Annotated in this window: 42 protein-coding genes and 3 pseudogenes (1 of these 45 cut by a window edge); 17 read left to right on the forward strand and 28 right to left on the reverse strand. The window is 63.4% G+C overall.

The annotated features are described in order from the left end of the window. Positions 1-425, reverse strand: the start of a protein-coding gene (locus HDG33_RS08705) for a cyclic nucleotide-binding domain-containing thioredoxin-disulfide reductase (RefSeq protein WP_184024076.1). Its footprint begins 1,228 nt before the window's first position; only the first 425 of its 1,653 coding nucleotides appear in the window; it begins with the start codon at positions 423-425; its stop codon lies beyond the left edge, outside the window. Between the two features lie 173 nt (positions 426-598). Here HDG33_RS08705 and HDG33_RS08710 point away from each other — a divergent pair, with 173 nt between their 5' ends. Then, positions 599-1,414 carry a DUF4410 domain-containing protein gene (locus tag HDG33_RS08710; protein WP_260330367.1) on the forward strand — a complete coding sequence of 272 codons (816 nt, stop codon included), beginning with the start codon at positions 599-601 and terminating at the stop codon, positions 1,412-1,414. Between the two features lie 18 nt (positions 1,415-1,432). On the opposite strand, the gene HDG33_RS08715 is transcribed toward HDG33_RS08710, so the two are convergent. Beyond that, positions 1,433-2,656 (reverse strand): YeeE/YedE family protein, encoded by a 1,224-nt coding sequence (locus HDG33_RS08715; RefSeq protein ID WP_184024079.1) that lies wholly within the window; start codon positions 2,654-2,656, stop codon positions 1,433-1,435. 600 nt (positions 2,657-3,256) lie between these two features. Here HDG33_RS08715 and HDG33_RS08720 point away from each other — a divergent pair. Then, complete coding sequence (locus HDG33_RS08720) at positions 3,257-5,542, forward strand: filamentous hemagglutinin N-terminal domain-containing protein (protein ID WP_260330368.1); 2,286 nt, start codon at positions 3,257-3,259, stop codon at positions 5,540-5,542. Positions 5,543-5,614: 72 nt separating this feature from the next. Here the strand turns inward: HDG33_RS08720 and HDG33_RS08725 are convergent, their stop codons facing one another. Both HDG33_RS08725 and HDG33_RS08730 read right to left on the reverse strand, forming a co-directional pair. Next, the gene (locus tag HDG33_RS08725; RefSeq protein WP_184024086.1) at positions 5,615-7,630 is read right to left on the reverse strand and encodes an acyl CoA:acetate/3-ketoacid CoA transferase; all 2,016 of its coding nucleotides are present in this window, start codon (positions 7,628-7,630) and stop codon (positions 5,615-5,617) included. Between the two features lie 31 nt (positions 7,631-7,661). Next, complete coding sequence (locus HDG33_RS08730; protein ID WP_184005654.1) at positions 7,662-8,129, reverse strand: CBS domain-containing protein; 468 nt, start codon at positions 8,127-8,129, stop codon at positions 7,662-7,664. 850 nt (positions 8,130-8,979) lie between these two features. On the opposite strand from HDG33_RS08730, the gene flgM reads away from it, so the two are divergent. After that, entirely contained in the window at positions 8,980-9,291 is a 312-nt protein-coding gene (gene flgM / locus HDG33_RS08735) for a flagellar biosynthesis anti-sigma factor FlgM (RefSeq protein ID WP_184024089.1), read from the forward strand. Positions 9,292-9,465: 174 nt separating this feature from the next. On the opposite strand, the gene HDG33_RS08740 is transcribed toward flgM, so the two are convergent. From HDG33_RS08740 to HDG33_RS08780, 9 genes are all read right to left on the reverse strand, one after another. Beyond that, entirely contained in the window at positions 9,466-10,368 is a 903-nt protein-coding gene (locus tag HDG33_RS08740) for an NAD(P)-dependent oxidoreductase (RefSeq protein ID WP_184024092.1), read from the reverse strand. Between the two features lie 181 nt (positions 10,369-10,549). Next, entirely contained in the window at positions 10,550-10,906 is a 357-nt protein-coding gene (locus HDG33_RS08745) for an STAS/SEC14 domain-containing protein (RefSeq protein ID WP_184024102.1), read from the reverse strand. Positions 10,907-11,089: 183 nt separating this feature from the next. After that, entirely contained in the window at positions 11,090-12,616 is a 1,527-nt protein-coding gene (locus HDG33_RS08750; RefSeq protein WP_184024105.1) for a glycosyltransferase family 39 protein, read from the reverse strand. A gap of 546 nt (positions 12,617-13,162) precedes the next feature. Then, a complete protein-coding gene (locus tag HDG33_RS08755) occupies positions 13,163-14,407 on the reverse strand; it encodes a D-amino acid dehydrogenase (RefSeq protein WP_184024108.1) in 1,245 nt (414 codons plus the stop codon). 107 nt (positions 14,408-14,514) lie between these two features. After that, positions 14,515-15,360: a DUF1989 domain-containing protein gene (locus HDG33_RS08760; protein WP_184024111.1), complete on the reverse strand. Its 846-nt coding sequence runs from the start codon at positions 15,358-15,360 to the stop codon at positions 14,515-14,517. 168 nt (positions 15,361-15,528) lie between these two features. Continuing rightward, positions 15,529-16,260 (reverse strand): ABC transporter ATP-binding protein, encoded by a 732-nt coding sequence (locus HDG33_RS08765; RefSeq protein ID WP_184024113.1) that lies wholly within the window; start codon positions 16,258-16,260, stop codon positions 15,529-15,531. Next, on the reverse strand, positions 16,248-18,056 hold the full coding sequence (locus HDG33_RS08770; RefSeq protein WP_184024116.1) for an ABC transporter permease subunit: 1,809 nt from the start codon (positions 18,054-18,056) through the stop codon (positions 16,248-16,250). The genes HDG33_RS08765 and HDG33_RS08770 overlap by 13 nt, the downstream gene beginning before the upstream one ends. Positions 18,057-18,059: 3 nt before the next feature. After that, positions 18,060-18,959 carry a branched-chain amino acid ABC transporter permease gene (locus HDG33_RS08775; protein ID WP_018422469.1) on the reverse strand — a complete coding sequence of 300 codons (900 nt, stop codon included), beginning with the start codon at positions 18,957-18,959 and terminating at the stop codon, positions 18,060-18,062. Positions 18,960-18,984: 25 nt separating this feature from the next. Beyond that, a complete protein-coding gene (locus tag HDG33_RS08780) occupies positions 18,985-20,187 on the reverse strand; it encodes a branched-chain amino acid ABC transporter substrate-binding protein (RefSeq protein ID WP_184024119.1) in 1,203 nt (400 codons plus the stop codon). Between the two features lie 312 nt (positions 20,188-20,499). Between HDG33_RS08780 and HDG33_RS08785 the strand changes: the two genes are divergently transcribed. Next, positions 20,500-21,276: an aspartate/glutamate racemase family protein gene (locus HDG33_RS08785; RefSeq protein WP_184024122.1), complete on the forward strand. Its 777-nt coding sequence runs from the start codon at positions 20,500-20,502 to the stop codon at positions 21,274-21,276. A 158-nt stretch (positions 21,277-21,434) separates the two neighbouring features. Here the strand turns inward: HDG33_RS08785 and HDG33_RS08790 are convergent, their stop codons facing one another. The 7 genes from HDG33_RS08790 to HDG33_RS08820 form a co-directional block, all read right to left on the reverse strand. Then, positions 21,435-21,884, reverse strand: coding sequence for an SET domain-containing protein (locus tag HDG33_RS08790; RefSeq protein ID WP_090811862.1), 450 nt, complete (start codon positions 21,882-21,884; stop codon positions 21,435-21,437). 233 nt (positions 21,885-22,117) lie between these two features. Beyond that, on the reverse strand, positions 22,118-22,945 hold the full coding sequence (locus HDG33_RS08795) for an ABC transporter permease (protein WP_090810989.1): 828 nt from the start codon (positions 22,943-22,945) through the stop codon (positions 22,118-22,120). Between the two features lie 66 nt (positions 22,946-23,011). Beyond that, positions 23,012-24,268: an ABC transporter permease gene (locus HDG33_RS08800; RefSeq protein WP_184024125.1), complete on the reverse strand. Its 1,257-nt coding sequence runs from the start codon at positions 24,266-24,268 to the stop codon at positions 23,012-23,014. 39 nt (positions 24,269-24,307) lie between these two features. Then, positions 24,308-25,363: an ABC transporter substrate-binding protein gene (locus HDG33_RS08805; RefSeq protein WP_184024135.1), complete on the reverse strand. Its 1,056-nt coding sequence runs from the start codon at positions 25,361-25,363 to the stop codon at positions 24,308-24,310. A gap of 2 nt (positions 25,364-25,365) precedes the next feature. Then, a complete protein-coding gene (locus HDG33_RS08810) occupies positions 25,366-26,571 on the reverse strand; it encodes an ABC transporter ATP-binding protein (RefSeq protein ID WP_184024138.1) in 1,206 nt (401 codons plus the stop codon). Between the two features lie 43 nt (positions 26,572-26,614). Then, positions 26,615-27,766, reverse strand: coding sequence for an SRPBCC family protein (locus tag HDG33_RS08815; RefSeq protein WP_184024150.1), 1,152 nt, complete (start codon positions 27,764-27,766; stop codon positions 26,615-26,617). 124 nt (positions 27,767-27,890) lie between these two features. Continuing rightward, positions 27,891-28,814: a LysR family transcriptional regulator gene (locus tag HDG33_RS08820; protein WP_184024153.1), complete on the reverse strand. Its 924-nt coding sequence runs from the start codon at positions 28,812-28,814 to the stop codon at positions 27,891-27,893. Positions 28,815-28,992: 178 nt separating this feature from the next. On the opposite strand from HDG33_RS08820, the gene HDG33_RS08825 reads away from it, so the two are divergent. From HDG33_RS08825 to HDG33_RS08840, 4 genes and pseudogenes are all read left to right on the forward strand, one after another. Beyond that, the gene (locus HDG33_RS08825; RefSeq protein WP_184024156.1) at positions 28,993-30,351 is read left to right on the forward strand and encodes an NAD(P)/FAD-dependent oxidoreductase; all 1,359 of its coding nucleotides are present in this window, start codon (positions 28,993-28,995) and stop codon (positions 30,349-30,351) included. Then, positions 30,351-30,782 (forward strand): RidA family protein, encoded by a 432-nt coding sequence (locus HDG33_RS08830; protein ID WP_184024161.1) that lies wholly within the window; start codon positions 30,351-30,353, stop codon positions 30,780-30,782. Before HDG33_RS08825 ends, HDG33_RS08830 begins: the two co-directional genes overlap by 1 nt. A gap of 10 nt (positions 30,783-30,792) precedes the next feature. After that, complete coding sequence (locus HDG33_RS08835; RefSeq protein WP_184024164.1) at positions 30,793-31,470, forward strand: DUF1028 domain-containing protein; 678 nt, start codon at positions 30,793-30,795, stop codon at positions 31,468-31,470. Further along, positions 31,463-31,690 (forward strand): annotated as a pseudogene (locus tag HDG33_RS08840) (acetylornithine deacetylase); the annotation flags it as partial. The gene HDG33_RS08835 and the pseudogene HDG33_RS08840, both read left to right, overlap by 8 nt. A gap of 30 nt (positions 31,691-31,720) precedes the next feature. Here the strand turns inward: HDG33_RS08840 and HDG33_RS08845 are convergent. Beyond that, positions 31,721-32,680 carry an NRAMP family divalent metal transporter gene (locus HDG33_RS08845; RefSeq protein ID WP_260330369.1) on the reverse strand — a complete coding sequence of 320 codons (960 nt, stop codon included), beginning with the start codon at positions 32,678-32,680 and terminating at the stop codon, positions 31,721-31,723. A gap of 599 nt (positions 32,681-33,279) precedes the next feature. On the opposite strand from HDG33_RS08845, the gene HDG33_RS08850 reads away from it, so the two are divergent. Further along, complete coding sequence (locus HDG33_RS08850; protein ID WP_018422453.1) at positions 33,280-33,504, forward strand: hypothetical protein; 225 nt, start codon at positions 33,280-33,282, stop codon at positions 33,502-33,504. An 83-nt stretch (positions 33,505-33,587) separates the two neighbouring features. On the opposite strand, the gene HDG33_RS08855 is transcribed toward HDG33_RS08850, so the two are convergent. From HDG33_RS08855 to HDG33_RS08870, 4 genes are read right to left on the reverse strand one after another with little or no spacing between them, the layout of a single operon-like run. Beyond that, complete coding sequence (locus HDG33_RS08855) at positions 33,588-34,574, reverse strand: ABC transporter permease (RefSeq protein WP_184024166.1); 987 nt, start codon at positions 34,572-34,574, stop codon at positions 33,588-33,590. Beyond that, positions 34,571-35,551, reverse strand: a complete 981-nt coding sequence (locus tag HDG33_RS08860; RefSeq protein WP_184024169.1) for an ABC transporter permease — start codon at positions 35,549-35,551, stop codon at positions 34,571-34,573. Before HDG33_RS08860 ends, HDG33_RS08855 begins: the two co-directional genes overlap by 4 nt. Then, positions 35,548-37,098: a sugar ABC transporter ATP-binding protein gene (locus HDG33_RS08865; protein ID WP_184024172.1), complete on the reverse strand. Its 1,551-nt coding sequence runs from the start codon at positions 37,096-37,098 to the stop codon at positions 35,548-35,550. Before HDG33_RS08865 ends, HDG33_RS08860 begins: the two co-directional genes overlap by 4 nt. Before the next feature lie 35 nt (positions 37,099-37,133). Next, the gene (locus HDG33_RS08870) at positions 37,134-38,261 is read right to left on the reverse strand and encodes a sugar ABC transporter substrate-binding protein (RefSeq protein ID WP_184024175.1); all 1,128 of its coding nucleotides are present in this window, start codon (positions 38,259-38,261) and stop codon (positions 37,134-37,136) included. A 414-nt stretch (positions 38,262-38,675) separates the two neighbouring features. Between HDG33_RS08870 and HDG33_RS08875 the strand changes: the two genes are divergently transcribed. Next, positions 38,676-39,404: a FadR/GntR family transcriptional regulator gene (locus HDG33_RS08875; protein WP_184024178.1), complete on the forward strand. Its 729-nt coding sequence runs from the start codon at positions 38,676-38,678 to the stop codon at positions 39,402-39,404. 71 nt (positions 39,405-39,475) lie between these two features. Here the strand turns inward: HDG33_RS08875 and HDG33_RS08880 are convergent, their stop codons facing one another. Beyond that, entirely contained in the window at positions 39,476-41,194 is a 1,719-nt protein-coding gene (locus HDG33_RS08880) for an alpha/beta-hydrolase family protein (RefSeq protein WP_260330370.1), read from the reverse strand. Positions 41,195-41,751: 557 nt separating this feature from the next. On the opposite strand from HDG33_RS08880, the gene HDG33_RS08885 reads away from it, so the two are divergent. The 3 genes and pseudogenes from HDG33_RS08885 to HDG33_RS08895 form a co-directional block, all read left to right on the forward strand. After that, the gene (locus tag HDG33_RS08885) at positions 41,752-42,087 is read left to right on the forward strand and encodes a hypothetical protein (protein ID WP_184024181.1); all 336 of its coding nucleotides are present in this window, start codon (positions 41,752-41,754) and stop codon (positions 42,085-42,087) included. A 263-nt stretch (positions 42,088-42,350) separates the two neighbouring features. Next, a complete protein-coding gene (locus HDG33_RS37230; RefSeq protein ID WP_260330371.1) occupies positions 42,351-42,644 on the forward strand; it encodes a hypothetical protein in 294 nt (97 codons plus the stop codon). A gap of 59 nt (positions 42,645-42,703) precedes the next feature. Beyond that, positions 42,704-43,039 (forward strand): annotated as a pseudogene (locus tag HDG33_RS08895) (NAD(P)/FAD-dependent oxidoreductase); the annotation flags it as partial. 147 nt (positions 43,040-43,186) lie between these two features. Here HDG33_RS08895 and HDG33_RS08900 read toward each other — a convergent pair. Next, positions 43,187-43,957 carry a DUF3047 domain-containing protein gene (locus tag HDG33_RS08900; RefSeq protein ID WP_184024184.1) on the reverse strand — a complete coding sequence of 257 codons (771 nt, stop codon included), beginning with the start codon at positions 43,955-43,957 and terminating at the stop codon, positions 43,187-43,189. Between the two features lie 404 nt (positions 43,958-44,361). Here HDG33_RS08900 and HDG33_RS08905 point away from each other — a divergent pair, with 404 nt between their 5' ends. From HDG33_RS08905 to HDG33_RS08920, 4 genes are all read left to right on the forward strand, one after another. After that, on the forward strand, positions 44,362-44,904 hold the full coding sequence (locus tag HDG33_RS08905; RefSeq protein ID WP_311548232.1) for a phasin family protein: 543 nt from the start codon (positions 44,362-44,364) through the stop codon (positions 44,902-44,904). Between the two features lie 108 nt (positions 44,905-45,012). Further along, entirely contained in the window at positions 45,013-45,210 is a 198-nt protein-coding gene (locus tag HDG33_RS08910; protein ID WP_184024187.1) for a hypothetical protein, read from the forward strand. A gap of 335 nt (positions 45,211-45,545) precedes the next feature. Beyond that, positions 45,546-46,571, forward strand: coding sequence for a lysylphosphatidylglycerol synthase domain-containing protein (locus tag HDG33_RS08915; protein ID WP_184024204.1), 1,026 nt, complete (start codon positions 45,546-45,548; stop codon positions 46,569-46,571). A 7-nt stretch (positions 46,572-46,578) separates the two neighbouring features. Then, positions 46,579-47,769 carry a polysaccharide pyruvyl transferase family protein gene (locus tag HDG33_RS08920; RefSeq protein WP_184024208.1) on the forward strand — a complete coding sequence of 397 codons (1,191 nt, stop codon included), beginning with the start codon at positions 46,579-46,581 and terminating at the stop codon, positions 47,767-47,769. Between the two features lie 71 nt (positions 47,770-47,840). Here HDG33_RS08920 and HDG33_RS08925 read toward each other — a convergent pair. Next, positions 47,841-48,305: pseudogene (locus tag HDG33_RS08925) on the reverse strand (transposase); the annotation flags it as partial. Positions 48,306-48,494: the final 189 nt, after the last annotated feature.

Below are 48,494 nucleotides of genomic sequence, written 5' to 3' on the forward strand. Positions count from 1 at the left end.
GGCGGCTCGGCGGAAAGGCTTTGCAGCCCGCCGATGCGTTCGCGCGCGAGCGCGCCCATCTTGAACGCCACGTCGGGCGACGCCGCCGCGAGCGCATAGTATTGCGGCGCGTCGACCCGCATCACGCGCGAAGGCTCGGCCGCTCGATACGCGCCCGGAAACGGTGAGCTCAGCGCGAGCGGCACTTCGCCGAAGATCGTGCCGGGCAGACGCCAGCCCAAGGTTCGCTCGATGCCGTCGAACGTCTTGATGACTTCCATCTTGCCCGACAGCACGGCATATAACGCGCGCTCGCCGCCTTCATGGACCGCGAACTCGCCCGCGCATAGATGCAGGTCGGCGCACGCGTGCACGAGGATTTCCAGTTCGCTGTCGGGGAGGGTCGAGAACAGCGGCACGGCGCGGATGTCGTCGATCGTCAGCATGGCTTGATTTTCCGTTCTGTCAGGCAGATGACGTAACGCGCGGTCCACTGGGTTTCAGCGGCGTCATGTCGGACGATTGGACTCGCGCAAACGGATATGCAGACAAGGCGCGAAGTCAGCAACCGCACCGACCCAGTATAGGATTTTCAGATCGCGATGCAGACGATCGAGCCATGGGTGCGCTTCTGAAAGACCTAAGCTGGATGAACGGCCGCGATATGAATGCCGTATTTCGTCGCTGCCATGCAACCAGTACCAGTCGATCAGCGTGGAGGTGCGCAATGGTGTTGCGATGGGTGCGAATGGTATGTCTGGCGACGTACGTGTGTGCCAGCGCGCAAGGATGTCTGGCCGCGGATTCGTCGGCAGCGCTCGCGGCTCCTGTCGCGCCGCCGGTCGTCTATGTCTCCGATTTCGATCTCGACGCCGCGAACATCGCCCCTGACAGCGGGCCAGGCCACCGCGCGCGAGGCATCCTGGGCAATCTGGTGCCTGAGGGCCCGCTGCGTCAGCAGCAGGATCCGCAGGCGCGTGCGCGAGACATGGTTGCGCTGATGGCGCAATCTCTGACGGACGATCTGAAGAAGGCCGGAGTAGACGCGCGCCGCGTCACGCCGGGTGAACCGCTGCCCCACGGCGGCTGGCAGGTGCGCGGCGTTTTTCTCAGTGTCGATGAGGGTAATCGGCTGCGTCGCGCGATGGTGGGTATGGGTGCGGGCCAAAGCCAGTTTCAGGTCGCGGTTTCCTGCGATAACCTGGCTACGCCGGAGTTACCGCCGCTCTATGAAACTGTTGAAGAGGGGGCGAGCAGGGATATGCCGGGCGCCGTGATCAAGCTCAACCCGTACGTGATCGCCGCGAAGGTCGTTCTGTCCGGCCGCGATGAAAAGACGGCGGTCAGGAAAAGCGCGGAGCAGATCGCTGACGAACTCGCGCGACGGCTTCAGACGGGTGCAAGGGAGGCCGGCAGCGCAGCCCCCGCCCGATAGGCGGCCGAAGCCGCCCGCTCAGCAGCCCGTCTGCTTGACGCGCTCGACCGCGAGGCCGAACAGCGGACGCAGCTTCGTGCCGACCACGTTGCCGAAAAATGCCGAGACGAGCCACAGCCAGCCGTGCAGGCTGCCCGACACGATGCCGCTGAAGTACGCGCCGATATTGCAGCCGTATGCGAGGCGTGCGCCGTAGCCGAGAATCAGTCCGCCGATGATTGCCGCGATCAGCGAGCGCAGCGGCAGACGCCACACCGGCGCATAGCGGCCGGCCAGCGAAGCGGCAACCATCGCGCCGATCACGATGCCGATGTCCATGACCGACTTCACGTCGTGGCTGATCGGTGCGGCAAGGGCGGCCGCGTTCGGGCCGGTGCTCCACACATGCCAGCTCGCGACGTCGACGCCCATCGCGGAGAACGCCTTCGCGCCCCACAGCGCGAACGCCGACGTGACGCCCCACGGATGGCCCGACAGCGCGAGCGTCACGAAATTGAGGATCGCGAGCACGACGCCGCCGGCGAGGAGCGGCCACGGGCCGTGCAGCCACGGCGATGCGTTCGGGGCGCGATCCACGTCGCTGACGAGACGACCGTGACGGCGCTTTTCGATCAGCACGCTCAGCGCGGCGATGGCCGCGAACACCACGAGGTTCAGCGCGATCGCCGGGCCGACGCCGAGCGTCTGCACGAGCGAGATCGGCGGCAGATGCGGCAGCGCGGACCAGAACGGCATGTGCGCGGTACCGATCACCGAGCCGATGATGAACGCGATCAGCGTGACCACCATCCGTGTGCTGCCGCCGCCGACCGTATACAGCGTGCCGGAGGCGCAGCCGCCGCCGAGCTGCATGCCGATGCCGAACATGAACGCGCCGATCAGGACCGACGTGCCGACGGGCGACACTTCGCCGACGACCGGATGACCGAATAGCGTGCCGGCGGAAAGCGCGGGGAAGAACAGCAGCACGCCGATCGCGAGCATCAGCATCTGCGCGCGCAGGCCGGCGCCGCGGCCGTCGGCGATGAACACGCGCCATGCGGACGTGAAGCCGAACGCGGCGTGATAGAGCGTGACGCCGAGCAGCGCGCCGAGGACGTACAGCGCGGCCTGTTTCACGCTGACGGTCTGCGCGAGATAGATCGCGCCGAGCACGACCAGCGCGAGCGCGACGGCGAGCGGCTTCGGATTGATGTTGACGAGACGGCGGGGCGCGCTGAACGGCGTGGAGAGATCGGACATGGTGAGCGGGGCGGGCACGCTTGTCGCGCGAGGGCGGCACGCCTATGAAACGGCGGTCGCTGCGCGGGAGGAGGGCCGCGAATAATCGTTTTTGGGAAAGCTCGCGAGTATACCGAAATGTCGCGTTGCCGCTGTTGCCCAGCAAGGTTCGCCCTGCTCGATGGCAAATCCGGGCGCGCACGGTGACGCCAGGCTGCAAGGCCCGTCGCACGGGGGCTTTACGGTGGTCGATCGCGCTTGAAACCAGTGACTTAATAACCTCCCGTAATAACGGTATTTCAAACTTGCATTGAAATCGTTATCAAGATGGAAGGCGACGGTAATCCCGTCCCGGTCGCGCAACAACATTTCGGGCCGAAATATCGACCAAATCAGCCACGGTCGTTAAGTGGCGACGGGGCGAACTGCTAATCTTCATACGCGGCGACTCACGCGTTTCCGGTCGGCTCCACGGGTCGTTGGCAGCCGTTTCGCGCGAGCGTGGAAGGGGGATGTATGAGCACTCGAAGGCCATCTCTGCTGCGGCAACGTCCATCGCAACGCCGTCATGCAAGCGTGCGAATTTCATTTGCCATCGCCATTTCGCTGACCGGACTTTCCATGACGCACGTCGCGTACGCGGCCGGTACCCTGCCGCAAGGCGGGCATTTCGTCGCCGGCTCGGGAAGCATCACTCAGAACGATGCCGGCATGAGCATCACGCAAGCGGGCTCGCGCGGCATCATCGAATGGAACAGTTTTTCGATCGGATCGTGCCGCACGGTGTCGATCAACAACGGCACGGGCGCGACACTCAATCGCGTGACGGGTAACGATGTGTCGGCGATCTACGGCACGCTGAAGGGCACCGGCAGCATCTACCTCGTCAATCCGCATGGCGTGCTCATCGGGCCAGGCGGCGTGGTGTCGACGGGAGGGCGTTTCGTCGCATCGACGCTCGACGTCCCCAACGATGTCTTTCTCAACCCGCCCGTGTTCGGTGGCTCGGCTTACACAGGCAGTTCCACGGCGGATGTAGTCAATCTCGGCAAGATCAGTTCGTCGGGTGGGGACGTGTTCCTGATATCGGCCAGCAAGGTCACGAACGCAGGGACGATCGATGCGCCGAACGGCAATGCCGAACTCGTCGCAGGCCGTCAGGTCCGGCTCTTCGACGGCAACTTTCAACAAGTCTTCGTGGAGGTGGGAAGCGGCGGCACGGTGACGAACTCAGGCACGGTACGGGCGGCGATCATCAACGTGCAGGCGGCCGACGGCAATATCTTCGCGCTCGCGGGTCATTCGGGCGCCCTGCGCGCCACCGGCACCGCGACGCGCGACGGCCACGTCTGGCTCGTCGCGAACACCACCGTCAACGGGGTCGTCGTCAACTCCGGCAACGTCGATGCGCGCGGGGCGCAAATCAGCGCGCGTAACGCGGACGGCAGCGGCGGCACGCTCGACATGTCCGGCAAGGACGTCAAGGTCGGCGGCGCGGATGTGCGGGCGAAAGCATGGAACATCACCACGGGGGACTTCACCGCGGACGTCCCGACCGCCAACACGCTCGGCGCAAGTCTGAGCAACGGCGCATCCATCTCCGTGCTCGCGAACGGCGCGGACGGCAAGCTCGGGGCGACCGGCGAGGGAGACATCGCGATCGAAGCGAGCGTGCGCTGGCACGGAGCCTCCTCCCTGACGCTCGACGCGGCGCACTCGCTGACGATCGCACCGCAGGCGACCATCGCCAATAGGGGCACAGGCTCGCTCAGGCTGTCCGCCGACACCTATGGTTTCGACAACGGTGGCAGTCTGACCAACCAGGGCACGATCGACTGGTCGCGAAGCATGGGCATCGTCAGCGGCCTGTACGACATGAACGGCAGCTACACGCCTGGCACCGTATACACCAACGTATCGTGGCACCCCGCGCCGTTTACTGGGCTCGTCACGCAGTTCACGGCCTATCAGCTCGTGAACTCCATGACGGACCTGAGCGCAGTGAATAACAACCTCTCCGGCAACTATGCGTTGGGCAGCAGGGGGCTGGAATTCGCGGGTGCGCCGGAGTTCGGAGGCATCGGCACCGCCGCGAATCCGTTCACCGGTCAGTTCGACGGCATGGGGCATCTCCCCGCGGATCTGCGTCTCTCAAGCGCGGCCGATACCGGACTCTTCGGCGTGATCGGTAAGAGCGGCGTCGTGCGCAATTTCACGCTCGCGGACGGCACCGCGACGTCCTCGGGAGGAACGGTCGGCTTGCTGGCCGGCATCAACTACGGATACATGGTGAACGTCGGCGCAACGGGCGCCATCGGTGCCCCGGGCAACACGAGCACAGTGGCCGGCGGTCTGGTCGGCGAGAACTTTGGGCGCATCGAGCGCTCGTGGGCGGGCGTGAACATCAACGGCGCGGGCCAGATCGGTGGGCTCGTCGGCCTGAACGACGGTCGCATCGATCAGTCTTTCGCGATCGGCCGCGCAACAGCCGGTGCGCAAAGCACGGTCGGCGGACTCGTCGGCACCAACCATGGCGCCATCACCCGATCGTATGCATACGAATTCCTGAACGGCGGCGCGACTATCGGTGGATTTGTCGGCATCAATACGGGCTTCATCCGCGAGTCGTATGCCGCGTCCAGGCTCACGGCGGGCGCGAACTCGACGACGGGCGGTATCGCGGGCACGAACAGCGGCCGGATCGCGGCGAACGTGTTCTGGAACAGCCAATCGTCAGGGGCGGCGGCGGGTGTCGGTTCGGGCACGGCGGTGGCCAGTTCGAGCGGACTCACGGACACCCAGTTGCTCGAGCCGGCGAGCTTCGGTCCGACGTGGGATTTCAGCGCGAACGGCACGTGGGTCGCGGGATATCCGGGGCCTCAGTTGCGCTGGCTGGCAGGGCACTGACAACGAGGGTCCGACAGAACCCGGCGCGGGCGCACTCGGCCTTCGGTGCCGCGATCACGATGCAAGCCGGATTCAGCGGTTTGACGACTGTTCGCGCAGGTAGGCCTGCGCTTCCGCCTCCGTCTCATAGACATAAGGTGACAGCCCGCGCCGCGTAAGGGCGCCACCCAGCTTGGCGCGCATGAAAGCGCTGGTAGTAAAGCGTGTTACGCCGAGATAGTAGCGCTGCACCATATCCTCGACCATTTCGACGTACGCGTCCTCCAGCGCGGGGTCCAACACGAAACCCTCGTAGTTCACCACTGCATAAACCTTGTGGTCCAGTGGTTCGCAGACGCGGCATACCTGAGTCCGGATCGCCGCGATGTCGTCGGGACGCTTCACCTCGAGGCGCGCGAAATTGAGAAACATGATGTTCTTGTCGTCGTCGTAGATGAAGCGCGCTTCCAGCGGCAGTCGCAAAACATTCGAACGCAGGCCCATCGGTTCAGGCAGGAAAATCCGCTCGTCCATCTGCGTCGGCGAACGCAGGATCGGTGCGAAGTCCATCCTGGCCAGAATATCGCGCTCCAGATCGACGCCCGGTGCAATCTCGATGAGTTCCATGCCCTCGGCGCCCAGCTCGAACACGCAACGCTCGGTGATGTAGAGGACCGGCTTGCCCATTGCCGCCGCATACGGGCCAGAGAACGTGCGATGCTCGACTTCCTCGATGAATTTCCTGGCCGTGCCGTCACGGTGGATCCGCAGCTTGCCGTCGACGACTGCAATCTGGCTGTGGCCCGCCATGAAAGTGCCGACGAACACGACTTTCCTGGCATTCTGGCTAATGTTGATGAAGCCTCCGGCGCCGGGCAGGCGCGGCCCGAATCTCGACACATTGAGGTTTCCCATGCGATCGGCCTGGGCGAGGCCAAGAAAGGCGACGTCGAGCCCGCCGCCGTCATAGAAATCGAACTGGGCGGGCTGATCGATGATCGCCTGCGCATTGGCCGCCGCGCCGAAGTTCAAGCCTCCCGCAGGAATGCCGCCGATGACGCCGGGCTCGGTGGTCAGCGTCATCAGGTCGAGGATCCTTTCCTCGTTGGCGACGCTGGCGATGCCTTCGGGCATCCCGATCCCGAGATTCACCACGCTGTTTGGCTGGAGTTCCATTGCCGCGCGTCGCGCGACCACCTTGCGCTCACTCATCGGCATCGGCGCCACACTGCTCGCGGGGACCCGGATTTCGCCGGCGTACGCCGGACTGTATGGTGTGGCAAAGGTCTGCTGGTGGTTCTCGGGCGGCGCCAGCACGACGCAATCGACCAGCACGCCGGGGATCTTGACCTGTCGCGGATTGAGCGAGCCGCTTTCGGCGATGCGCTCCACCTGGACGATCACGAGGCCGCGGCAGTTGTGCGCGGCCATGGCGATCGCGAGAGCCTCCAGTGTCAGGGCTTCGCGCTCCATCGTCACATTGCCTTCCGGGTCGGCAGTGGTGCCGCGCACGATCGCGACGTTGATCGGGAAGGCCTTGTAGAACAGATATTCCTCGTCGCCGATCCGCATCAACTCGACCAGATTCTCGGTGGTGCGCTCGTTCAGTTTGCCACCACCGAAGCGCGGATCGACGAAGGTGCCGAGGCCGACCCGGGAGAGATGGCCTGGCTTTCCGGCCGCAATGTCGCGAAACAGGTGGCTGATCACGCCCTGCGGCAGGTTATACGCCTCGATCTGGTTATCCACCGCAAGCTGCTGTAGCTTCGGCACGAGGCCCCAGTGTCCGCCGATGACGCGCTTGACGAGTCCCGGCGTCGCCAGGTGGTTCAGTCCGCGTTCCTTGCCGTCTCCCTGGCCGGCCGCATAGACTAGCGTGAGGTTGGCGGGCTTTGGGAGGGTGACTAACGTATCCTCGTCATGCGCCGTACAGAGTTCCTCGATGGCAATGGCGATGTCTTCGGCGAAGCCGATGCCGACGAAGCCACCCGTCGCGACCGTATCGCCGTTGCGGATCAGGCGCACGGCATCGCGCGCCGACGTCACTTTGCCGGACGAGCGGGAAAGGATGGCCGGTGAAAGCGCCCCCGCGGTTGATTGCGTGCTCACGTTTCACCTCGCCTGATTCGAGCGCGACTGGCTAATAGGCGCCACCGGTATCAATGGTCAGATGGAGCATGTCGTCCTCGAGAATCCTGATGAAATGCTCGTCCTCCTGCAGGAGTTCCTCCAGCACGTCACTGTCGGAAAGCACGCCGATGACGCGCCCGGATTCGATCACAGGCAGGTGCCGGATCCGCCGGGTATGCATCGACGCGAGGCATTGATCGCAGGTATGCTCGGGCGTCACATAAAGCACCTGGGTGGTCATGATGTCGCCAACCCTGGTGTTCGCGGCGTTGCGGCCAAGCACCTCGACCTTGCGGGCGTAGTCGCGCTGAGACAGCACGCCAACCAGATTGCTGCCCTGCAGCACCAGCACCGTCGTCACGTCCTTGTCGGCCATCAACTGCAACGCGTTCAGCACCGTGTCGTCGGGGCCCACTGAGATAACCTCCCGAGGGTTCCCGGACAGAATTTGCCGCGCTGTCTTCCTCTCCTTTTTCATGACCGCCTCCAGACAGAAAGGGGAGCATGTACGGACTACGCTTGATCAAAGCGAAATCGGAATACGATCGTCCAGACCCGGCCAAGGCTGGCGATCTTTTCTTATTCGTTGAATTGCAGTGTAGATCGCTTGACCTGAGTCGAACGAACATTTTCCGTTCCGGCGCTACGCCACTCGGTGAGTCGAAGCGACGAGGCACCTGCCGCACGAGCGCGCCTTGCCCATTCGCAAGCGTCCGGCGCTAACTGTCGCCTCACCACCGCAGTCGCACCGGCAAACCCACAATCCATCGCCAGCGTACCGCTCGGTCGTCAGCTGGCCGAAAACCTCGCCGCTCTTCAGCGCAGGTGAGCCCGGTCGCGACCGCCACACGCGACGCTGCTCACGGCAGCCGCAATCACGCACTGCGCCGCTCTCTACCGTCTTCAGGGCGGAAGTCACATGGCCGCCGCATCGGCATCGCCAGAGCCACACGTCCGCGCCGCAATATTGAAGCGCGACGAGATCGCCAAAGGCGCGACCAGCGACATCGCGACTTGGCGGAAAGGGCCATCGAGGCTGCAAGGGGCGGCGGGTACGTTTGTTCACAGCAAGCAAAATGGGGTGCGGCGTCGTGTTCTCAAGCATACCTGCGCCTTTGATTCGGAGCGGGTCGACGCTTCGATCAGCTTATAGCCGTTGTGTGGTATTGCTCACACTTTGTTGCAATTTGCTGCAGGCGGCTAGAGTGCCCGCCCGGCAAGGCTTAGCGGTTCACGGCGAAACGTGGATACGGTTCCGCTTCCCACAGCAGGGTGAAGATTTCAAACGCTGAACCGTTAAAGGACTCAACCAGTGGGGAACACACACCATGAAGATTGAATCCAGCGATTATCCGCTCGCGGCTTCGCAGAACGGTCCGCAACGCGCAACGATCAACAGCGACGCGAAGGGTGCCGTCGAGTCCGCGCATCAAGTCAGCGCTGCCGCCGCGCAGAATTCGACGGTTAATCTCTCGTCAATGTCCGCGATGCACACGTCCAGCGATTCGGATAGCGACACGGCGAAGGTCGAGTCGATCAAGGCCGCCCTGCGTGACGGCAGCTACAAGGTCGATTCCGGAAAGATCGCCGACGGCATGCTAAGCACCGCGCGCGACCTGCTGCAAACGACTACTGGCTGACCGGCGGCTGAACGTAGCAGGGAGAATTTTCGCTGCGGGCTTGTTCGAAAATTCTTCCCGAGACCCACCACCCGACTGCGGGAACGACGCCATTGCGCCGGTCTGCGTCGTTGCAAAGCAGTCCATGAAGACTCGCACGGCGTGAATGGCCGGCCGGGGGCCGGCCCGCCATGCTTACTGGACGACCTTTTTCGCTTCGTCGCGCCAGTAGTGTTGCTGGTTCCACCCAAGAAGGCGCTTGAGCTTCTCGTTGCTGAGCAGGGTCTCGAACTCGCCGAGTTGCTTTTTGAGCGGCACGCCGGGGTAGTAGCGTCGGAGCAGTTCCGCGGTAGGTACGTCGGACGACACGTCGTCGGCCGCGACGTTCATCACCTGAAAGCCGAGGCCGTCCTTTTCGATGGCAAGCCGGCACGCGCTCGCGAGATCGCGCCCGTCGATATAGCTCCACGCAATCCTCTTGCGCAGTGCTGGATCCTTGAGCCACGCCGGAAACTTCGCGTAGTCGTTGGGTTCGAGCACGTTGCCAATACGAAAGCAGTAAATGTCAGAGCCGGTGCGCGCGTGGAACGCCTTCGCTGTCACTTCGTTGATAACCTTCGACGTCGCGTAGCTGTCCATCGGGTTCACCGGGTATTCCTCGTCGAGCGGGAAGTACTCTGGACTGCGATCCCGGTGCGCGAACACCATACCGTATGTGGTTTCGCTCGATGCCACGATCACCTTGCGGATGCCAAGCTTCGACGCTGCGTCGAGGATGTTGTACGTGCCCATCACGTTGATCCGGTAGACCTCGTTGTCGGGCGTGATCATGATGCGAGGGATCGCCGCAAAATGCACAATCGCGTCGATCGGCTTTGGTTCGAGGTCGTCGGCGAATTCTCCCGGCGCGGTGCTCGATGCCAGCGCATTGAATACCTGGCCCGCATCGGTGATGTCCGTAATCAACGTGCGCGCCGTGCGCGCCGCCATCGGCACGCGATCAAGATTCATCACCTCGTAGCCGTGCTCGACCAGGTTCTGGACCACCCATTTTCCGGCCAGGCCGCTGCCGCCGGTCACGATCACTCGCTTCGTCATGTGCTCCTCTTCTCCTGTTTTCCTACATGTTTTAGCGCTTTTCCGCGCGTGTCGCGCGGCCTCATTCCATCATAGGATCGTTGCGCTCCGTGTCCTTGATTCGGCAGTAACAGTTCTGATGTTGAGTCGTGCGGCTCCAACTGGCCGGCCTCCGCCCGATGCGGCCGGCTGGAGACGACGTTCAGGCGTTGATCCAGGCTCGCGCCTGTTCCAGCTCGTTGACGTGGAACGCCTTGATTTCAGCCTTCGTGAAGAACCGGGCCAAATGCATCGAGGCGCGAATCCATCCCGCGTCGGCCACCACGGCGGCGCGCGTGACCTTGCGGGCGACGGAGACGCCGAGCGTCAGGTCGGTCCATAGCGCCTTCGGCTCGATGCCGCTGAAATGCTCGATGCGTTCGAGCACGCGGGTCTTACCGTTCAGTTCAAGATCACCACGCATGCGCTCGATGGCTTCGCGCAGTTCGTGGTCGGTGATTTTGCCTTCGACGGATATTTCGATGACCGACGAATCGGGGACGGTGTGATACAGGATCATGGCAGGACCTCTAGCCAGAGAGACGTTACACGCTCAGGCACGGATGAGCCTGGCGTTCGACGGCGTACTCATGGTACCTCTTTCCACTCGCTCGGTTAGGTTACGAGCCGATCTTCCCCTGAGAGGCAGTCGAGGCCATCGGTGCCACCGGCCGGCCGCGGTACGGCGTGATGGGCGCGTGGCTCACGACTGCGGCACGATCACGAACAGTTGGTAGGGGCGCGCAGGCAACTCCCGTCCCCATGTGGTCTTGCTCACCTCAAGCGCAATCGGCGCCGCATGGCTTAGCGACGATGCCGTCGCGATGCAGCCCGAGTCGTCGCCACGGCACACAATCAGCGAGCCCTGGCGCGCGAAATCGGCGGATGTGAGCCAGGGCGTTGCCGCCGGCCAGTCGAGATCCCAGAAGCGGGCGCGGCCGCCGTCATAGAACACCATCGAAGCGGCCTCATGCGTCGAGCCCGCCACGATCGACAGCGGCTGGCTGGTGCGTTCGTGCCACACCGCCTGCGCGGCTGCCGCGAGTTCCGCGCGCGGCTCGGCCGCGTCGTCGGAATTGCGCCGCGCCCCTGTGTAGCCGACCACTGCCGATACCGCGAGCACCAGCGCCCAGTACACCGCCATGACGCGTATGGCACGCTGCGGCGCGAACTCGAAGCGGGCTTGCACGAGCACGGCAAGCCAGAGCGGCACCATTGCGAACCACTGCGCCATGCCCCAGACCGAGGCCATCTGCGTCTTGCCGATCACGGACAGCAGGCCCACCGCGAACAGTGGCCCCAGCGCGAGCCACCAGAGATCCGGGTACGACGCGCTCCGAACAACGCTCAGCGCCATGAGCCGCGCAGCCCCGCGCGTGCGCACCATCAACAGCACGAAAACGAAACTGAGCGCGAGATAGCCGATCTGCGCGAGCGTGTAGATGCCAAAGCGCCCGACCGCGGCGAGAAGCGTGCCGCCGGTGCGTTGCGCGGCATACTCGAGCGTCGGGAAATGATTAACCATCATCCAGTGTACGTGCGGGGCCAGCACGGCGGCTCCCGCCGCCACCGCGAGCAGCGAATCGACGCTGACGAGGCGCGCACGCCATGCGGGACGCGCGAGCAATGCCAGCAACAGCCCGAGCAGCAGCACGATCGTGAAGTACTTGCCCAGCACGGCAAGTGCCGCGCACGCCCCGAGACCGAGCGCCGCGCCGCTGCGCGCGAGGCGGCTGCCCGGCTGCACGTAGCGGACGAAAAAGTAGGCGGTCCACGGCCAGACCGACAGCAGGATCGAGTTCGGATTGAATTTGATGGCGAGATTCGAGTAAAGCGGCGAGACCGCCATCGCAAGCCCGGCGATGATCGCGATCGGGCGCGGCACGAAGCGCCCGGCGAGCGCGACGATCCCGGCCAGGCCGACCAGCACGTTCACCGCCGACAGCGCGAAATACGCGAGATCGGTGTGCGGGAACACGCTGAACCAGGCCGCTGCGACCCACGACGAAAGCGGCGGGTGCTTCGCGTAACCGGCCTGCCACTCGATGCCCCAGACATAGGTCTCGACCATGTCGCCCTGGATGTCGAGATTGCCGCGCGCGAGCCAGGCGGCCAGCGTCCAGACCAGCGCGTGGAAGGGGAGCAGCCAGCCGAGTGATGCGATGCGCGCGGCGGCAGGTTTGTCGGAGGCTGAGGCGAGCGACGTGGGATTCGAAAGCTGGGTCGACATTGAACCTTTGGGTCTGTATGCCGCCGTACCGGGCAGCGTTTTTGGCCCGGCATTGTAATATGAGCTTACGTAGGGAGAGTGCGATCCTGACAGACTGCCCGGCAACCCATGGCGCCCGATCAAATTAAAAAGGCCTTGATGAAGGACGTTCGCGGCGAAAATTGACCCGTGTGGCCAAGCCGAAGATTCGATTCTCTTGACGCGGCGCTCAACTCGGCCGCAATTGCAGATGCGCTTGAGGAAGCTCTGAGCTGGGCGTGGATCGTAGCAACCCCGACACGAGCCGGGCAACCGTCGCCAGCGTTCCAGTGGATCTGATGGCGAAAAACTGCGCGTGACAGGCCGCTATCGCGCTCGGCTAAGATGCGAAAGTCGAGACCTGGTGTGACGGCGCGACCGACGCGTGATAACGCGTCTCGAAGTCGGAATTCTTTGAGCGCGACGTGTACCGACGGGTCATGCGCGGCGGATTCGACCGGTCGATGCAATAGTTTGCTGGCATCGTTCGGCTGGGGCCCGATGTTTTGGCTGCAAAACGCGTCGCCATCAGTCGCAAAGCAGCCCCACCATCGGAATCGCCGGGGTTCGTCCCGCGATCAGGTCGGCCGTGATTCGAGCCGATCCGTGCGACATGGTCCAGCCGATATGACCGTGACCGGTATTCAGATAAAGATTGCGATACTTCCTGCGCCCAAGAAACGGCAGATTCGTCGGCGTCATCGGCCTGAGACCGGCCCACATTTCGGCGCGATCGTAGTTGGCGCCGGCCGGGTAGAGTTCTTGTGTCACGCTTTTCATAAACGCAAAATCAGAAGGCTTATGGCTCGTGTCGTAGCCGGCAAACTCCGCCGTTGCGGTGACCCGGATCCGGTCGCCGAAGCGCGAGATTGCGACCAGGTTGTGCTCGTCGACCACTGCAACGGTGGGTGGCAAGGGCCGGCCATCGATCGGAATCGTGAGGGAGTATCCCTTGATCGGATAGATCGGAAGATCGATGCCGATCTGTCGGCCAAGAACCGGACTATAGGGGCCAAGGGCGAGCACATACGCGTCGGCTTTTACAAGGCCTCGACTCGTTCTTATGCCCACCACGTCCTGCCCAGCGGTTTCGAAGCCGTCGATGGTGGTGTCCGTCAGAAGCGTACCGCCACGCGCGATAATCTTTTCCGCAAGGGCGCGGGTGAACTTCGCAGGGTCTCCGGTCTCATCGGTCGGGCAGTAAATGGCACCCGCTATCCTGTCTTTTGCCGAAGCCAGCGACGGGTCGAGTGCGACGACCTGATCGCGGCTGAGAACCCTGATGACTTGCCCATCGGATTCCAGCAGCTTCATATGCTCGACTCCGCGATCCTGCGCTTCCTGAGTCCGATGAAAATACAGAATTCCGCGGTCATTTCGATCGTATTCAATGGCGTCCTCAGCGATCACATTCTGTAGCACGCGTTGCGAGTACGCGGCAAGCCGATGCTTGAGCAGGGTATTGCGGCGTGCCTTCTCTGAGGTGCATTCCATCAGGAAACGCCACGACCAGCTGTAAAGCCTGGGATCTGCCGAGAACTTGAAGCGCAACGCCTGATCTTTCAGCACCAGCGATTTGAGCAGAATCATCGGCGCTTTGGGCGAGGACCAGACAAAGGAATGCCCGGGCGCGATCATGCCCGCGTTGCCCCAACTGGTTTCCGATGCGACTAAAGGCTGCCGCTCGACGATCACGACCTCATGGCCATCCTTCTGCAACTGGTACGCGGTTGTCACACCGACTACCCCGCCACCGAGCACGACAACTTTCATGATGTCCTCAGATACAAGGGGGCCGGCGGGCATTCAAGGCGGCGCGGTCTCGCTCCGGCTTTTGTGCTGCGCCACCCTCGATTCCTGCTGGACAGGAGGCAGCAGTCTCACTTCCATTGCGGCTGATTCAGCACCATTCCGTGCTGCCCTTTGTAGGCAGCCACAGCCGGCGGCGTCCACCCATCCAGCATCTGTGGCGCGAGTTGCCAGACCTCGACGCCAAGCGGCCGGCACACTTCCAGCGGATCGCGCGCGTCGGGTCCCCACATCGGCACTGACAGATCGCCGCCCGGACAGGTCGACAGCGCGCACAGCAAGTCGATCTCCGCGAAGAATTCGAGGTAATCGCCTTTCTTTGCCGGACACGCCTTCATGAAGTATTTGTCTTCGAGATTCAGGCCGGTGCACTGGAACACGTTGAGCACGTCGTGGACGTCGTACTCAGTCAATCCATACGGGGCGATGGCGCGCGTCAGGTTGGAGTGGCAGTGAAAATGAAAATCCTCGCCGGTCAGCATGCGGTTCACGTAGGGGTCGCAGCGCGTGCCGAGCAGATCGTGGACACGGCCGCCGTGCTCGTCGACGCCGTAGCCTGCGAGACTGTCGTCCGTGATGGTCACCATCGGACGCAGGAATGGCAGCGTCGACCACAGACGGTCGAACGTGCTCACGTGCGCCTGCTGCAACTGGCGCGTGCGCGATGCCCACATGCGCTCGCGCGGGTTGTGCCGGTTCCACATGTTCAGGTCGGCAACCTGCGGGCCTTCGATCGTGACAATGCGAAACACGTGGCCGGCCGGCACGGTCCACGCTTGCCCCGAGCGGATCGGCACGACGATCGATTCGACTAGCGTGCGGGTGTCGTGCTGTGAGGCGATGCGCTGATAGAACGTCTTGTCGACGTCGAGCGCTGAGCCTTTGGTGGACTGATAGGCAGCAGGATGATTCAGCATGATGCATGCTCCGTCGAACTCAGGCCGGCGCCGTGCCGCGACGAGGCGGCGTCGTCATCGCTCGGGCGACGCAGCACTGCAACGACCTTTTCCTTATCGATCTCTGACATGTTTTGCCTCCATGACGTCTGACCCGTTTCAGCCAAGGTCGATTGCCCGGTTGGCGGGTTACTCTGCCGAAATGGCACTGCCGCCCAGATAGGCAGAGCGGACCCGGCTATCCTGAGCCAGCTCGCGGGCGGACCCCGCGAGCGCAATGTGCCCGCTTTCCAGCACGTAAGCCCGATGAGCGATCCGCAGCGCCTGGCGGGCGTTCTGCTCGACGAGGAGAATCGAGGTGCCTTCGCGGCAGATGTCGGCGATCATGCCGAAGATCGCGCGGACCAGCTTCGGCGCGAGTCCCATCGACGGTTCGTCCAGCACCACGATACGCGGGTGCAGCATCAGGGCTCGGGCAATCGCCAGCATCTGCTGTTCGCCGCCGCTGAGCGTGCCAGCCAGCTGGCTGCGTCGCTCGCCGAGCCGGGGGAAAGTCGCATAGAGCTGATCCCTTCGCTGTTGCAATGCTGTACTGTCGCGCCGGATCAGATAGCCGCCGAGATGCAGATTTTCCTCCACCGTCAGCGCGCCGAAAATGCGCCGCCCCTCGGGCACATGACCGAGACCCAGCGCCACGATCTGGTGTGCGCGCAAGCCCGTCAGGCGCTGGCCAGCCATCGCAATGTCGCCCGCGCGCGGCCGGATCAATCCGGAAATCGCCCGCAGCGTGGTCGTTTTTCCCGCGCCGTTGCTGCCGAGCAACGCGACGATCTCGCCCTCCGCGACGTCCAGCGAGATGCCGTGCAGCACTTCGACAGTCCCATAGCTCACGCGCAGATCGCGGATTTCTAGGAGTCCCACAGCGATTTCTCCCCGGCAGTATCGTCGCTCGCCTCGTCCTTTCCGGCTGTGCCGAGATAGGCATCGATCACCCGCGGGTCCGCCTGGATCGCGGCGGGCTGGCCCTCGGCGATGATGACGCCGTGGTCCATCACGATGATCCGGTCCGACACGCCCATCACCAGCATCATGTCGTGCTCGATCAGCAGCACCGTCACGCCATGATCCCGGATGCGCCGGATCAGTTCCATCAGCGCGCGTTTCTCGGTCGGGTTCATGCCTGCAGCCGGCTCATCGAGCAGCAGCAGGCGAGGGCTGCTGGCGAGCGCACGGGCGATCTCCAGCCTGCGTTGGTCGCCGTAGGGCAGATCGGCGGCGCGCTCGCCCGCCCTGCCGGCAAGACCGACGAAGGCGAGCCAGCGCAGGCCTTCGGTGGAATGGTCCGCCGCCTCGGCGCGCGCGGACGGCAACGCCAGAAGCTCGGCTGCGAGCGGTGTCCGAAGCCGATGGTCCATGCCGGTCAGGACGTTTTCGAAGGCCGTCATGTGGCCGAACAGGCGGATGCCCTGGAAGGTGCGCGCCATGCCTTGATGGACGATGCGATGAGGCGCGCCGCCGGCAAGCCGTTCCCCGCACCAGACGATCTGGCCGCCAGTCGGGCGGATGACGCCGGTCAGGCAGTTGAACACGGTGGTCTTGCCGGCGCCGTTCGGACCGATCAGGCTCACGATCTCGCCGCTTCGCACCATGAAGCTGACACCGCCGACCGCCAGCACGCCACCGAAGCGGCGCTGCATGTCGCGCACCTCCAGCAGGACCTCATCGGTGACGGCGTGATCGGGCACGGCGACGCGATCGGCGTCAGCGCCCTTGCGCGCCGGCGCGACGCGGCGCAACGGCGCTGGCCACAACCCCTGTGGCCTTAACAGCATCAGGATCACGAGCCCGATCGCGAAAGCGAAGATGCGCCAGAGGTTGAGAAAACGCAGAATCTCCGGCAGGCCGGCGACGATGATGGCGCCGAGGAGCACACCGGGAATGCTGCCGCGGCCGCCGAGCACGACGACAATCAGGATCGTGACGGACTGCAGATAGGTGAAGCCGGTCGGATCGATGGTGCCGAAGCGGGCGGCGAACAGGCTGCCGCCCAGCCCGCCGATCAGCGCGCCCATCACATAGGCGAGCAGCTTGACGCGCAGCGTCGGCACGCCGACGGCCTCGGCAGCTGCCTCGTCCTCGCGGATGCTGGTCCAGGCGCGGCCCAGCCGCGACTGGCCGAGCCGGATGGCGAACCCGAGGACCACCACGAGGAACGCCATGCCCAGTTCGTAGAGCGCTAGCGGCGAACTGATCTCGAAACCGAACAGGCTCGGGCTCGCGATGCCGAAGATGCCGTTCGGGCCGCCCGTGATGTCGAGGTTGGTGGCGACGATACGCGTGATTTCGCCGAACCCCAGCGTGACGATCGCCAGATAGTCGCTGCGCAGGCGCAGGGTGGGATAGCCGATGACGATGCCCGATACCCCGGCGAACGCCAGACTGAACGGCAGCGTCTCCCAGAACGAGAAGTGCAGCAGGGTTTCCAGCAACGCCGTCGTGTACGCGCCGATCGCGAAGAAGGCCGCGTAGCCCAGATCGAGCAATCCGGCATAACCGACTACGATGTTCAGCCCAAGACCCAGGATCGAATAGGTGATGATGGTCAGGCCGACATCGACGACATAGTTGCTGACGACAGCGGGCAGCGCCACGGCGGCGGCCAGCAGCGCACCGCCGACAGGCCTGGCCCAACGCGCGGAAGCCTGACTGGCGCTCATGGACTACATTCTCTCGACAACGCGTTCGCCGAACAGCCCGGTCGGCTTGATCACGAGCACGGCGATCAGCACGCCGAAGACGAACACGTCGGTCCATTGCGAAGAGACATAGCCCGCGCCGAAGGCTTCGAGCAGGCCAATCAGGATACCGCCCGCCATCGCGCCCGGGATGTTGCCGATGCCGCCGAGCACGGCGGCGGTGAACGCGCGCAGGCCTAGCACGAAGCCCATGAAGAAATTGATCTGCGTGTAGTAAAGCCCTTCCATGACGCCCGCCACGGCGGCCAGCACCGACCCGAGCAGAAAGGTGAGCTGGATCAGGCGTTCGACGTCGATGCCCATCAGACGCGCGGCGTCCTGATCGATTGCCAGCGCGCGCATCGCGGTGCCGAGGAAAGTGTGGTGAACGAAGAAATACAGTGCCAGCATCAGGGCCAGGCTCGTCACGATGATGCCGATCTGCGCGAAGGTGATCTGCACGCCGTGGAGTTCGAAGCCGGCCTGGCTCAGCACGTGCGGATAGGTGCGAAAGCCCGCGCCGTAGATCAGCAGCACCCCATTTTGCAGCGCCAGCGAGACGCCCAGCGCCGTAATCAGAATCGACAGCCGCGGCGCGCGCAGCAACGGCTGATACGCGAGCCGCTCGATCAGCAGGCCGAGCGCGCCTGTGACCGTCATGGCGGCCACAAGGGCGATCAGCAGTGCCAGGGCGAGCGGCAGATGCGCGGACGCAAGAACCATCAGACCGGTCCAGCCGATGAACGCGCCGACCATGAACAGGTCGCCATGAGCGAAGTTGATCAGCCGGATGATTCCGTAGACCATCGTGTAGCCGAGGGCGACGAGCGCGTAGAACGAGCCGGTCGTCAGCCCTTCGATGACGAACTGGAAGAAGTCGCTCATGACGGCGCGGGGCGCGCAATAGCGCCTACTTCATCGCCACCCAATGTCCGCTCGCATCCTGCCGCTGGTAGGGCTCGAAGTTGTCGTTGTGCACGATGATGGTGATGTACACGGCTTTGCTGCGGTCCCCCTTCGGATTGAAGGCAATCGTTCCGGTCGCGCCCGGGTAGTTCGAGATCTTGTGCAGAGCAGCCGTGATCGCGGCAGGCTGTGCCGATTTCGCGTCCGCGATGGCTTTCGCCGTGACCCCGACAGCATCGTATTCATAGACCGAGTACGGTCCCGGCGCTTGCCCGTAAGCCTTCGTATAGTCATCGACGTAGGCGTGCGCACCGCTCAGGAACTGCGCGAGCGGTGCCGTCGTGATGATCATGCCGTCGGCGGCGGGACCGGCCGTTTTCATCAGGGTGGGATCATTGGTGGCGTCGCCGCCCATGAAGGTCATTTTCAGACCCAGTTGCCGCGCCTCCTTGACTAGCAGGCCGGCTTCGGAGAAATAGCCTGTGTAGTAGATCACGTCAGGCTTCAGTGAGGAGACCCGCGTGAGCGTCGGTGAATAGTCCATCTGTCCGGGCGTGATCGAATTGGCGTACACGACATCGACACCGTCCTTCTTCAGAGCTTGCACGGTGTTCTGGGCGAGGCCTTTGGAATAGGTCGTGTTGTCGTCGATCACCGCCACGCGCTTCGCGTGCAGAACGTCTTTCATGAAGCTTGCCGCGAATGGGCCCTGCTGGTCGTCACGGCCGATCGTGCGGAACACGTTGTCGTACCCCATCTCGGTCAGTTGCGGATTCGTCGACGCATCCAGCACGAAGGGAATCCCGGCGCGATGAAAGGTTGTCGATTCCGGCAGCGCCGCGCTGGAGCAATATCCGCCCGCTACCGCGACAACGCCCGCATCGACGAGTTTCTGTGCCGCCTGCACCGCGGTCTGCGCATCACAGGCGTCGTCCTCGGGCACCAGCTCGATCTGCTTGCCGAGCACGCCACCGGCCGCGTTGATTCTGGCGGCGGCGAGCTTCGCGCCATTGACAATATCCGTGCCGGCATTGGCACTGCTGCCCGACAGCGGAACGGGCACGCCGATCTTGATGGTGGCGCTCTGGCTTAGCGCCGAACCGGGAGCCATGCCGACAAGCAGGGCCACGGCGGCCGCCATGCCCGCAAAGGCCGTTTGCCGCGAGCCCCGCTTTGCACCGGACCAGCCAATCGTCAGAGCAAACATGTTAGAGACTCCTTATTGTGAGGGGGATCGGACGATCCGCCACACGGGTATACCGGTGACATCGGAAAGCGGACGGAAATGGGGCGATTGCGTGTGATTCATACCCACCAGGTCAACGGCGTGACTGCTGGTTTCACCGGAGCGCTGACACTAAAGCGCCTCTTTCATGATAGAAGCCGGTGTGCGTTGGGACGGTATAGGGTATTTGCGTATAAACCATTACACAAAGGCGCCGGCAATCCCCTACCTTTAAGAGGCAGTGACGACAGAGACTCGCGAGCGGCGAACGCGACATGACAGGACGACTCCGAAATGAGTGCGATTGCACCGCATGACGACGTGTACACGAAGCTCGATTTCACGCTGGACGACGGCATCTGCCGTCGTGCCGCGATTGGGCTCGTGGTGCTCGCCACCGATCATACGATCGAGCATGAGTGGCGGGGCTTGCTGACGCAGGACGGCGTGGCGTTCTACGAAAGCCGTGTGTATAACTCGGCGGACATCACGCCCGAACGGCTAGCGGAAATGGAGGACCGTATTGCACCGGCGGTCGCGCTGATCCGTCCGGCCGAGCGTATCGATGTGGTGGCGTTTGGCTGCACGTCCGCGTCGATGGTGATTGGGGAGGAAAAGGTGTTCGCGCGGATTCGCGAAGCGCGTGCGGACGCCGCGTGCACTACGCCGATCACCGCGGCGCTGGCGGCGCTTCGCGCACTAGGCGTCCAACGTACGGCCCTGCTTACTCCCTATGTGCGTTCGATCAACGAATACATGCGCGACTATATCGAGTCGCGTGGTCACGGCATTACGCGCATGGCGTCGTTCGAGCATGCGAACGATAACGAAGTGGCGCGGATCGATGCGGCGTCATTGCGAACTGGTGTTGAGCGACTTGCGCGCAATCGTGACGTGGACGCGATTTTCGTATCGTGCACGAGCTTGCGCATCGCCGGGTTGATTCCGGAGCTGGAGGCGGCGATCGGCAAGCCGGTGATATCGAGCAACTACGCGATGGCGTGGCACGCGTTGCGGCTCGCCGGCGTGGGAGATTGCGAGCCTCATCTTGGGCGGCTGTTCGCGCTGTGACGTTGTACCTTGAAACGCGACGCAGCGCGACGGGGTGACCATGCGGCGATCGACGCCGAGGCCATGTTCCAGACATCGACGCGCACCACAGACGCGGCAGGCGCGTCGGATGAACCGCCGCAGGAATCGCTCATCGAAGCGTCTGCGCGGCGGCAGGACTACGACGACTGTCCGTCATTTCCCAGCATGGTTCGACGACATGCCGGCGCGCCACAATGACACGCGTACTGGGCACGAATGTCGTCGGTGACCGCGCCGTCCACCGACAGACCGTAATTGATGAAAAGCTCCTCCCCGGGTGCGATCGTGGCGAGCGCATGAATGAACACCCGGTCGCCCGTCTCGATGGCCTCGCAGTTGGGGGCGCACGCATGGTTCAGAAAGCGGGCGCTGTTGCCGCCGCGGCTGCCGTCGATCACTCGTCCGCTGGACAGCCCAAACACGAACGTGTGACCCGCGTCGGCTCGCTGACGGGCGGCGGCGCGCCGCCAGCTGGTCACTTCCCCCTTGTACTCGATCACCCGTTCGCCCGGGGCGATCGGCTGCAGGGCAAACAGTCCCATGCCATGCACTGGTGAGCGTCGTGCGGTGATGCGTCGCAATCGCATTTTGTCGTTTCCTTCGCGACCCTCGGTCGTTGCATGTGGTTGAGCGGCGATGCGAAGCATATCGCCACACAGTCAGGCGCTCAATATTTTTCTTTTTAAAAGCGCAACTAACAGCCAAGGACGGACCGCGCCAACGGTTCCGGCTTTGCCGCAACGAGGCTGGCAACGGTCGACGGATACAGGGAGGTCATCGAGTCGCGTGTCCATGGCATCACGCTGGCACAACAGTCGGCTCAGCCAAACGAGCGGCTGGCCGCCGCTGCGCGCTTGCGCAACCAGTTCATGCAGGCGAACAGGGCGATGGCGAACGCCATCAGCAGTGTGGCCACGGCAAGGATCGATGGGTCGATCTGGTCACGGATGCCACTCCACATCTGCCGCGGCACGGTGCGCTGCTCGGGGCCGCCAATGAACAGAATGACGATCACTTCGTCGAACGACGTCGCGAATGCGAACACACTGCCCGTTGCGACGGCGGGCGTGATCAGCGGGAGCGTGACGCGACGAAACGCGACCCACGGCTGCGCGCCCAGCCCCGACGCAGCGCGAAGCAGGCTTTGATCGAACGACAGCAGCGAAGCCGTCACGGTGATCACCACGAAGGGCGTACCGAGCGCGGCATGCGCAAGCACGACGCCGAGATACGAATTGACCAGGCCGAGCGGCGAAAAGACCAGATAAAACCCTGCCGCGACGACAACGATAGGCACGATCATCGGCGACACGATGATCGGCATGATGATCGAGCGGTAAGGAAACTGCGTGCGGCTCAAGCCGAGCGCGGCGAGCGTGCCGAGCACCGTCGCGATCAGCGTCGACGCAGCGCCGATGCCGATGCTGTTCGCCAACGCGCGTTGCCAGTCCGGCGAACTCAGCGCCTGCGCGTACCAGCGCAGCGAGAAGCCCTGCATCGGGTACGAGAAGAATGAGCCGGAGTTGAACGACAGCGGCACGATCGCGAGGATCGGCGCGACGAGGAAAAAGAAAATGAGCGCGCAATGCACGCGTAGTCCCGCGCCCGCGATGCGTTCCGAGAGTAGCCGGGTTCGTCCGTCTTTCATCTGAGTCTGCCTGTTGATCAACCATACGAAGGAGCGACAACCCATTAGCGTCGGTTGCGCGGCGCGTTAGCCGAAGCGCAAGCGGTCGATACCGACCAGCCGGTTGAAGATGAAATAGAACACCGCCGTGAATGCGATCAGATAGCACGACAACGCACCCGCGAGTCCCCAGTTGAGCTGATCGTTGGTCTGCGACGCGATCAGCTGGCTGATCATTTCGTCGCCGGCACCGCCTAGCAGGGCGGGGGTGATGTAATAACCGAGCGCGAGCACGAACACGAGAAAACATCCCGCGCCGACACCCGGCAGCGTTTGCGGAACATACACTCGCACGAAGGCCACAGCCGGATGCGCGCCGAGGGATTTCGCCGCGCGCATGTACACGGGCGGGACACCTTTCATCACCGAAAAGATCGCGAGGATCATGTATGGCAGCAGGATGTGCGTCATGCCGATCAACACACCCGTGCGATTGAAAATCAGCGGCAACGGATGATTGATGAGCCCAAAGTGGAGCAACGCGCCGTTGATCACACCACCTGGTTGCAGCAGCACATACCACGCGGTGGTCCGCACCAGCAGCGATGTCCAGAACGGTACGATCACGAAGAGGATCAGCCGGTTGCTCTGGTTCTCCGGCAATGTCGCGAGCAGATACGCCACGGGATAACCCAGCACCAGGCACAGCACCGTGACCGTCGCACTGATCGTGACCGTGCGTCCGAAGGCCGCGCGGAAGATGGCGCTGTCCGCCGCGACGGACGTCACCGAGCCATCGGGCGCGACTTGCGCGTCGACGGCGTTCAGCAAATAGTCGGGCGTGGGCGAGATCGACGCACGCTTGAGGAGCCGCCAGGTTTCCGGTGTATTCCAGCGTTCATCCAGATCGATCAGGGCGGGCTTCCATTGCGCGGGCGTTTGCGAACGTGTGGCACGCGCCGTCTTGAACAGCAGGCTGCGGAACTCTGGTTGAGAGAAGTTCATGCGTCGCGCGATATTGCCGAGCTGGCCGGATTCGCTGGCGTCCTTCAGGTCGTGCGCGAGTGCGGCAAAGGCCGGTTCGCCGGGTACGCCCGCACCGTCCCATCCGGCCAGCGCCGTGCTCAATTGCGGCATGCCGGCGCGCACTTCAGGGTTTCGCACGCTGCGCGCGAGCAGGCTCGCGATCGGCGCGACGAACGTCACCAGCAGAAAGATGAGCAACGGCAAAGCCAGCAGCAACGCGCGCATCGCGGCCTTGCGGCGCGCGGCGCGAAACGACTCGCGGTTCGCGGCCTGCGGGCCGCGGCCAAAAGGGGCGGTGGATGGCAGCTGCGTGTTCATCGTGCTCGATCTCCCGGGTGACGTTCGTTCGATCTGGCGCTACTGCGCCAGCCAGTTCTGGAACCGCTTGTTGATCGCATCCGCGTTGTCGGCCCAGAACGTCGCGTTGATTTGCAGCGGGCGTTTGAAGTTCTCCGGCGCTGTCGGCAGATCGTTCAGACGCGCCTTGTCGATCAGTGGAATGGCGTCCTTGCGCGGCGGCGCGTACGCGATGTACTTCGACAGGTCCGCATAGGCCTGCGGTGTCGAGGATGCGACGATGAACTTCCGCGCCGCGTCGGCATGCTTCGCGCCGTTGACCACGGCCCACCATTCGTAGTCGTACACCTGTGCATCCCAGACGATCTTGAAGGGCTTCTTGTCCTTGTGCACGGCGTCGTCGATGCGGCCGTTGTACGCCTGCGTCATCACGACCGCGCCGTCGGCGAGCAGTTGCGGCGCCTGCGCACCCGCCTCCCACCAGACGATGCTCGGCTTGATGGTGTCGAGTTTCTTGAACGCGCGATCGACGCCAGCCGGCGTGGAGAGCGTCTTGTACACGTCCTTGGGTGCAACGCCATCGGCGATTAAGGCCCATTCCATCGCGACCTTCGGCGACTTGCGCATGCCGCGCTTGCCGGGGTACTTGCTGAGGTCGAAGAAATCGTTGATGGTGGTCGGCGCAGATTTCAGCTTGCTGGTGTCATACGCATAGACGGTGGACCATACCATCGCCGCGACGGCGCAATCACTGATCGAGCCCGGCAGGAAGTCACTGGTGTTGCCGAGCAACTTCTTGTCGAACTTGGCGATGAGGCCTTCGTCGCACGCGGTGATTGCGTCGTTGGTTTCGAGGTCGATCAGATCCCAGGTCGGGTTCTTCGACTGTTCCATCGCTTGCAGCTTGGCGAGGCCGCCATCGTAGGACTCGGTGGAGAACTGGTCGCCGGTTTTCGCAGTGAACGGTTCGAACCATGCCTTTTTCGCGGCAGCTTCATACGCACCGCCAAAGGTGACGACGGAAATCGTTTCGGCCGCGTGAACCGTGGCCGTGGCAAACACCCCGAGCGCGCACGCCGCGATGGTGGTCCGGAAGGACGAGAGTGTGGTTTTCATTTCTAGTTGGCTCCTGCGATAAGTGGCGAGGCGGACGAGGGAACGGAAACGGTGGAATAGTCGACGCCGCCGGACGCGGCGGTGGATTGCGGCGCGGCCGCCATTGCTGGCAGCACCTTGCAGTCGTCGCGTCGCCAGGTCACGGCGGTCTGACGGCCGAGCGCGGGCAGGTCATGGTGCTGTGTGTTCGGCAGCTTGACGACCATGCTTTCGCCATGGCCGAGCTTCAGATGCACGCGATGATGATCGCCGCAGTAAACGAGTTCCTCGACAAGCGCGTGCACGATGTTCATGTTCTGCCGCGTCGCTTCCTGCAAAGCGTCCGGCGTCGCGGCGATGTGCGCGCGCTCGGGACGTAGCGCCAGCACCGCCGTGTCGCCTGACGCGAGCCCGACGCCTGGGCGTCCGCACACGGTGCTGCCGTCGGCGAGTTGCATCGCAGCCCATTCCGTCCCGTAGGAATCGACGCGACCGGTCAGTCCATTGTTCTCGCCGACGAAATTGGCAACGAACGCATTCGCCGCGTTTTCGTAGAGTTCGGCCGGTGCGGCGGCCTGCTGGATGCGTCCATCGGAAAACACGGCGACGCGGTCCGACATCGTCAACGCTTCGTTCTGGTCGTGGGTGACGTAGACGATCGTCAGCGACAGTTCGCGATGCAGCCGCATGATTTCGTATTGCATGGTTTCACGCAGGCGCTTGTCGAGCGCGCCAAGCGGCTCGTCCATCAGCACCACGCTCGGCTCGAAAACCAGCGCGCGGGCAAGCGCAACGCGCTGCTGCTGGCCACCGGACAGTTGCGACGGACGCCGTGCCGCCAGATGCGATAACTCCACCATGTCCAGCACGCGCGTCACGCGCGTTTTCTGTTCGCTACGGCTTATCTTGCGCACCGACAGCGGAAACGCGACGTTCTCGGCAATCGTCATGTGCGGGAACAGCGCATAGTTCTGAAACACCATGCCGATATCGCGCCGATGCGGTGGCTTGTCGTCCAGGCGCTTGCCGGCGAGGCGGATTTCACCGCGCGTCGGCGCTTCGAATCCCGCGAGCATCATCAGTGTCGTGGTCTTGCCGGAACCGGACGGACCGAGCAGCGAAACGAATTCACCGTGCGCGACATCGAGATCGAGTCCCTCGACGACGCTATGCACGCCGTCGTATGACTTGCTGACGCCGTCGAACGAAATAAATGGTTGGCTTGACATGAGTAACTCGGCAGAGTGTTGGCGGTCCAGGTGGGGCGGCAAATCACTTCGCGCCCAGGCGTCCCGCCAGATAGCGGGCGAAGTCGTAATTCGGCCGTTCCAGAGGGCTCAGATGGCCAGGCTTCGCGAGTGGCGCGTGCACGCCGCGAAACACGGCCTCGACGCCGCGCCGGTCCTCGGCGTTGACTTCGTCGAGCAGCGTCTTCAGCGTAGCCATGTAATCGGCGGCCCGCGGATCGTCGACGAAATCCGGTGCGAGGCCTCCGCCGAAGCGGATATGCACGCGGCCGACGCCCCGCGGCTGCAGGATCAGATACCAGAAGTAGCCGGGTGTCAGCGTGATCAGGTGTGTCGGGTAGATCGCCAGCAGCGCGGTGGTACGGCGCCAGTGCCCTTGCAGGCGCGTGTTGGCGGGATGCGCGTTGCCGATCGGCAGCGATGCTTCCTTGGTGATCCAGTGATAGTTGAACGCAGGCAAGCCCGGCGGACATTCCATTTCTTCGAGCTTCGAGTGCGGCCCGACCGTTGCGCGATGCAGCATCGGCAAGTGGTAGCTCTCCATGAAATTTTCCGCGAGGATCTTCCAGTTGGTGTCCCACACGTGCTCTTCGTGGAAGGTCTCGACGTAGTTGCTCATGCCGTACGGCTCGATCAGCTTCGTCAGCCCGGACAAATGTGATTCCACCGAAGGCGCGTGCGCGTTGAGCGTTACGTAGATCCAGCCTTGCCACGTCTCGCAGCGCACGGCAGGCAGCTTGTATTGTTCCTTGCAAAAGCCCGGCTGCCGATCCATCAACGGCGCGCCCGCGAGCGAACCATCGAGCGTGTAGTTCCATGCGTGATAGGGGCACACGATCCGGCGCACGTTGCCGCGCCCTTCAAGCAATACCGACATCCGGTGCAGGCAAACATTCGAGAATGCGCGCAACGCACCGCTCGCATCGCGCAGCACGAACACCGGCTGGTCGTCGATTTGCGCGGTCAGATAGTCGCCGCTCTGTGCGAGCGCGCTCGCGCGGCCCACGCACAACCACTCGCTGCGAAACACGTCGCGCCGTTCGAGCGCGAGAAACGCCTCCGACGTATAGACGGCCGGCGGCATTGCGTGTGCATCCCCGAACGGACGCTCGCAGTTCTCGCGCAGGGCGCGAACGATGTCGAGCTCAGCGTCCGTCGACTGAAGAATGGCTGACATAGGGGGCCCCCCATCAGTGTGTGCATCCGATGAGCACCAATCTAACAATCCAAATTGCTAGGTAAAATATTGTTTTTGCATGCAGTGCATAGCTCAAGCCTATGCCGAGAGGCTTTCCGGGCCGCTAACCGATGTGGAGGCGCCGAATATACGTTTCACAGAATGCCGAGAAGCGCTTCACAACCTCGCGCGGCTTGACGGCGCCCGATAGTGCGATGCCAAGCGTCGTCGCATTGACGCTTTCCTTGAAATGTTTAATCACGAAGTCTTCGCCGTCCACTGTTCGGGTCGACTTCAGCGGGAAGTTGAGTATGCTGTAACCCAAGCCGTTGGCGACCATGCCACGCACCACTTCAGGCTGTGACGACCGGAAAGCCGCGGTAGGGCGGCTGCCGACTGCGTCGAACAGCGCGGAGAAGTACTCGCGGCTATGCGGAAGGTCCAGCATCACATAGGGCTCGGGCAGCAGATCGGCCAGCGACACTTTGCGGGCCCGTGCAAGCCTGTGTGTTTTAGGCAGGATGACATACGGTGGCAGCGAAAGCAGCGGGGTAAACGCGATTCCATCGGCGATATCGAGGCTGTAGGTCAGCGCGATATCGAGCGAGCCGTCGTGCAGGCCGCTCAAAAGCGTGTCCTGATGCGCTTCCGTCGTACGGAAGGTGACCGCCGGATAGTCCCGCACGAAGCGGCTGATGATGCCTGGCATCAGCGGCGGAGCCAGCGACACCATGCAGCCCAGCGAGATGGAGCCCGACATGCCGCCGTCGATTTCCTTCGCGGTCAGCTGCAATTCTTCGGCGTTCTGAAGCAGATTGCGCGCGTGGCCGAGCAGATCGCGGCCCGGTTGCGTAAGCGACAGCCCGCTGGCGTGATGGCGGATGAACAGTTGGACGCCGAACGATTCCTCCAGATCCGCGAGCGACGTCGAGATAGACGGCTGCGAAATGTGCAGGCGCTTTGCCGCGGCGGTGAACGAAAGCGTCTCGGCCGTGACGACAAAATACCTGAGCTGACGCAACGAGTAGCGTATCGAGTTGCCGTCCATCAGTTGCTCCGTGTTCGGTCGAGCCGATTGTCGCTCGCCAATTGTCGATTGCATAGCGAAAAACGATGCAAAGCATTTTTAAAATATAGTTTTTGTTGCCCGCCGCGCGGCGTACATTCTGTCCGACCGAAGAGAGAGTGTGACCTGAATCCAGAGCGCTTTTCAGAAGGAGAAGGCCATGTCGGCTGAAAAATTGTCGATCGACACGCTGGTCATAGGCGCGGGTCAGGCTGGCGTGGCAATGAGCGAACACCTGGGCAAACTCGGCGTACCCCATCTCGTGCTGGAGCGCGACCGCATTGCCGAACGCTGGCGTACCTGCCGCTGGGATTCACTGGTCGCCAATGGTCCCGCCTGGCACGACCGCTTCCCTAATATGGAGTTCGAAGGACTCGATCCTGATGAGTTCGCCGCCAAGGATCAGGTCGCCAATTACTTCGAGGCCTATGCGCGCAAGTTCGATGCGCCGATCCGCACGGGCGTCGAAGTCACGAGCGTCGAGCGTCTGCAGGGCCGGGCAGGATTTACGGTCGTAACGTCCGACGGCACGATCGAAGCCCGTCGCGTGGTCGTTGCGACGGGGCCGTTCCAGCGTCCCGTCATTCCTCCCATCGCGCCACAGGACGTCGAGCTCACGCAGCTTCATTCGGCCCACTATCGGAACCCGGCGCAGCTGCCCGAAGGCACGGTGCTCGTGGTTGGCGCTGGGTCGTCCGGCGTGCAGATCGCGGACGAACTGCAACGCGCGGGCCGCAAGGTTTATCTGTCCGTCGGTGCGCATGACCGTCCGCCGCGCGCCTATCGCGGTCGCGATTTCTGCTGGTGGCTCGGTGTACTCGGCGAATGGGACAAGGAAGTCGCCGTGCCGGGACGCGAGCATGTGACCATTGCCGTCAGCGGCGCGTACGGCGGCCAGACCATCGATTTTCGCAGGCTCGCTCATCAGGGCATGACGCTGGTCGGCACGACGAAATCGTTCGCGAATGGCGTCGCGACCTTCGAACAGGACCTCGCCGCCAATCTGAAGCGTGGCGACGAAAACCTGATGTCGCTACTGGACGCGGCCGACGACTACGTCGAGCGCAACGGCGTGGACCTGCCGGAAGACCCCGACGCACGCCTGATTCCACCAGACCCGGAGTGCGTGACGCATCCGCTCCCGGAACTGGATCTGAAGAAGGCGGGTGTGAGCACGATCATTTGGGCCACCGGCTATGCCGTCGATTTCAGCTGGCTGCACGTGAACGCATTCGACGATAAGGGCAAGCCGCAGCATCAGCGCGGTGTATCGAAGGAACCGGGCGTGTATTTCCTCGGCTTGCCGTGGTTGTCGCGGCGCGCGTCGTCGTTTATCTGGGGCGTCTGGCACGACGCAAAGCACATCGCCGATCACATCGTCACGCAGCGCAAATACCTCGCGTATCGCGACGCGTCGCAGCGTCTGCAGGACGCGCGCGGCGTGCATGGCGCGAATCCAACCGATACCGCGTGCGACGAATCGCACGCGCCGAAGACCAAAGAAGTGGGAGTGAACTGATGCCTACGCATACCCGCATCCGCATGTTCAATACGAAGGATACGTACCCGAACCAGTCGCTCGATAACGATCTTTGCCAGGCGGTTCGCGCGGGCAATACGGTCTATGTGCGCGGCCAGGTCGGTACGGATTTCGACGGCAACCTGGTCGGTCTCGGCGATCCGCGCGCGCAGGCCGAGCAGGCGATGAAGAACGTCAAGCAACTTCTCGAGGAAGCGGGCAGCGACCTGTCGCATATCGTCAAGACGACGACTTACATCACTGATCCCCGTTATCGCGAGCCGGTGTACCAGGAAGTCGGCAAGTGGCTGAAGGGCGTGTATCCGATTTCGACGGGGCTGTGCGTCAGCGCGCTCGGCCAGCCGCAATGGCTGATGGAAATCGACGTGATCGCCGTGATTCCGGACAACTGGAAGCCATCCCAGGCGTGAGGAGCTAGCCATGACATTCTCGATCGTCGGACGTTGCGGCAAGACCGGTCAGCTCGGTATCGCGATCAGTTCGTCGAGCATTGCGGTGGGTGCGAGGTGTCCGTGGGCGCGCGCGGGCGTCGGTGCGGTGGCGACGCAGAACGTGACGCAGCCCGCGCTCGGGCCGCAGATTCTCGATCTGCTGGAAAGCGGGCGTATCGCGGCGGATACGGCGCTCGAACGGGCGCTAGGCGCGAGCGAATGGAGCGAATACCGGCAGGTGACGGTGGTCGACAGTGAGGGGCGAACCGCGATGTTCACCGGCAAGGAAGCACTCGGCGTGCATCACGCCGTCGCGGGAAATCAGTGTGTGGCAGCGGGCAATCTGCTCGCCGGCAAGCCGGTGATCGACGCGATGGTGAAAGCGTTCGAGAGCGCACAAGGCGCGCTCGCCGATCGTTTGCTGCACGCGATGCATGCGGCCGCCGAAGCTGGCGGAGAAGCAGGGCCCGTGCATTCGGCGGCTCTGAAGATCGTCGATACACACGTCTGGCCGATCGTCGATCTGCGTGTCGATTGGGCCGACGACGATCCGATCGGCAAACTTGCCGCGCTTTGGCAAGCGTATCGGCCGCAGATGCGGGACTACATCGCACGCGCGTTGAATCCAACCGCGGCGCCGAGCTACGGAGTGCCCGGCGATGAGTGAGTTGTCGAGCCGTGCGCTGCTCGGACGGCTGATCGGTTTTGCGACTGTCAGCCGCGACTCCAATCTGGAACTGATCGGCTTCGTGCAGCAATACCTCGCGGATCCAGGTGTGGACAGCGAGCTGTTCCATAACGCCGAGCGTACCAAGGCGAACCTGTTCGCCACGATCGGTCCGCGAGAGCGTGGTGGCACCGTGCTGTCCGGGCATACCGATGGTGTGACGCGATGTTCGCTCGCCTCGCTGAACATCTCAAAAGCGTGAGGTAGCCTGCGCGTCTGCGGTGCAAATCGGGCGTGAGCCATCCACTAGCGGTTCGAGCACCCTGGAAAGCTCCATGGGCTCGCCGGGCCGCGTCTGTGCACCATGCAGCGTCGCCGCAGCCGCAATCATCACACACAATGCGGCCACGCTCGATAGCGCGGTGCGCGTCAAGGTCTGCATGCGCAACCGGCGAAGCTGCTCTGACGAACGTCGATCGCCCCGCGCCGCGTGCTGTTCGTGCTGTCGATGCTCTTCCTGTGCTTCCTGCTCGGCCTGCGAAAAAAGCAGATAGGGACTCATCGTCGTACCGAGCACGGCCATCAGCATTGTGACGAAATCTTCTTTCCATTCGACGTGCGGCACGAGCGAGCGCAGCACGACCGTGTGCCACGGCACATCGACGATCAGCAGCACGCCGGCATACGCGAGCATCGGCAGCATCAACCATTTGAGCACCTGCGCATAGCGCGCATAGGGAATGAACCACTGCAACGCAATCGACGTGCAACCGCATGCGAGGGCAAGCAACCAAAGCGGCCCATGAGTGAAGCGTTGCACGACCGCGGCCATCGCCATCACATTGACGGCGATATTCAGCGTGTTCGCAATCACGAACCGCGCCACCGCCAAATAGAAGAACACCGGCGAATAGTGCGCGCGCATGTTCGCCGTCAGGCCATGTCCGGTGACGGCGGCGACACGCGCCGAGACCAGCTGCAACGCGACCATCGACGGATACGACAGCACGCAGGTCCACAGCAGGTCGTAGCCGTACCACGCGCCCGCGAGTGAATATGTGGCGATACCGCTGGGATCGTTATCGCAGCCGAGACTTGCCAGCCCCGGCCCCAGATCGGCGGCCCACGAGCGGGCGGGCTGCGACGAGGCAGCGTGCGTACTACCTTGTGCGGCGCGGGGCGCGGTGCTCCTGTCGGGGGAAGAGTGCATTCGCCTGACCGTCGGGAAACCAGGGATGCTGTAGCGCTCGCACGAAACGTTCCTTCGTCGATTCGTTTCGCGGCACACATATTGGCACACACATTCAGCGGATGTGACGCTATCGGGGGCGACTATCAGGACTCCCTCAGGCTGACGATACAATGTCACATCTTCAACCCGCGCCGACCAGCGCGAAACGCTCGTCGACCGCGGCGAGCGAACGACCAGTCTCCGCGATAGCTCCCCGCAAGTGAGGTCTCAATGCCCACGCGTCTTTTCCGCGCTGCGGCGATCGAAACGGATTCAAAGCGGTGAATGACACACTCGGCCATACTGCACCGCAGCTGACTCGCTGCGTTTGCCTGAATTCCCGACCTGCTTCGGTAGGGATGCTGGATGTGCCGGACAAAGTGAGAGTAGCGACGAGCCGCTGAAGAAAATCGCTGGAAAGGAGAAATCTTGAAAAAGACAGGATTCACGGTTCTGATCATGACGCCTTGCACGGGCGCGCACGCATCGGACTACGCTGAGGTCTGGAATCCACCAGAGGCACGCGCGAACATGCTTCGAGTGACGACTCGCGCCGCATCCGTCAGGGTCGTGCGCTAATGGAAACGATCGACTACGACGGGTACACGTTGTGGGGGCATGCCATCCTTCAGCAGGAAGGCGAAGGCATCCTGCAACCGGAGCGCTATGCGGCGAGCGGAACCATTACGCGAGGCGGAAAGCTGATCGAAGCATCAGGCATTCTGGGACTATTCGATAGCGAGGAGGAAGCCCACCATGCAGGCCTGGATTGGGCGCGCGCGTGGGTGGATGCTCATGGATGAGCTTGCGCTTGGCAGGGTAGTCGAGAGGCTTGGAGCCGTTGCTGTTGGTGGGCCGGGAGGACGCGCCAGCGGATCGACTCAAACTACGCTTCCCGCTTGCTGCGCCCATACAGCAGCAACATTGCCGCTATCACCGCGCCGTAGATGATCTGACGTCCCGCCTCGGGCATCTGCGCGACTGAAAGGATCGACTGCAGCAGCGTGATGAGGATCGCGCCAGCCACGGTGCCGAGGTATGAACCTCGTCCACCCAGAATCGATGTGCCGCCGAGCACGACTGCCGCGATCGCCGGCAACAGGTAGGCATCGCCCATCGACTGCGCTGCCTTCGACGCATAACCGGCGAGCAATACGCCGCCGAACGCGGCGAACGCGCTGCACACGGCGAATGCGGCCACGGTCACGAGCCGCGTATTGATGCCGGACAGATACGCCGCGCGTTCGGTATTGCCGATCGCGTACAGCGTGCGGCCGAAGGTCGTACGCGACAACAGGAACACCGCGGCGCCGCCGATCACGAGCCATAGCGCGACGGCATTCGGCACGCCCGGTACGAGCCAGCCCGCCGCGAGCCATCGCATCACCTGTGGCGCGGAATCCTGCGGCGACGATCCGCCGGTATAGACGATCATGATGCCCTGTGCGACCGCATTGGTCGCGAGCGTGGCGATCATCGACGGAATGCGCAGCAGCGCAACGAGGATGCCGTTGACGACGCCGATCAGCACGCCGCAACCAATCCCGACCGGTATCGCGAGGATCCGTCCGAGTTCGCCGTGCCCCGCTACCGCGCACGCCATCATTGCGCCGACGGTGATGGTCCACGGCAGCGACAGGTCGATGTGGCCGAGCAGGATCACCATCATCAGGCCGGTCGCGATGATGCCGAGGAACGCGCCGACCTTCAGTTGCAGCAGGATGTACTCCGGCGACGTGAAGTTGCGCGAATACATCCCGCCGACGAGCAGCAGCGCGACGATGCACGCGAACGCGATCACGATCGGTTTGTCGATTCTGCGCGCGAGCCTCGACACGAACGTGGTCCGGCTGGTCGCTGAAACGTGGCTCATTGAAACCACTCCAGACGGTTGCGTACCCTGAACAGCCCGCATGCGCCGATCGCGACAGCGAGCAGAAGAATCACACCCTGGAATAGCGGCTGCCACAGCGCGTCGACGTTGAACACGAACAGCAGGTCGCCGATCGAGCGGAACGCGAATGCGCCGAAGATCGCGCCAATCGCGCTGCCCTTGCCGCCGAGCAGCGACACGCCGCCTATCACCACCGCGGCGATCGAAAACAGCGTGTACGAGTTGGCGCTGCCGAGGCTCGCTTCGCCGGTGTCGGTGAAGAACGTCAGGAATAGGCCGCCGATCGCAGTGAGCAGGCCGGCCAGCGTATAGCTGGCGAACTTCGCGCGGCGGATCGGCATGCCGGACAGAAAAGCCGCGGGTTCGGACGAGCCGGTCGCGTACGCCGCGCGCCCGACCGCCGAGCGTTTGAAAGGAATCCAGACGATCAGCGTCGCCGCGAGCAGAATCAGCAAGCTCGCCGGCAGGACGCCGGCGACCTTGCCGGTCAGTGCGTCGGCGAGGTCCTCGTTGATCGAGCCGCCGGGCACGGGGCGCAGCAGCAGCGCCAGGCCGTAGTAGACGGCGCCCGTCGCGATCGTCGTCACGATCGGCTGCAGCCGGCCGAAAATGATGATCACGGCATTCAGCGCGCCGCACAGCGCGCCCGCCGCGAGCACGCCGGCGATGCCGAGCGCGCTGTGCAGCGGGCCGCCCGTGACGATCCACGAGCCGATGCAATTCGTCAGCACCAGTGTCATACCGATCGACAGGTCGATGCCGGCCGTCAGCACGACGAGCGCTTGCCCCATCGAGACGAGCGCGAGCAGCACCGCCTTGTTCGCTGCCGTCTGAAACACGTTGGCCGACAACGCCGACGGATAATTGACCAGGTAGATCGCGAACATCAGCACGAACAGGCCGAACGCGAACACGGCCCCGCGATTCTCCGCATACCAGTAACGCAGCCCGCTCATAGCGCGACTCCCGTGGAAGGCGAAATCTGTCCGACGGGCAGGTCCAGTGCGCTGGCAATCAGGTTCTGCTCGGTGATCGCCGAGCCGACGAGCTCCTTCTTGATCCTGCCTTCGTACAGCACGAGCACGCGGTCACAGCAGCCGATCAGCTCGTCGTAGTCGGTCGAATAGAACACGATCGCGGCGCCTTCGTCGGCGAGGCGCCTGAGCAACTGATAGAGCTCCTGCTTGGTGCCGACGTCGATACCGCGCGTCGGGTCGCTGAGCAGCAGGATCCTCGGGTGCCGGATCAGCCACTTCGCGATGACCACCTTCTGCTGGTTGCCGCCCGACAGCGAGCTCACGGGCGCGTCGACGCTGAACGACTTGATCGCAAGCAGCTCCATCATCCGGTCGACGAGCGACTGCTGGCGGTCGCGATCGATTACGCCGGCGGTGGACATGCGATCGAGCGCGGCAAACGACAGGTTCTCGCGTACCGACATCGGCAGCATCAAGCCTTCGGTCTTGCGGTCCTCCGGTATCAGCGCCATACCGATGCCGTTGGCACGCGCGGCCAACGGACTGCCGATCGACACGGCTTTGCCGTCGATCTCGATCTTGCCCGCGCACCCGCGCAACACGCCGAACAGCGCCAGCAGCAGTTCGCGCTGGCCTTGTCCGTCGAGGCCGCCCAGTCCGAGAATTTCACCGGGCTGCAACGAAAAGCTGATGCCTTGCAGCGTGTCGTTCCACGCGAGATCCCGGCAGGCGAGAACCGGAGCGGCGCTGCGGCCGTCCGCGGGTTTGGCCGGAAATGCATGCTGGTACTTGCGGCCGATCATCATTTCGACGACCTCGTTGTCGGAGCGCGTGCCCGCCTCGAAGCTCATCACATGACGACCGTTCCGGTAGACCGTGCATTCGTCCGCGAGCGCCTTCACCTCGTGCATCCGGTGCGAGATGAACAGCAGCGCGAGCCCCTCTTCGCGCAGGCGCTTGAGCACCTCGATCACGCGCGCGACGTCGGCCGCGGTCAGCGCCGAGGTGGCTTCGTCGAGGATCAGAATGCGCGGCGCGTGTGCCAGCCCCTTCGCGAGTTCGACCATCTGCTGGCGCGACAGCGGCAGGTCCCGGACCTTTGCAAGCGGATTGATGTCGGCGGCGCCCGCCCGGGCGAGCGCCTCCTCGGCCTGGCGCCGCTGGGCCCGGCGGTCGATCATGCCGAAACGTCGCGGCGGGTGCGAAGCGAAGATGTTGTCCGCCACGCTCAAGTCGGGGATCAGCGACAGTTCCTGATAGACGCAGACGATGCCGGCCGCGTTCGCCTCGGCCGGCGACGCGAACGAGACCCGCCGGCCATCGAAGTGCATCGTGCCCTCGTCCGGCTGTACGACGCCGGACATCACCTTCAGCAACGTGGACTTGCCCGCGCCGTTCTCGCCGAGGATCGCGTGAATGCGGCCCCTGCGCACCGTGAGCTCAGCGTGATCCAGCGCGACGGCGCCGCCGTAGCTTTTCGACACGCCAGACATCTGAAAGAACGGCTGCTCTGCATCCTGCAGCATGCTTCGTCTCCCGTCACATCCCGGCCATCATCCGATCACTGGTTGCCCTGGCTCTGCTTCATGATTTCCTGCGCAGAGAAATTGATGCCGCAAGTCGGAAACGAGTTGCCGACGAAAAAGTTGTCGGAGTCGTTCGGGAAATAGTTGACGCCCGCCTTCAGCTTCGAATCGTCGGTGACGTCGAGCGGCAGCTTGATCGAGACCGGGATCGTCTGGCCGTCGAGCGCGGCGAGCGCCGTCTTGATCGCCACGGCCACCTGCGCGGGACCGGTGCCCGCCGACGTACACTTCAGGCCCTGGCTCCCATACTGCGCGCAGAACTTCCGAAAGCCGTTCTCCGTCTCGCCGCCGAAAGGCACGAACGGATGTTTCGCATCGATCATCGCGCGCACGACTCCCGTGTCGCCGCCTTGCGCCGAAATTCCATCGAAATGGCCCTGCACGGCAATCGCGTCGGCGGTGGCCTTTTGCGCGACCCCGTCGTCCCACTTGCCGTAGACCTGGACGACATTCCACTTCTTGCCGGTGTCGTCCAACGTTTTCAGGAAACCATTGTGCCGGTCCGTGTCGACCGACGTGCCCGCCACCCCGCGAACCTCGAGCACCTTGCCTCCGTTCGACAGGTGGCTCGCGAGCCACTTGGCCCACAGCACGCCGAGCCCGTACTGGTCGACGTTGACGTTGATCGCGTCTTCGCTGTCGAGGATGTTGTCGAACGCGATCAGCACGACGCCGGCTTTCTTCGCGCGGCGAATCGCGGGGCCGAATGAGGCGGGATTCTGCGCGTCCACGATGACCGCGTCATAGCCGGCATCGATGAAGTTGTTGACGGCCGAGATCTGCGCCGGCACGTCCTCGCCGGTCGAGACGACCTTGAATTCCTTGAGCTTGGCGGCGACGGCCGGCTGCGCCGTGTAGGCCTTGGCCGTCTTGATCATCTGGATACGCCAGGTGTTCGCGATATAGCCGTTCACGAGTGCGATCCGGTAGGGCCCGTTCTTCTTCGGATACTTGATGAACTTCGTGTCGCTCTTCCAGGGGACCATGCAGGTTGGATCGCTGGACGGTCCTGAAACGAACGATGCCTGCGCGAAAGCCGCGCTTGCACACAGCGTGAATGCCGCGGTCGCCGCCGCTCGAAGCACCTGGATTCCTGAAAGCATGTCGTCTCCTTTTTGTTGGATTGAACTTGCCGATTGCCGGCGAACATGGCGGCCATGGATCGCCGCCGAATTCTGTGCGTGAAGCAGGGAATCTTGCGGAATGTGCTGCAGCGGGGCTGACTCGGACTCGCCGAAGCAGCGCGATGACCTCTTCAACGGCGCCGCCTCGAAGCGAAACGAAGGGCCGGGGCGAACGCAGTCACGTCTGACAGTACTGGCATACCAATCCGCGCGCGATAGTGGTTTACCACGGCGTCGCGGGAGGATTCGAGTAGTCTGAAACTGCTGCTGTACTGCTTCGATGGGCGGCAAACGCGGCGTCAGGCCGATGCAGGCTGACGCCGGCAATTGGTGTACCATTTTGGCGAACTCGAGCCAATCCTTGGGCGGCTTCGAAGCTTTCGGGAATCCTGCATGGCCGATCTTTCGCACACGCCAACCGGCCGCGCCGCCGATGAGGACGCGACCGACCGTTCCTATGTCGGGCTCGCGAAGCAGATCTACGATCTGATCGTCGCCGGCGACGTCGGGCCGCGTGAGCGCCTGCCTTCCGAGCGCACGTTGGCCGAGCGTTTTGGCGTGAGCCGCACGCAGGTGAGGGAAGCGATCATCGCGCTGGAAGTGCAGGGCGTGGTCGAGGTCCGTGTCGGCTCGGGCATCTATGTGGCAGAAGCGCCGCAGGCGCACTCCGCCATGTTTAAACTGCCGCACGGACTGGGCCCGATCGAGACGCTGCGCGCGCGGGCGGTGATCGAAAGCGGGATCGCGGCCTTAGCCGCTACGGAGCGCAAAGATTCAGACCTCGACCGGCTCTTCGCCGCGTTGCGCGCGATGCGCGAAAACATGGACGACAAGGCTGCGAACGAGGCGGCCGACCGTGATTTCCATCTGGCGATCGCGCAGGCGACGGGAAACGAAATGCTCCGGCTCGTGGTGACAGCGATGTGGGACAACTCCCGTGCCGACCCGTTGTGGAAAAAGATCGAGGAGCACTTTCATACTCCCGCATTGCGGGCGGCGTCACAGGATGACCATCAGCGCATCTTTGCGGCCATCATGGCGCGAGATGCGACCGCCGCGCGCACGGCGATGCAGGCGCATCTGGCGCGCGTGGTCGGCGAGTTCACACGAGCCTGGCGTTAGTTAGACCATGTTCTGCGGTGCGCGCAGCAAGCTGCAGCGGCACCGCCCCAATCCGTTCGCCTTCAGCTCGGTCACGGCTCTGATTCATCGCCGGCAATCTGGTCGAGGAACCGCGCCAGTCGTTCGGTATCGGCGCGCGTCCAGCCCTCGGGAGGCACCACGCTGGCCCAGCCGTTGACGTAGTCCTCCGACGAGTAGTTGTGACCAAAACCCGCCGGCACGCCGAGTTGGTGAATCAGATCGCCCACCGCCTGCACGCCCGAGACGATGGGAAACCAACGCATGGCGTCAGGCACGTCGAAGCCACGTGGGCGAGCCAGCCATTCGGGCGGCCACCAGAACGCACTGGCACTCCAGAACACGGCCGGATCGGCCGGATGCTGAAGGTACACGATTCGCGGGGCCGGCCAGTCGGTGTCCAATGCCACCTGATGCGGATCGCGGTTCAAGAACCGTACCGAACGCCCCCCATCGAAGATCGGCTGCCAGAAGGGCGACCCGCTATCGCGCTCGCGAGTGAGTTGCGAATGGATCGGGTTGCTTTGTTTGGCGCCGACGATCAGCACGCCATCCGTTCGGGCCATCATGTTGGCCACCGAGGCAGAGGCGTCTTTCCCGACGAAAGGCGCTTCCACCCCTGCGGCGCCGAGACTCTTGCCGAACAGAACGAGCTTTGGCCGTCGTTTCGGCGGGAGCATCGACCATCGGGCGCGAACCGCGTTGAAGAGCGTGACACCCGCCTCGTTCGCGAGACCAGCATCCATGAAAATGGCGAGTCGGCTAGGCAGGAAAGAGTATTGGATCGCCACGATCGCCGTGTCGCCACCGTGCAGTTGCTCCAGCGAAGCCGCGGCTTTGGGGACTATCCAGCCCGTGCCGGTGGGTATCCACACGACCAGCACTTTCCGCTCGAACCCGCCGGCGCGCTCGAGCTCGCGGACCGCAATCTGCGCACGCTGCTCGAGGGAGTCCGCGGAACGCACTCCCACGTAGACCCTCACCGGATCGACCAGTCTCGCATCAGTCCCGTGGAACTCCGCGAGCTCTTGCGTGTTTGTCGCTGTCGCCACGAAGCCGCGCCCCATGCGGCCCAAGGTGTCCCATGCGACGAACGACGTGCTGCTGCCGGACACCGCCGGCGACGTGGGGGCCACGATTCCCTCGGTCGTGTTCTCGTTCACCCGCCCGTGGACGAAGTTGGAGACCGTGGTGAGGGCGGGAAAGGCCACTCCGCGAGCGAGCGCCATGCCAATCACGATGATGAGCAGCGCTGTTGCCGGCACCGAAACGATCGGGGGCACGTGGCCCTGGATGACCTGCTTCACTGCGGCGACACCGCGGGCCGTCAATCGCCCGATGACTACCAGCAACACCGCGCTCAACGGCGACAGGACGATCACCAGCACGGCGTCGAACCAGGCGATCGGCGCCATCCCCATGAAACTACGCTGCTCGTTCTGCCAGCCGAGCCATAGCTTCGAGCCAACGAATAGTGCAATGAGCCACGCCGCTGCCAGAACGATCCAGCTGCGCCGTCGGATCTCGCTGCCGGCCACGCGCCCCCATCGCTCCAGCAGCCGATGCACGCCGCGGCCGACCAATGTGCCTATCCCATAGCCGATGGCCAGACAGAACGCGCCGACCACAGTTTGCGTTCCCCACGACCGCGGAATCAGTGTCGGCGTCAGTGACTGCCACCAGAACACGAGCGCGAGCAGCGAGCCGCTGAGCGTCGGCGTCCAGGACGTGCTTCGAAGCCCGGCGGCTACCGGCTCATGGGAGTCCCGCATGCGTGCTCGCTCGGATTGGCACAACTCGCACCTCGTTTCCGCGGGTCACCCGCAAAGGAGTTGATGACGCGACCAGCCTTGATTCAGACTCCGCCAGGAGGGCAGTAATGGAAGATGCCGCCGCATGATCAACCACGACGATGTTTTCCTGATTACCGCGCGCAGCGCGACACATGGGGGCAGCGGGATGGACGGGGCTGCTCCGATCTCGTGCGATGTTTCTCCCGCGTCGGAAAAACGTCAACGATAAACCGGCCATGCGTCGCATTGTATTTACCTTTCTGTCCCCCGAACAACATCGTCGCTCTGCGCGCATCGTGTTCAAACATCGATGAACCGGCCTGTCGGTGGCGACGTCGCCCGAGCGAGGGCTGTACGGAGCTTGCGCGCACGCTGCTTGCTCGTCGCGCTGGTCGCTACCCGGTGGCACGATCAAGCGGTTCGAAACCCGCTGGTTGAATTGACCGTCGCAAACCAAGCCGAATATCTGGAGCATTGCCGACGCTACGCAGTTGACCGGCAGGGCAAACAGGCCCGATAGCGAGATGGTGTTGCGATTGTCGCAAGACTTCCAGGAAGACCCGGTATCGCCGGTCGCTTCTGTCTGCCGCACGAAGCTCGAAGGGATCATAGGCAAACGCGGCGACGCGCCATACCGCTCCGAAAGGGCGCGCCGGCGCGAGCCATTAAAAAACGTCCTGGCGCGTTGCGGGCCGAGCGACCGCGTCGCGGAGCCTGCGCCTTTGAGAAGGCGTCGACAACATCGAATCGACAAAGGTGTGCGCCCGATTTTCTCCATACTTGAACGCTTCATGCTCGGTCAGAAAATCGAACTGTTCCGGAAAACTCAGCAGTTCCTGTTCCGGATTGCCGGGCAACGTCACAGTCCATGACACGCGATAACGGCGATATTTGCCACCGAGCCAATGCGTCTTCGATAGCGTAACGTTCACCTCGATATTGCAGCCGCGATACGGCGCATATTCCTGAATGGACATCGCTTTTCTCCCACAACTGAACGCTTGCCACGTACGTCTGCGTTGCCGGCGGTTGCGCGCGGCCTCCGGATCGGCGCGATAGTCGATCTCGTCCGCGACCGGGACATAGACGCTCGCCCCGCTGGTCGCGCCGTTCGGCCGCGAAAAACGCGCAGCCCATGGGTGTCTCCGTTATGCATTTCGTATTGACGATGCACATCGAGCAACGCGCGTTCCCGCCCGGCAACCATCGTCTCGGCCCGCAGCGCGGCTGCGCTCGTGGCCATTCCCCCGATCTTCGTGACGCGGCGCTCGCGCACCGGCTGAACATCAAGGCGATTCAGGTGGCGGAACGGGACTTCCAGGTCGCCAAACGCCGCAAGGCGCGAAACGAGTTCGTCGATACGTGGGTCCGTCGACGCGTTCGTGGAAGAGGGCATGCAGCCGGCGGAACCAGGATGGGGTACGCATGAACGGCATTGGCCTGCGGACGCGTATCGGCACGGGTTCGGTAGCGATGCGGCAAGTCATCGACCGCATGCGCAGGCGCATGACGGGCATTTTTCCGCAGCTCGACGGCGTGAACATCGACTATGCATGGGGTGGCTTTGTCGACGTCACGATGAACCGCGCGCCGGATCCTGGTCGTATCGGCGACAACCTCTACTATGTGCAAGGCTTCTCCGGACATGGGCTGGTGTTCGCGGGAATGGCCGGCAAAATTCTCGCGGACGCGATCGGCGGCGACGCTTCCCGATTCGACGTATTCAGCCGCATCAGGCATCGACGGTTCCCGGGCGGCAAGATGCTGCGCACCCAGGCTTTGATTCTGGGCATGTGGTACTACAAACTGCGGGAACTCATCTGAGCGCCTGAGGAATGAAGGGTCGATGGCTGCGCCCCAAAGCAAGCCGGTGATCGGCGAGGCGCGTCATCTCCGCTTACGAAAGCGCGCGGGACACTCAGCCGGCCACGCCGCGCCGACGGGCTCGATCGACTCGACGGCACCCGGTGATCAAGGCCCGGGCAGGAACTGGACGTCTCCGTACCAGGCGCGTGTCGTGGCACCGGTATTGTCGGTATCGGTCAGCAGCCCGTAGCCTGTGATTCGTCCTGGCGGTTCGTGAAAGACCCGCTCATAGTCTTGCACGATATTGCGGCGCAGGCTTAGCCACTGACCCGCATCGCCAGGCAGACCGGAGACCACGATCATCTGTACGCGGTTCGTGCGAGGGTTGGCAATGACGGTACCCGGCGCGGCGGTGGTCGACCACACGTACATCAACGTGGCATAGGGCAGATCTTCGCCACTCAGTTGCTTGGCCAGCCCCATCTTCGCCCGGTCGAAAAGCGACAGCTTGCTCTTGTCTCCGGCAAACATGAACACCAGCCGCGCTGGCGCGTCTTCCTTCGATGCCACGCGGTTATCGGCGCCTTCGATCGGTCTATCCGCTTTCCAGCGCCATGCCACGACGGGAGTGCGAGCGAGGTCGATATCACCCTCGTGCATCAGCGCGGAAGCAGAGCGGTTCGCGTCCGCCTGCAGCACAGTGGTGTGGTCGTCGTGAACGAGCGTGTATTGCGTGATGGGCTTGCCGCGCACGACCGGCATGTTCTTCCAGCCCGCGGGCAGCGATGCGCCGGGCTCGATCGAGGAAAAGGCGATACCGGGCTTTTCGTCCTGGGCACGGATGGGTGGCGACAACAAAAGAAGCGCGACGCATGCGGCGATCCAGGCTGACGGGGCTGTTCGTTTTTGCGCTCGGCGGCGCGAGGCAAGATGCATGGCAGGTCGCATTCGTATTTTGGATAGCGTCCATTGTAATGGGCTCCTCGGGCGACGTTTCAGGGGAGCTTTCACGCCGGCGGTTGAGGTTCTGTTTGCTGCGTCGTAGCGTTTGCATGACGAGGCTCGCAACGCGCCGCGCGGTATTCCCGTCGCGTCGTGCGGCGCGCGAGGGGTTTGCTAGCAATGACCGTGGTCGCCGCCACTCATCACGGGCGTCAATTTCCCACATATTGGGGAAACTCCCTGGCTCATAAAAATCGTAACCCGAATTAACAAAGTTAGAATGGCTGCTCTAAGACAGCTTCAGACCGTCTGCCTGGCCAACGGCCCGGTGTGGGAACGACCTTCACGAATCGCACTGGCAGCGATCGCCGTGTCCGCGAGAACCTGAGAGATATTCCGTGAGCAGCCCAAAACAGATGCCATTTACCCTATCCGTTCCGACCGACGTGTCGCAACTGCCCAACCAGTTTCTCGCCGGTTATTGCGCGCTGATACGGCTGAACGTGGATACATACAGGTCCGCGGTCACGGGTGCCGCGCTGCACTGGGAAAGCGTATTGCGCGCCCAGACGCCTGAACAGTTCCTCAGACGTCAAGCGGATGTGATGCCTTGGCTTACCCTGCAGTTCGCCGGATACACCCGCGGCTGGATGGATATCGCGTCTGAAACAATCAGACCGTGCCACGCCGGCGGCGATCACGACGACGAGCGTGAGCTCCACGAGGACACCAGGCCCGCTGGACTGCCGGCCTGCGCAACGGGCGTCGGAGCGATGATGCGCGCGGCCGTGCCGCCGGAAGTGCAGCCGGACGGCGTGTCCGTCGCCGAGGCACAGGTCGGGGAAATGGTCCGTGCCTTTCTCGAGCGCGTCGAAAAGGCGACGCCTGACACGGCGGAACGACGAGGTCCGCCTCGCACACGTCGCTCGTCAACCCGATAGGCGACGAGCTTCCACCAATCCTGCCGGGTCCGGTATTCGCGTGCTGCCGATGCGGCCGTGGCCGGATCGGGTCACCCGTTCCTTCGCTCCCGCCATGAGGTAAACGACATGTTGAGCCCGCACGAAGTGGCCACGTTGTTGCTGTTGAAGGATGCGCCTGAACGAATTGATTCGGATCGGGCAGAGCTTGGCGCGCTCCGCGAACTGCAGTTGATTGCGAATGAGCCAGCTGGGCCGGGCTTCCGGTTACCTCGCGTGACGCCGCGCGGCGACGCCGTGCTGCGAGCGTTCGCACGGGTCCGCTGACCGGTGCGCAGACAACGTATCTGACGACCTACATACGTTGGGTGGCCGCCTGCGCCGCCGCTCGGCAATCGTGTGCACGAACAGCTTCGCCAGTGACTGTCGCTGAGCACCGCAGCGCGCAGCGGGGACTTCGTCACGGTCGCTATTCACACCACCATTCTCCCCGCGCGGGGAACGAGTTATGCGACAGCTCGAATAGGGGCCCGGGGTGCGATATGCCAGATTCTCGGTGAAAAGTTAACGGGAGAGTCGCAGCTGCGGCTCGATCTCCGAAGTGGACGCAAAAGTCTATTGCTGCCGCTTCAAAGCGACTGACACTACGCTCGCACCAGCTTATGAAATATCTCGCCCGGGCTGCCGCACTTGCTGGCCTGGCCATCGCGGTCTGGCTCGTCTGGCACGCCGACGCGCAGAAGGTGCTCGGTTTGATGCGCGCGGCCGGCGCCGGGCTCGCGCTTGCAGGGATGGTCCACATTCTGCCGATGCTCGCCAACGCGAGGAATTGGCAAATGCTGATGCGCGGCGCGATACGCCCGAAGCTGTTCGCGGTACTGCGTCTCGTCTGGATTCGGGAGTCCGTGAACGGCATGTTGCCCGTTGCCCGAGTGGGCGGTGAAGTCGTGACGTTTCGCATGATGCGCAAATGGGGCATGGAGCCTGCCCCAGCCATGGCGAGCCTCGTCGTCGACCTCCAGCTCACGCTCATCAGCGAAATGCTGTTCGCCATCGCGGCCATCGGCTATCTGATCGCCCATGCCGGCTCCAGGGCGTTGCACCTCGCAGCCAGGCTCGGAGGCGGCATCGCCATTCTGGCGGTTCTGCTGCTGGCGTTTTCGTTCGTGCAGCGAGCGAGTCCGTTCGCGCGGCTCACGAAATTTTTCAATCGCATCACGAGCGGCAAGTTCCGCTCGCTCGTCGGCGAGTCGGTGCGCATCGATCAATCGATCAGTGAGCTCTGGCATCAGCCCGGCGTCATCATCCGTTACCTGCTCATCTGGCAATCACTCCAATGCATCGCGACGGCGCTCGAGCTATGGCTCGCGCTCTATTTTCTGTCGGCAAAAGCAGGTTTCCTGCAGGCAGTCGTACTCGAGTCGCTCATCCAGGCGCTCAGTAGCATCGCGTTCTTTGTGCCTGGCGCACTCGGCGTTCAGGAAGGTGGATTTCTGCTGATCGGCACGGTGCTTGGCTTCCATCCGCAGCTTTGCCTCGCGCTCACGGGTGCGCGCCGTATTCGTGACATCATCGTCTTTCTGCCTGGACTCATCGCCTGGCAGGTGGAGGAGTGGCGCGACAAGCGGCGACTTCGTACCGAGGGAGGTCGGGGCCCGAATCATGATGCGAGACACAGGAAAACATGATGCGGTCATGGTGTTCGGCGCCTTCGATCGCCACAACCTGGGTGACCTGTTGTTCCCTCACGTCGTCGCAAAGCTGCTTGCGTGCGACGACGTGATCTTCGCCGGGCTCGTGGAGCGCGACCTGCGCGTCCACGGCGGCCACGCTGTTCAGGCGCTCGCGCAACTGGCCGCCGAACGCGGCAAGGATCGTGTGCATATCGTGCACGCAGGCGGCGAGATCCTGACTTGCGGCGACTGGGAGGCGGCGGTGATGCTGCTGCCGTGGGACCAGGCACAGAAGGTCATCGCGCGACTGGAAACGCACAACGACGAGCGACGCGCGTGGGCACGTGCGCTGACGGGTCTCGATGCGCTTGCCCCCTACATGACGTCTCGCGAGATGTTTCCCTGTGCGTCGAGCGTCACTTATCAAGCGGCCGGCGGCGTCGATGTGGAGGGACTGGATCCCGGGATGCGGGCAGAAGTCCTGTCGAAGCTCGCGCAAGCCGACGACGTCAGCGTGCGTGACATCCACACCCAGAACGGGCTCGCCGCAGCAGGCATTCTCGCGCGGCTCGTGCCGGATCCGGCGGTGATGGTGACGGAGCTGTTCGGCGCGAACATTCGCGCGTGCAGGGAACGCAGCGGCGTGGCGGATTTGCAAAGGGCGTTTCCCGAGGGGTATGTCGCCGTGCAGTTCAGTGCGGATTTCGGCGACGACGCAACGCTCGGTGTGCTTGCGCGCGAGCTCGATCGCGTGTCGAACGAGAGCGGGCTTGGTATTGTTTTCTTTCGAGCGGGTGCGGCGCCCTGGCATGACGATATGGCCTGCTACGAGCGGGTTGCGGCACGGATGAAGGTCTCACGTACGCAACTCTTCCGTTCGCTGGAGATATGGGACATCTGCGCACTGATCGCAGACGCCACGGCCTACGCGGGAAGCAGCCTGCACGGACGGATCGTCGCGCTGGCGTGCGGCTTGCCGCGGGTGAACTTCTTCCATCCGGCGCGCGCGAACGACACGACCAAACAGTCCGCGTTTGCCGCGACGTGGGAGCCAGCGTGCGTGCCGGGCAGCGTCGGGATCGAGGCACTTTCGCAAGCAATGCTCCATGCCCTGACGATCGACCGGACGTTGCTGCAGCGGACGGCCACACACCTCGCCGCTCGCTATCGCGAGGGATTCGCGCAGACGCGAGCGGCAATGTGTTGTGCGTGAAATGCAGGGCCTCGCGCGACGAGCGGTGTCGGCGCGGTCGTGTAATCTCGCGAAGCTCGATCGTTCTTTGCTCAGCCCACGTGTACGAGCGAGCGTGTGGTGCGAACCGTGGGCGGCCGGTCGCGCAGCAGCAGTGGCATCAAGCGCCGATTGGCTGTCTGCGCCGCCCATTCGCAATACGCGGGGCTGCCGAGCACCCAGCCGTTGAGCGTCGACTGCATCAGGTTATTGATCTCGCGTTCGTCGACAGGCTGTGCGCCCAGATCGCGATAAGCCTGGTGGCGCTCGAACGGCGTATTGCCGAGCGCCCGGTACAGTGGATGGTCCTTGATGAACCTATCGACACGCAGCCCGATGTGGTGCGCGCAGCTCGACCACGGGTAGTTTCCCGGCTCGGCCGCCAGGCCATTGCGCACCGGCGCCTGATCGATGATCTGGCTCGCGAGCAGGAAATACCGGTCGGGCTCAATCACTGTCGCCCGGTACTCGCCACGCCATTCAGAGACAGCAGTTCGGCCTTTGCGGACGTTCGCCGTTCAGCCGCCGTGCGGCGGTTGCATGTCGCTTTGCTGTCGTTGGCGATGGGGTGCAGTCGGATGTCGGCTTGCGGGAACTGCCAATGAGTCTTCACGACCCCTATGCGCAGGTCGCAACTATGCGCAGACGGTCATCGCGAGCGCTGCCAGCCCCTTAAGGGGTGCGGTAGGAGCTGGCGAAACCTACGC

Source organism: Paraburkholderia sp. Cpub6, from assembly GCF_014201065.1.
Taxonomy (GTDB): Bacteria; Pseudomonadota; Gammaproteobacteria; order Burkholderiales; family Burkholderiaceae; genus Paraburkholderia; species Paraburkholderia tuberum.

What these genes read in the sequence shown, in the direction of transcription:
- HDG33_RS08710 (WP_260330367.1), top strand. Translation starts at nt 599, where the DNA reads ATGGGTGCGCTTCTGAAAGACCTAAGCTGGATGAACGGCCGCGATATG.
- HDG33_RS08715 (WP_184024079.1), bottom strand. Translation starts at nt 2,656, where the DNA reads ATGTCCGATCTCTCCACGCCGTTCAGCGCGCCCCGCCGTCTCGTCAAC.
- HDG33_RS08720 (WP_260330368.1), top strand. Translation starts at nt 3,257, where the DNA reads ATGACGCACGTCGCGTACGCGGCCGGTACCCTGCCGCAAGGCGGGCAT.
- HDG33_RS08730 (WP_184005654.1), bottom strand. Translation starts at nt 8,129, where the DNA reads ATGAAAAAGGAGAGGAAGACAGCGCGGCAAATTCTGTCCGGGAACCCT.
- flgM (WP_184024089.1), top strand. Translation starts at nt 8,980, where the DNA reads ATGAAGATTGAATCCAGCGATTATCCGCTCGCGGCTTCGCAGAACGGT.
- HDG33_RS08740 (WP_184024092.1), bottom strand. Translation starts at nt 10,368, where the DNA reads ATGACGAAGCGAGTGATCGTGACCGGCGGCAGCGGCCTGGCCGGAAAA.
- HDG33_RS08745 (WP_184024102.1), bottom strand. Translation starts at nt 10,906, where the DNA reads ATGATCCTGTATCACACCGTCCCCGATTCGTCGGTCATCGAAATATCC.
- HDG33_RS08750 (WP_184024105.1), bottom strand. Translation starts at nt 12,616, where the DNA reads ATGTCGACCCAGCTTTCGAATCCCACGTCGCTCGCCTCAGCCTCCGAC.
- HDG33_RS08755 (WP_184024108.1), bottom strand. Translation starts at nt 14,407, where the DNA reads ATGAAAGTTGTCGTGCTCGGTGGCGGGGTAGTCGGTGTGACAACCGCG.
- HDG33_RS08760 (WP_184024111.1), bottom strand. Translation starts at nt 15,360, where the DNA reads ATGCTGAATCATCCTGCTGCCTATCAGTCCACCAAAGGCTCAGCGCTC.
- HDG33_RS08770 (WP_184024116.1), bottom strand. Translation starts at nt 18,056, where the DNA reads ATGAGCGCCAGTCAGGCTTCCGCGCGTTGGGCCAGGCCTGTCGGCGGT.
- HDG33_RS08775 (WP_018422469.1), bottom strand. Translation starts at nt 18,959, where the DNA reads ATGAGCGACTTCTTCCAGTTCGTCATCGAAGGGCTGACGACCGGCTCG.
- HDG33_RS08780 (WP_184024119.1), bottom strand. Translation starts at nt 20,187, where the DNA reads ATGTTTGCTCTGACGATTGGCTGGTCCGGTGCAAAGCGGGGCTCGCGG.
- HDG33_RS08785 (WP_184024122.1), top strand. Translation starts at nt 20,500, where the DNA reads ATGAGTGCGATTGCACCGCATGACGACGTGTACACGAAGCTCGATTTC.
- HDG33_RS08790 (WP_090811862.1), bottom strand. Translation starts at nt 21,884, where the DNA reads ATGCGATTGCGACGCATCACCGCACGACGCTCACCAGTGCATGGCATG.
- HDG33_RS08795 (WP_090810989.1), bottom strand. Translation starts at nt 22,945, where the DNA reads ATGAAAGACGGACGAACCCGGCTACTCTCGGAACGCATCGCGGGCGCG.
- HDG33_RS08800 (WP_184024125.1), bottom strand. Translation starts at nt 24,268, where the DNA reads ATGAACACGCAGCTGCCATCCACCGCCCCTTTTGGCCGCGGCCCGCAG.
- HDG33_RS08805 (WP_184024135.1), bottom strand. Translation starts at nt 25,363, where the DNA reads ATGAAAACCACACTCTCGTCCTTCCGGACCACCATCGCGGCGTGCGCG.
- HDG33_RS08810 (WP_184024138.1), bottom strand. Translation starts at nt 26,571, where the DNA reads ATGTCAAGCCAACCATTTATTTCGTTCGACGGCGTCAGCAAGTCATAC.
- HDG33_RS08815 (WP_184024150.1), bottom strand. Translation starts at nt 27,766, where the DNA reads ATGTCAGCCATTCTTCAGTCGACGGACGCTGAGCTCGACATCGTTCGC.
- HDG33_RS08820 (WP_184024153.1), bottom strand. Translation starts at nt 28,814, where the DNA reads ATGGACGGCAACTCGATACGCTACTCGTTGCGTCAGCTCAGGTATTTT.
- HDG33_RS08825 (WP_184024156.1), top strand. Translation starts at nt 28,993, where the DNA reads ATGTCGGCTGAAAAATTGTCGATCGACACGCTGGTCATAGGCGCGGGT.
- HDG33_RS08830 (WP_184024161.1), top strand. Translation starts at nt 30,351, where the DNA reads ATGCCTACGCATACCCGCATCCGCATGTTCAATACGAAGGATACGTAC.
- HDG33_RS08835 (WP_184024164.1), top strand. Translation starts at nt 30,793, where the DNA reads ATGACATTCTCGATCGTCGGACGTTGCGGCAAGACCGGTCAGCTCGGT.
- HDG33_RS08845 (WP_260330369.1), bottom strand. Translation starts at nt 32,680, where the DNA reads ATGCACTCTTCCCCCGACAGGAGCACCGCGCCCCGCGCCGCACAAGGT.
- HDG33_RS08850 (WP_018422453.1), top strand. Translation starts at nt 33,280, where the DNA reads ATGGAAACGATCGACTACGACGGGTACACGTTGTGGGGGCATGCCATC.
- HDG33_RS08855 (WP_184024166.1), bottom strand. Translation starts at nt 34,574, where the DNA reads ATGAGCCACGTTTCAGCGACCAGCCGGACCACGTTCGTGTCGAGGCTC.
- HDG33_RS08860 (WP_184024169.1), bottom strand. Translation starts at nt 35,551, where the DNA reads ATGAGCGGGCTGCGTTACTGGTATGCGGAGAATCGCGGGGCCGTGTTC.
- HDG33_RS08865 (WP_184024172.1), bottom strand. Translation starts at nt 37,098, where the DNA reads ATGCTGCAGGATGCAGAGCAGCCGTTCTTTCAGATGTCTGGCGTGTCG.
- HDG33_RS08870 (WP_184024175.1), bottom strand. Translation starts at nt 38,261, where the DNA reads ATGCTTTCAGGAATCCAGGTGCTTCGAGCGGCGGCGACCGCGGCATTC.
- HDG33_RS08875 (WP_184024178.1), top strand. Translation starts at nt 38,676, where the DNA reads ATGGCCGATCTTTCGCACACGCCAACCGGCCGCGCCGCCGATGAGGAC.
- HDG33_RS08880 (WP_260330370.1), bottom strand. Translation starts at nt 41,194, where the DNA reads ATGCGGGACTCCCATGAGCCGGTAGCCGCCGGGCTTCGAAGCACGTCC.
- HDG33_RS37230 (WP_260330371.1), top strand. Translation starts at nt 42,351, where the DNA reads ATGGGTGTCTCCGTTATGCATTTCGTATTGACGATGCACATCGAGCAA.
- HDG33_RS08900 (WP_184024184.1), bottom strand. Translation starts at nt 43,957, where the DNA reads ATGCATCTTGCCTCGCGCCGCCGAGCGCAAAAACGAACAGCCCCGTCA.
- HDG33_RS08910 (WP_184024187.1), top strand. Translation starts at nt 45,013, where the DNA reads ATGTTGAGCCCGCACGAAGTGGCCACGTTGTTGCTGTTGAAGGATGCG.
- HDG33_RS08915 (WP_184024204.1), top strand. Translation starts at nt 45,546, where the DNA reads ATGAAATATCTCGCCCGGGCTGCCGCACTTGCTGGCCTGGCCATCGCG.
- HDG33_RS08920 (WP_184024208.1), top strand. Translation starts at nt 46,579, where the DNA reads ATGGTGTTCGGCGCCTTCGATCGCCACAACCTGGGTGACCTGTTGTTC.